The organism is Phytohabitans aurantiacus, assembly GCF_027923225.1.
GTDB lineage: Bacteria > Actinomycetota > Actinomycetes > Mycobacteriales > Micromonosporaceae > Phytohabitans > Phytohabitans aurantiacus.
In genome coordinates this window covers 1-57,671 of sequence record NZ_BSDI01000005.1, presented here as the reverse complement: position 1 = coordinate 57,671, position 57,671 = coordinate 1, and the positions used below count along the sequence as shown (strand labels likewise).

Annotated in this window: 48 protein-coding genes and 1 pseudogene (1 of these 49 running past the window's edge); 18 read left to right on the top strand and 31 right to left on the bottom strand. The window is 71.2% G+C overall.

Annotated features, from left to right (window positions below):
• A protein-coding gene (locus tag QMG73_RS06550; RefSeq protein ID WP_281893118.1) for a hypothetical protein crosses the window boundary here: on the top strand, positions 1-95 show its end. Its footprint begins 601 nt before the window's first position; only the last 95 of its 696 coding nucleotides appear in the window; its start codon lies off the left edge, out of view; its stop codon occupies positions 93-95.
• On the opposite strand, the gene QMG73_RS06545 is transcribed toward QMG73_RS06550, so the two are convergent.
• The 7 genes from QMG73_RS06545 to QMG73_RS06515 form a co-directional block, all read right to left on the bottom strand.
• Positions 82-1,038: an NAD-dependent epimerase/dehydratase family protein gene (locus QMG73_RS06545; protein ID WP_281893116.1), complete on the bottom strand. Its 957-nt coding sequence runs from the start codon at positions 1,036-1,038 to the stop codon at positions 82-84. The two genes, QMG73_RS06550 and QMG73_RS06545, sit on opposite strands and share 14 nt — an antisense overlap.
• Positions 1,035-1,769 carry a nucleotidyltransferase family protein gene (locus QMG73_RS06540; protein ID WP_281893115.1) on the bottom strand — a complete coding sequence of 245 codons (735 nt, stop codon included), beginning with the start codon at positions 1,767-1,769 and terminating at the stop codon, positions 1,035-1,037. Before QMG73_RS06540 ends, QMG73_RS06545 begins: the two co-directional genes overlap by 4 nt.
• A 34-nt stretch (positions 1,770-1,803) precedes the next feature.
• Positions 1,804-3,222 (bottom strand): hypothetical protein, encoded by a 1,419-nt coding sequence (locus QMG73_RS06535; RefSeq protein WP_281893114.1) that lies wholly within the window; start codon positions 3,220-3,222, stop codon positions 1,804-1,806.
• A complete protein-coding gene (pelF, locus tag QMG73_RS06530; RefSeq protein ID WP_281893113.1) occupies positions 3,219-4,733 on the bottom strand; it encodes a GT4 family glycosyltransferase PelF in 1,515 nt (504 codons plus the stop codon). Before pelF ends, QMG73_RS06535 begins: the two co-directional genes overlap by 4 nt.
• A gap of 28 nt (positions 4,734-4,761) precedes the next feature.
• The gene (locus QMG73_RS06525) at positions 4,762-6,960 is read right to left on the bottom strand and encodes an Agd3-related carbohydrate deacetylase (protein ID WP_281893112.1); all 2,199 of its coding nucleotides are present in this window, start codon (positions 6,958-6,960) and stop codon (positions 4,762-4,764) included.
• A complete protein-coding gene (gene galE / locus QMG73_RS06520) occupies positions 6,957-7,979 on the bottom strand; it encodes a UDP-glucose 4-epimerase GalE (RefSeq protein ID WP_281893111.1) in 1,023 nt (340 codons plus the stop codon). Before galE ends, QMG73_RS06525 begins: the two co-directional genes overlap by 4 nt.
• A gap of 170 nt (positions 7,980-8,149) precedes the next feature.
• Positions 8,150-12,328 carry a WD40 repeat domain-containing protein gene (locus QMG73_RS06515; protein ID WP_281893110.1) on the bottom strand — a complete coding sequence of 1,393 codons (4,179 nt, stop codon included), beginning with the start codon at positions 12,326-12,328 and terminating at the stop codon, positions 8,150-8,152.
• Positions 12,329-12,614: 286 nt separating this feature from the next.
• Here QMG73_RS06515 and QMG73_RS46320 point away from each other — a divergent pair.
• Positions 12,615-14,039: pseudogene (locus QMG73_RS46320) on the top strand (transglycosylase domain-containing protein); the annotation flags it as partial.
• Positions 14,040-14,485: 446 nt separating this feature from the next.
• Here QMG73_RS46320 and QMG73_RS46315 read toward each other — a convergent pair.
• The gene (locus QMG73_RS46315; RefSeq protein WP_407676755.1) at positions 14,486-14,716 is read right to left on the bottom strand and encodes a DUF1707 domain-containing protein; all 231 of its coding nucleotides are present in this window, start codon (positions 14,714-14,716) and stop codon (positions 14,486-14,488) included.
• 430 nt (positions 14,717-15,146) lie between these two features.
• Here QMG73_RS46315 and QMG73_RS06505 point away from each other — a divergent pair, with 430 nt between their 5' ends.
• Both QMG73_RS06505 and QMG73_RS06500 read left to right on the top strand, forming a co-directional pair.
• Entirely contained in the window at positions 15,147-15,659 is a 513-nt protein-coding gene (locus tag QMG73_RS06505; RefSeq protein WP_281893108.1) for a GNAT family N-acetyltransferase, read from the top strand.
• Between the two features lie 93 nt (positions 15,660-15,752).
• Complete coding sequence (locus tag QMG73_RS06500; RefSeq protein WP_281893107.1) at positions 15,753-16,334, top strand: HAD family acid phosphatase; 582 nt, start codon at positions 15,753-15,755, stop codon at positions 16,332-16,334.
• A gap of 45 nt (positions 16,335-16,379) precedes the next feature.
• On the opposite strand, the gene QMG73_RS06495 is transcribed toward QMG73_RS06500, so the two are convergent.
• Positions 16,380-19,103, bottom strand: a complete 2,724-nt coding sequence (locus tag QMG73_RS06495; protein WP_281893106.1) for a beta-L-arabinofuranosidase domain-containing protein — start codon at positions 19,101-19,103, stop codon at positions 16,380-16,382.
• A 248-nt stretch (positions 19,104-19,351) separates the two neighbouring features.
• Positions 19,352-20,596, bottom strand: a complete 1,245-nt coding sequence (locus QMG73_RS06490) for a serine hydrolase domain-containing protein (protein ID WP_281893105.1) — start codon at positions 20,594-20,596, stop codon at positions 19,352-19,354.
• A 125-nt stretch (positions 20,597-20,721) separates the two neighbouring features.
• On the opposite strand from QMG73_RS06490, the gene QMG73_RS06485 reads away from it, so the two are divergent.
• The 6 genes from QMG73_RS06485 (at position 20,722) to QMG73_RS06460 (ending at position 29,777) form a co-directional block, all read left to right on the top strand.
• Positions 20,722-21,747: a LacI family DNA-binding transcriptional regulator gene (locus QMG73_RS06485; protein ID WP_281893104.1), complete on the top strand. Its 1,026-nt coding sequence runs from the start codon at positions 20,722-20,724 to the stop codon at positions 21,745-21,747.
• Between the two features lie 125 nt (positions 21,748-21,872).
• The gene (locus tag QMG73_RS06480; protein WP_281893103.1) at positions 21,873-24,014 is read left to right on the top strand and encodes an alpha-galactosidase; all 2,142 of its coding nucleotides are present in this window, start codon (positions 21,873-21,875) and stop codon (positions 24,012-24,014) included.
• Complete coding sequence (locus QMG73_RS06475) at positions 24,011-25,318, top strand: ABC transporter substrate-binding protein (protein ID WP_281893102.1); 1,308 nt, start codon at positions 24,011-24,013, stop codon at positions 25,316-25,318. Before QMG73_RS06480 ends, QMG73_RS06475 begins: the two co-directional genes overlap by 4 nt.
• A 2-nt stretch (positions 25,319-25,320) precedes the next feature.
• Positions 25,321-26,241 carry a carbohydrate ABC transporter permease gene (locus QMG73_RS06470; protein ID WP_281893101.1) on the top strand — a complete coding sequence of 307 codons (921 nt, stop codon included), beginning with the start codon at positions 25,321-25,323 and terminating at the stop codon, positions 26,239-26,241.
• Positions 26,238-27,068, top strand: coding sequence for a carbohydrate ABC transporter permease (locus QMG73_RS06465; protein ID WP_281893100.1), 831 nt, complete (start codon positions 26,238-26,240; stop codon positions 27,066-27,068). Before QMG73_RS06470 ends, QMG73_RS06465 begins: the two co-directional genes overlap by 4 nt.
• 12 nt (positions 27,069-27,080) lie before the next feature.
• A complete protein-coding gene (locus QMG73_RS06460) occupies positions 27,081-29,777 on the top strand; it encodes a carbohydrate-binding protein (protein WP_281893098.1) in 2,697 nt (898 codons plus the stop codon).
• 59 nt (positions 29,778-29,836) lie between these two features.
• Here QMG73_RS06460 and QMG73_RS06455 read toward each other — a convergent pair whose 3' ends face one another.
• The 7 genes from QMG73_RS06455 to QMG73_RS06425 all read right to left on the bottom strand — a co-directional run bounded on the left by QMG73_RS06455 (position 29,837) and on the right by QMG73_RS06425 (position 37,174).
• Positions 29,837-32,515: a fumarate reductase/succinate dehydrogenase flavoprotein subunit gene (locus QMG73_RS06455; protein WP_281893097.1), complete on the bottom strand. Its 2,679-nt coding sequence runs from the start codon at positions 32,513-32,515 to the stop codon at positions 29,837-29,839.
• Positions 32,497-33,258 (bottom strand): ABC transporter ATP-binding protein, encoded by a 762-nt coding sequence (locus QMG73_RS06450; protein WP_281893096.1) that lies wholly within the window; start codon positions 33,256-33,258, stop codon positions 32,497-32,499. Before QMG73_RS06450 ends, QMG73_RS06455 begins: the two co-directional genes overlap by 19 nt.
• Positions 33,255-34,121: an ABC transporter permease gene (locus tag QMG73_RS06445; RefSeq protein ID WP_281893095.1), complete on the bottom strand. Its 867-nt coding sequence runs from the start codon at positions 34,119-34,121 to the stop codon at positions 33,255-33,257. The genes QMG73_RS06450 and QMG73_RS06445 overlap by 4 nt, the downstream gene beginning before the upstream one ends.
• Positions 34,118-35,533, bottom strand: a complete 1,416-nt coding sequence (locus QMG73_RS06440) for an ABC transporter substrate-binding protein (protein WP_281893094.1) — start codon at positions 35,531-35,533, stop codon at positions 34,118-34,120. The genes QMG73_RS06445 and QMG73_RS06440 overlap by 4 nt, the downstream gene beginning before the upstream one ends.
• Before the next feature lie 14 nt (positions 35,534-35,547).
• Positions 35,548-35,775 (bottom strand): 4Fe-4S dicluster domain-containing protein, encoded by a 228-nt coding sequence (locus QMG73_RS06435; protein WP_281893093.1) that lies wholly within the window; start codon positions 35,773-35,775, stop codon positions 35,548-35,550.
• Positions 35,776-35,797: 22 nt separating this feature from the next.
• Positions 35,798-36,526 (bottom strand): GntR family transcriptional regulator, encoded by a 729-nt coding sequence (locus tag QMG73_RS06430; RefSeq protein ID WP_281893091.1) that lies wholly within the window; start codon positions 36,524-36,526, stop codon positions 35,798-35,800.
• A 117-nt stretch (positions 36,527-36,643) separates the two neighbouring features.
• The gene (locus tag QMG73_RS06425) at positions 36,644-37,174 is read right to left on the bottom strand and encodes a MarR family winged helix-turn-helix transcriptional regulator (RefSeq protein ID WP_281893089.1); all 531 of its coding nucleotides are present in this window, start codon (positions 37,172-37,174) and stop codon (positions 36,644-36,646) included.
• A 19-nt stretch (positions 37,175-37,193) separates the two neighbouring features.
• On the opposite strand from QMG73_RS06425, the gene QMG73_RS06420 reads away from it, so the two are divergent.
• Together QMG73_RS06420 and QMG73_RS06415 are read left to right on the top strand one after the other, a co-directional pair.
• A complete protein-coding gene (locus QMG73_RS06420) occupies positions 37,194-38,117 on the top strand; it encodes a DMT family transporter (RefSeq protein ID WP_281893088.1) in 924 nt (307 codons plus the stop codon).
• Between the two features lie 153 nt (positions 38,118-38,270).
• Complete coding sequence (locus QMG73_RS06415; RefSeq protein WP_281893087.1) at positions 38,271-39,461, top strand: alanine--tRNA ligase-related protein; 1,191 nt, start codon at positions 38,271-38,273, stop codon at positions 39,459-39,461.
• A gap of 10 nt (positions 39,462-39,471) precedes the next feature.
• Here QMG73_RS06415 and QMG73_RS06410 read toward each other — a convergent pair whose 3' ends face one another.
• Positions 39,472-40,377, bottom strand: coding sequence for a hypothetical protein (locus QMG73_RS06410; protein WP_281893086.1), 906 nt, complete (start codon positions 40,375-40,377; stop codon positions 39,472-39,474).
• Entirely contained in the window at positions 40,370-40,885 is a 516-nt protein-coding gene (locus tag QMG73_RS06405; protein ID WP_281893085.1) for a SigE family RNA polymerase sigma factor, read from the bottom strand. Before QMG73_RS06405 ends, QMG73_RS06410 begins: the two co-directional genes overlap by 8 nt.
• Before the next feature lie 136 nt (positions 40,886-41,021).
• Between QMG73_RS06405 and QMG73_RS06400 the strand changes: the two genes are divergently transcribed.
• Positions 41,022-41,804: a DUF899 domain-containing protein gene (locus tag QMG73_RS06400; RefSeq protein ID WP_281893084.1), complete on the top strand. Its 783-nt coding sequence runs from the start codon at positions 41,022-41,024 to the stop codon at positions 41,802-41,804.
• Between the two features lie 9 nt (positions 41,805-41,813).
• On the opposite strand, the gene QMG73_RS06395 is transcribed toward QMG73_RS06400, so the two are convergent.
• Together QMG73_RS06395 and QMG73_RS06390 are read right to left on the bottom strand one after the other, a co-directional pair.
• Positions 41,814-42,113, bottom strand: coding sequence for a hypothetical protein (locus QMG73_RS06395; RefSeq protein ID WP_281893083.1), 300 nt, complete (start codon positions 42,111-42,113; stop codon positions 41,814-41,816).
• A gap of 91 nt (positions 42,114-42,204) precedes the next feature.
• Positions 42,205-42,642 (bottom strand): MarR family winged helix-turn-helix transcriptional regulator, encoded by a 438-nt coding sequence (locus QMG73_RS06390; protein ID WP_281893082.1) that lies wholly within the window; start codon positions 42,640-42,642, stop codon positions 42,205-42,207.
• Positions 42,643-42,714: 72 nt separating this feature from the next.
• Here QMG73_RS06390 and QMG73_RS06385 point away from each other — a divergent pair, with 72 nt between their 5' ends.
• Positions 42,715-43,374 carry a maleylpyruvate isomerase family mycothiol-dependent enzyme gene (locus QMG73_RS06385; protein WP_281893081.1) on the top strand — a complete coding sequence of 220 codons (660 nt, stop codon included), beginning with the start codon at positions 42,715-42,717 and terminating at the stop codon, positions 43,372-43,374.
• A 160-nt stretch (positions 43,375-43,534) separates the two neighbouring features.
• On the top strand, positions 43,535-45,043 hold the full coding sequence (locus tag QMG73_RS06380) for a glycosyltransferase 87 family protein (RefSeq protein WP_281893080.1): 1,509 nt from the start codon (positions 43,535-43,537) through the stop codon (positions 45,041-45,043).
• A gap of 46 nt (positions 45,044-45,089) precedes the next feature.
• Here the strand turns inward: QMG73_RS06380 and QMG73_RS06375 are convergent, their stop codons facing one another.
• From QMG73_RS06375 to QMG73_RS06345, 7 genes are read right to left on the bottom strand one after another with little or no spacing between them, the layout of a single operon-like run.
• Positions 45,090-46,154: an App1 family protein gene (locus tag QMG73_RS06375; RefSeq protein ID WP_281893079.1), complete on the bottom strand. Its 1,065-nt coding sequence runs from the start codon at positions 46,152-46,154 to the stop codon at positions 45,090-45,092.
• A gap of 4 nt (positions 46,155-46,158) precedes the next feature.
• Positions 46,159-46,896 (bottom strand): alpha/beta fold hydrolase, encoded by a 738-nt coding sequence (locus QMG73_RS06370; protein WP_281893078.1) that lies wholly within the window; start codon positions 46,894-46,896, stop codon positions 46,159-46,161.
• A gap of 1 nt (position 46,897) precedes the next feature.
• Positions 46,898-48,406: a glycoside hydrolase family 43 protein gene (locus tag QMG73_RS06365; RefSeq protein WP_281893077.1), complete on the bottom strand. Its 1,509-nt coding sequence runs from the start codon at positions 48,404-48,406 to the stop codon at positions 46,898-46,900.
• The gene (locus QMG73_RS06360) at positions 48,403-49,377 is read right to left on the bottom strand and encodes a hydroxyacid dehydrogenase (protein WP_281893076.1); all 975 of its coding nucleotides are present in this window, start codon (positions 49,375-49,377) and stop codon (positions 48,403-48,405) included. Before QMG73_RS06360 ends, QMG73_RS06365 begins: the two co-directional genes overlap by 4 nt.
• A gap of 19 nt (positions 49,378-49,396) precedes the next feature.
• Positions 49,397-50,944: an ABC transporter substrate-binding protein gene (locus QMG73_RS06355; protein ID WP_281893074.1), complete on the bottom strand. Its 1,548-nt coding sequence runs from the start codon at positions 50,942-50,944 to the stop codon at positions 49,397-49,399.
• A gap of 31 nt (positions 50,945-50,975) precedes the next feature.
• Positions 50,976-51,842 (bottom strand): carbohydrate ABC transporter permease, encoded by an 867-nt coding sequence (locus QMG73_RS06350; RefSeq protein WP_281893073.1) that lies wholly within the window; start codon positions 51,840-51,842, stop codon positions 50,976-50,978.
• On the bottom strand, positions 51,839-52,822 hold the full coding sequence (locus QMG73_RS06345; protein ID WP_281893072.1) for an ABC transporter permease subunit: 984 nt from the start codon (positions 52,820-52,822) through the stop codon (positions 51,839-51,841). Before QMG73_RS06345 ends, QMG73_RS06350 begins: the two co-directional genes overlap by 4 nt.
• Before the next feature lie 159 nt (positions 52,823-52,981).
• Here QMG73_RS06345 and QMG73_RS06340 point away from each other — a divergent pair, with 159 nt between their 5' ends.
• The 3 genes from QMG73_RS06340 (at position 52,982) to QMG73_RS06330 (ending at position 55,622) form a co-directional block, all read left to right on the top strand.
• Positions 52,982-54,055 (top strand): LacI family DNA-binding transcriptional regulator, encoded by a 1,074-nt coding sequence (locus QMG73_RS06340; RefSeq protein ID WP_281893070.1) that lies wholly within the window; start codon positions 52,982-52,984, stop codon positions 54,053-54,055.
• An 11-nt stretch (positions 54,056-54,066) separates the two neighbouring features.
• A complete protein-coding gene (locus QMG73_RS06335; protein WP_281893069.1) occupies positions 54,067-55,128 on the top strand; it encodes a winged helix DNA-binding domain-containing protein in 1,062 nt (353 codons plus the stop codon).
• A gap of 119 nt (positions 55,129-55,247) precedes the next feature.
• The gene (locus QMG73_RS06330; protein WP_281893068.1) at positions 55,248-55,622 is read left to right on the top strand and encodes a VOC family protein; all 375 of its coding nucleotides are present in this window, start codon (positions 55,248-55,250) and stop codon (positions 55,620-55,622) included.
• A 97-nt stretch (positions 55,623-55,719) separates the two neighbouring features.
• Here QMG73_RS06330 and QMG73_RS06325 read toward each other — a convergent pair whose 3' ends face one another.
• From QMG73_RS06325 to QMG73_RS06320, 3 genes are all read right to left on the bottom strand, one after another.
• On the bottom strand, positions 55,720-56,169 hold the full coding sequence (locus QMG73_RS06325) for a hypothetical protein (RefSeq protein ID WP_281893066.1): 450 nt from the start codon (positions 56,167-56,169) through the stop codon (positions 55,720-55,722).
• Between the two features lie 2 nt (positions 56,170-56,171).
• Entirely contained in the window at positions 56,172-56,645 is a 474-nt protein-coding gene (locus tag QMG73_RS46310; RefSeq protein ID WP_407676753.1) for a transposase, read from the bottom strand.
• On the bottom strand, positions 56,593-57,671 hold a 1,079-nt coding region (locus QMG73_RS06320), incomplete at its 5' end, for an HNH endonuclease signature motif containing protein (protein ID WP_281893065.1). The genes QMG73_RS46310 and QMG73_RS06320, both read right to left, overlap by 53 nt.

Genomic DNA, 57,671 nt, shown 5'->3' with positions numbered 1-57,671 from the left:
CGGACACGGCTGAGCTGACCGAGTTCGCGATCCGGCGGGCCAGCCAGTTCCACATGCCGTGCTTCGTCAGCAACCGGGAGCTCACCCGTTTGTGACCGCCGCGTGCACCCAGGTCGCCTGCGCGGAGGCCGCCAGGTCGAACCGCGGTGCCCAGCCCAGAACGGCGGCGGTATGCGTGAGGTCGGCGGCGATCCAGTCGACGCCGGGCGACTTGGCGGACGGCGGGTCCGCCTCCACGATCTCGCCGGCGAAGGCGGCGGCGTCGGCGAGCAGGCGGATCAGCTCGCGGGTGGGCACCGCGATCCCGGAGCCCACATTGCACACCACTTCGGACGGTGCGCCCGCGAACACCGCCGCGACCACGGCCGAGGCGACATCGCGTACGTCGACGAAGTCGCGGTAGGCCCCCAACGGTCCCAGGTGGATCCGGTCGCCGCCCTCGACCAGGGCGTCCCGGATCTGCCGGACGGCGCGCCCGGCGACGTTCTCCACCGGTACGCCGGGGCCGACCGGGTTGAACAGGCGCAGCACGAGCCCGTCTACCCGCCCCTCGGCGGCGGCGACCTCGACGAGCCGGGTGGCGGCCGCCTTCGTCACGCCGTAGGCGCTCACCGGCCGGGCGCAGTCGGTCTCGCGTACCGGCCGGGCCCGCTCGACGACGCCGTACTCGGCCGCCGAGCCGAGCGTGACGAGCCGCGGCGGCTGCCCGGGTGGGCTCCGGTGTGACCGCTGCTCCCCGGCCGTCTCGACGCCCTCGATGAGCGCCGCGACCGCGATGGTGTTTCCGCTCGCCAGCTCGACCCCCGTACCGGACAGCCGCCCCGCGCAGTTCACCACCGCGTCGACCCGGGTGGCGACGAGCAGCTCCGCGAGCTGTGCCGGGGTGCCGGTCGCCAGGTCGTGCTGTACCCGCGGCAGTCCCGCCGTGGACGAGCGGCGACCGGCCGCGATGACCTGCGTGACGCGCTCGTCGGCGGTCAGCGCCCGGCACACCTGCTCGCCCAGGAAGCCGGAGGCACCGAACACCAGCACTCTCATGCGGTGGCGCCTTCGAGGACGTTCGGCAGCAGCAGCGGGCGCAGCTCCTCGAACCGCTGGTTCGCCTCGTCGTAGTCGTCGGGCCGTCCGATGTCGAGCCAGAACCCGTCGAACTCGTGCGCGGCGGGGTGGCTGCCGCGAGCCAGCAGGTCCAGTACGAGGTCGTCGAAGCCGAAGGGCATGCCCTTGGGGTACGGGGCGAGGGTCTTCGCCGACAGCCCGTAGATGCCCATGCTCACCGCGTACGACTGGGTGGGCTTCTCGGTGAAGCTGACGATCTCGTGGACGTTGTTGGTCTCCAGGCAGCCGAAGTCGATTTTTACGCTGCGCCGGTAGGTGGCCACGGTCAGGGGCGCCTCCGAGGCGATGTGCGCGTTCAGCAGGTCGCCGTAGTTGAGGTCGGTGAGCACGTCGCCGTTCATCACCAGGAAGTGCTCCGGCAGCTGGTCGATGATGTTGAACAGCGGCCCGATCGTCGATAGTGGACGGTCTTCGTCGGCGTAGTCCACGGTCATGTTCCAGCGGGATCCGTCGCCGACGAACGCCTGGATGAGCGAGCCGAGGTGCCCGATGGCGAGCGTCGCCGAACGGAACCCGTACGCGCGCAGCTGTTGCAGGATGATGTCGAGGATCGCGTACTCGTTGCCGATGGGCACGAGCGGTTTCGGAAGCGCCGTCGTGTAAGGGCGGAGCCGCACTCCGCGACCGCCGGCGAGAATCACCACGTGCATGAGTCATTCCCTTTCTGCCATCGGTAGAGTTTTTTTACCATCGGTAGAGCCGTATGGTGTGCAGGCTGGTGGCCAGCACCATCACGAGCAGGGCCAGGAGCATCGCGTTGCTGGCGAGGAAGATGGGCGCTTCGCCGTAGGGCGCCAGGCGCGGCACGACGGTCGCGACGGCCACCAGGAGCCCGCCGAACACCGCTCCCAGCACGCCGAGCACCCAGGGCAGCCGGCCGTGGTTGATCAGTACGAACCCGGCGAAGTAGGCGCCGGCGAGCAGCACGTGCGCGCCCGTCACCACCACGCCGCGCTCGGTGAGCAGGCCGGCGCGCGCCAGCGCGAACAGCAGCGCCACGGCCAGCACTGCCGGTACCAGCAGGCTCACGCCGACACCGCGGGCGAAGGCCGTCCAGATCGGCAGCCGGAACTGCCAGGGATAACGGATCTTCCGGAGCAGCCCGACGCCGGTCTCCTGGAAGCGGCGGGCCCGCCACTCCACCACACCCATGGCGAGCACGAGTGGCGCCGCGCCGATGGCCAGATCCGTCGGCGCGGTCACGAACCGGACGTCGATGAAGAGCAGGTAGGCCGCGGAGAGGGAGGCGTACACCACGATCGGCAGGGTGCTCCACACTTCCCGGGCTACCGCGGGCGGGCGGTCGCTGGCGACCCGGTCGGGCCGGCGCCACAGGACGGCGTAGGCGGCGACCAGAGCCATCGCCACGGACGTGGCCGCGGTGGTGGCGACGACGGCGTCCAGTTCGGACGGTCGCCCGCGAGACATGTGCAGCGCGCCGAGCGCGACCGTGGGCAGCAGGGCCGCGAACACCAGGACCTCCAGCCGGCGGAAGACCAGCACGCCGACCGCCAGCTGGAAGCCGACCTGGGTGACCACGAGCGCGATCACACCCGCCGGGAGGTTCTCGGCCCGGACCAGCAGGGCCGCGCCGGCCCCGGCCACGACAAGACCCAGCGCCACGCCCCACCGCAGCACCAGCACCGCGGCGTCCGGCCGGCCCTTGCCGAGCATCCGGTACGCGACGCTGCTGAGGCCCATGCCCCAGACCCAGCCGGTCGCGGTGGCGAGCACCATGCCGGCCACCAGGCTCCGCGTGCCCAGCAGCCCGAGGACGGCGGGGAAGGCGGCGCTCGGCAGCGCGTACATGAGGCCGTGCGACAGCTCGCGCGCCGTCTGCCAGCGCTGGCGCGGCCGCGTCTCGATGCGGGGTTCGGGAGGCGGCACCCGGCGGTGGACCTCGCTGGCCAGGACGAAGACGTCGCTGTACCCGTAGATGTCGCGCGCGGTCCGGTCGGTCATGCCGTCGCTTTCCAGTACGGCCGCCACCTGCAACGCGTCCACGGCGCTGCCGCACAGGGGGCGTACCCGCTCGGCCAGCTCCTCGACCGGGTCGACGCCGTGCGTGGGTCGGTCCGTCACGCCGGTTGGCTCGGTCGTCATGACAGCTCCTGGTAGACCCGGCGGTAGTCGTCGAGCGACTGGTCGAGGGTGAACCTGTTGAGGACCCGTTCCCGGGCGGCGGTGCCGAGCCAGCGCCGCAGCTGGGGGTCCAGCAGCAGCGAGAGGCAGGCGTCGGCGATCGCCCGGTGGTCGCGCGGCGGCACCACGAAGCCGGCGTCGCCGACCGCCTCGGCCACGCCGCCGACGTTGGTGCACACCACCGGCCGGCCGGTCGCCATCGACTCCACCACCGTGTACGGGAAGCCCTCGGAGATGCTGCTGAGCACGACGATGTGGCCGGCGTGGTACGCCTCGGTGGGGCGGGTGACCCGGCCCTCGAACGTGGCGGCGTGCTCCAGGCGCAGGTGGTCGATGAGCGCGCGGCAGCTGTCGTAGTACGCCCACTGGCCCGTGGCGACCGGGCCGAACATGCGCAGCCGGGCGTTGGGAATCTCGGCGCGCACCAGCGCGAACGCGTTGATGAGCGTGTGCAGGTCCTTGATGGGGTCGACGCGACCCATGAACACGATGGTCGGTACGTCAGGCTCGCCGTCGGCCACCGGGAACTCGGCCGGATCGACGCCGTTGTACATCGTCCACATGCGATCCTCGTCGGCACCGTGGTGCAGTGCCCAGCGCCGGTTGTAGCTGGAGTGCGGGGCGAGCACGTCCGCCGACACGTACGCGGCGATGGCCAGTGAACGGAAGAAGTTGAGCAGCAACACCTTCACGGCGTGCGGGAGCGGCTCGTCGACCATGTTCAGGTACCGCTCGCGCAGGTACACGCCGTGCTCGGACATGACGATCCGGGAGCCGTACGTCCACTTGCTGGCCAGACCCACCAGCGCGCAGAGCCCGTTCATCGCCAGGTGGCAGATGTCCACATCGACCGGTGGCAGGGACAGCGGCCGCAGGGTGTGCTCGATGAGGTCGGTGGCGATGAGCGCCTCGGCCAGGGTGAGCGCGCGGTCTTCGCGGGTCGCCTGCCAGGCGTCCATCAGCTGGGTCAGCGCCCGGTCCGAGAGCAGCGCGTCGCCGAGGTCGGCGCGTTGGGCGTACTGGAAGAGGCCGTGCAGCGCGTAGGTGAACTCCTCGCCCGTGCGCCGCGTGGCGACGGCACCGATCGCCGGAGGCGACACCAGAGCCCGCGCGAACGCCTGGTACGCCTGGTGGAAGCGCCATCCCGGCACCCGCCGCCGCGGCCGCCTCGGCACCGGTCCCCACAGTGGAACGTTGATGATTTCGGCGAGGTTGGGCGGCGGTGTCCACAGGCTCTTCTCCAGGCCCGTGACCGTGAGCGCGACCGCCGAGAACCGGTGCTCCCCGATGCCGCGGATGAGCTGGTCGCACCAGACGCTCACGCCACCGAGGTGGTACGGGTACGTGCCCTCGGAGACGAGCGCGATGCGCCGGTGTCCGCCGCCGGGGCCCCCGGCCCGGGTGGCCGCCCCTGGTTGGGACGGCACCCGGTCGGTGACCGGCGGCGCGGCGGCGCGCAGTGTGATCGTCATTGCCGCCCCCTTCAGACCAGACCGTGTCTCACGCGGTGGTTCGCGGCACCGGCGTGAGCGTCAGCGACGCGTTCGCTCCGAACGGCACCCACGAGATCGAGTCCGTGCCGTAGGCGGCGAATCCCGTCGCTCGCACGCCGTTCAGGAACAGCCCGCCCGCCGCTGGCGACGTCAGCGTCAGCGTGTTCGCGGTGCGGTCCCAGACCACGTCCGCGCCCGCGCTCGTGGACGCGAAGTGAGTGGTCCGGTTGGCGACGTACGCGGCCAGGCCCTGCCAGTTGGGTGTCTGCAGCGGCACCCGGTAGTACAGGCTGAACTTGCGGGCGACCTCGTTGGCCCAGTCGAACGTCAGGCTCTTGCCGCTGGCGTACTGGCGCAGGTTGCCCTGGTGGAACGTGTGCGCGTAGGCCGAGCCGCTCACGACGTGCTGCAGCGCGATGTCCGTCTCGTACGAGATGATCTCGTTGTACGTGAGGTCGCGCGGCCAGAACGGGAACTTCCCGTTGGGCCCGTAGTAGGAGTTGTAGAACAGCGTCTCCTCGGCCGGTGCGGTCACGTGGTAGGCGATGTTCGTCGGCCAGTCCGGCACGAGCATCAGGCTGGGCTCCATCGGGTGCCAGATGCCGCAGTTGAAGCACGACGGCACGTGCGACGGGAACGACATGTTGCCGTGCAGGTACTTCACGCCCGCGTCCTTGGCCGCCCGCAGCATCTCGCCGTTGGAGGCCAGCAGGCCGTGGTCGGTGGGTGGGTCGATGTCGTTGGTCGGATCCGGGTGGTAGACGCCGAGTCCCGAGTACTCCCCGGTCTTCAGGATCGGGGTCGGCACGGTCAGGTTGATCTGACGGCCGACCGTGAGGTTCCGCTGGATCTCGTTGAGGCTCTCCGCGTAGGTCGTGAAGTTCATCTTCGGGTGGCTGAACGTGTGGTTAATCCACCGGAAGTTGTTGCGCAGGCAGCGCGAGTAGCTGGTCAGCGGGTCAGGGCTGAGCAGGCTCGTGCACAGCGCCGCGGCGTTGCGGTTGATGCCCTCGCCGTTGTAGGGCACGTTGAGCGTGAACTGGCTGGCCCGCGGGTACCGGCTGCGCATGGCGCTCTGCTGCTGGTTGGCGGAGTTGGCGTCGGTGCCCGACATCCGGAAGCCGGGGTCGGACTCGAGGTGACCGTCGGGGAAGAGGTGGTCGGTGTAGTTGAACCAGTCGTCGACGTCGGCCTCCAGGTAGTGCCGCCGCTCGCCGACGAACACGCCCTTGGTCGCCCAGCGGACCATGCCGTACGTCAGCAGGAAGGTCTGCAACAGGTACTGGTTCGAGGTGAACGTCAGCGCCGCCCGCTCCCGGCCGTCGGTCGAGGTGGTGATGACGCCGAGCACGCTGGTGCCCGAGACGACGGTGGAGGTCGCCGCGCAACCGGCGGCCAGCGTCGACCGGTACACATAGGACAGTGTGATCGGCACCTGGACCGTCGTGGTCAGGTAGTCGAACTGCGTCCTGCCCGTCGTGGTCAACGTGGCGTTCATCGGTGTCTCGCCGACGCCGCCCTCGGTGCCGGCCCGCAGGCAGTAGTCCTCGGGGAACTGGCCGTAGGCGGTGTACAGCGAGACCTGGCGCACCTTGTAGTCCCGCTCGTACTGCCACAGCAGGTTCCACTCGTCGGCGTCGAAGGCGCTCACGAAGCCGCCCGCCCCGTCCGAGTGCAGCAGCGAGTTGTTCGACAGCAGGATCGACGTGTACCGGCCGCCGCCGTCGGGGCGGGTCAGCCGCTCCCACGTCAGCGGCTCGCTGGCCGCGAGCAGCACGTCGTACGGCGTGCCGATCCGGTCCAGAGTGGACGTCCAGGTGGCCAGCCCGAAGTCGTTGCTGTCCAACGCGATGACGAGCTGGCGCAGCGCGACCTTCTCCGGTGCCGCCGCGACGGCCGCCAGGCTCAACGAGGCCGTCCTGGTCGTCGAGGTGGACGGTCCGGGGGGCTTCTTCGGGTCCTTGACCGGTATCGGCTTGTCTTCCTTCGGCTTGGGCTGCGCCTTCGGGACCTCCGGCTTGGTCGGCCGCAGCTTGCCGCCGCCCACCACACCGCCCTGGCCGGCGCCGAGCACGCCGCCGGGGTCCTTGTCGCCCGGTTTCGCGACCGCCTGGTTTCCACCGGCGGCCAGCACGCCCAGCACCAGCACCACCGACACCGCTGCCGCGAGCGCGGAACGGCGTCCGGTCACATAACGAGTGTTCATGAGTATTCCGCCTTCCCGGGGCTGTCCCGGAGTGCTGCCCAGCGCAGCTCGTTTCGGATGGCGTCTTCCAATGACAAGCTGGGCCACCAGCCCAGCAGCTCGTGCGCGCGCCTGCTGACGTTGAAGCCGCCCACGCAGTCGCCGGAGCGCCGAGGCGCCTCACGGACGCGGATGGGTCGCCCCGTCACCGCTTCGAACGCGGCGAGCAGCTCGCGAACGGTGGTTCCCCGGCCGGTGCCCAGGTTTATCGCCTCGTAGCGCTCCGGCCAGTAGGGAGGAATGATCTCGTCGAACCGGCGCAGCGCGAGCACGTGCGCGCGGGCCAGATCCCAGACGTGCACGTAGTCGCGTACCCCGGACCCGTCGCGGGTGGGCCAGTCCACGCCCGTCAGGGTGAACGGCTCGCCCGCGCGCGCCGCCGCCACCATTCTGCCCAGTACGTGGCAGGAGGCGGCCGACTGCGGGCCGGTGCGAAGCAGCGGGTCGACCCCGATCGGGTTGAAGTAGCGCAAGGCGATGACGCGTACGCCATAGGCCCGCACGCAGTCCCGGAGCACCTGCTCGACCATCGCCTTGCCGCTGGCGTACGGGCTCGTGGGCGCGATCGGCGACAGCTCGTCGACGGCGAGCCCTCCGTCGCCGCCGACCTCGTAGATCGACGCCGACGAGCTGAACAGGATGCGGCGGCAGCCGTTCTCGATGACGCTCTCCAGGAACGCCACCGACTTCGCGACGTTCTCGTTGTAGTACCGCAGCGGCTGCACCACCGACTGCGGCACGACGATGAGGGCGGCGCAGTGTACGACGGTCTCGATGTCCGGGTGTTCGGCGAAGATCTTGTCGACGAGCCTGGCGTCGGCGATGTCGCCCTGGTAGAAGATCCGGCCACGGACGAACTCCGGCCGGCCGGTACTCAGGTTGTCGAGGATCACCGGCGTGACGACGCCGTCGTCCAGGCAGGCCGAAGCGACGGTGCTGCCGATGAATCCGGCGCCGCCGGCTATCAGAGCCTTCGTCATGGGTGTTGGCTAACACCCGCCGCGTGATGTTCGCGTCACCGAGGCGTTACTTTCGGTGGTGGTGGCGCTTGTCCGCCGAAGACCCGACCGGAAGCGTGATGCGGCGTGGCACGGGCGCCGGATGGCGGGCGGGCGAACGGATGAGGCCGGCGGGCCGTGCGGCGGATGGCTCAGCAGGAGGGGTGATCGCCCACGACACGGCACAAGCGGTCGGTAACCTCCCGCACGTCCAGGGTCCACAGCCCGACCGACGCGCCGGACGCGGCCGTGGCGAGGGTCCTGCCGTCGGGTGCGAAGTCGACCGCGTTGAGCAGGCTGGCCTGCCCGGTCAGGTTGGCCGACAGGTTGCCGGTGCGCACGTCCCAGAGGCGGATCACCGTGTCGTTCCTGGTGACGGTGGCGAGGGTGGCGCCATCGGGCGAGAACGCCGCCTCGCGGATCGGCGCGGGGTGCTCGGCGATGGTGCGCCATCCGCCGCCGTCGAGGCGCCAGAGCCGCACCGAGCGCCCGGTGCCCACCACCGCGAGCGTGCCGCCGTCCGGGCTGACCGACAGGTCCATGACCTGCTCGTCGCCCAGCGGCACGCTCGACAGCTCGGTCAGGTCGTCCGTACGCCACCGGCGCAGCACGGCCTCGGCGCGGGTCTCCGAGGCGCTGACGAGCTCCAGGTCGTAGGTGGCGGCCAGCAGGTGCGCGCCGTCGTGCGTGAAGGTGATCGCGTCGGTGCCGGCCGTGCCCAGGTCGAGCCCCCCGCGCTCGGCGCCGCTGCGGGCGTCCCAGACGTGCAGCGTGTACTCGGGCCCGGGCTGCTCGCCGCCACCGCCGGTGTCCAGCGGCTGGCCCGCGGACACGGCCAGGGTGCCGCCGTCGGGCGCGAAGGCCAGCGAGCCCGGCCGCCGCGGCGCGACGGTGAACCGGTGCCGTTCCCTGCCGTCGGCGCCCCACAGGCGCACGGTGCCGTCGACGGTCACGGTGGCCAGGGTGCCGTCCGGGGACCAGGCGATGTCGTCGACCGCCGCCTGGTGGGGGAGCGTCGCGACGACCTCGCGGGACCCGGTGTCCCACAGCCGCACCATGCCGTCCGTGGCGGCGGTCGCCAACCGGCGCCCGGTCCCGTCGAACCGCGCGTCGAACACCGCCGTGGTGTGCGGCAGCCACGCGGTCGCGCGCTGCCACAGGATCGTCGTGTCGTCGAGGCCGGTGGCGGCGACCACCTTGCCGTTGGCGGCCACCGCGACGTCCAGCGGCGTGCCCTCGAAGCCGGTGTAGGAGGTCACCGGCACGCCCGTGTCGGCGTCCCACGCGGCCAGGTCGCGGCCGCCGCCGGTGGCGAGGAGGAACCCGTCCGGCGTGTACGCCAGCTGCCCGACCGTGCCGCCCTCCAGGCGCCGCAGGGTGCGCACCAGGGCACCGTCGGGCAGCCGCCAGACGCGGATCTCGCCGTCCAGCCCCGCCCCGGCCAGCTCGCCGGTGGGCGAGAAGGCCAGCGGCACCGCCGACTCCGCCTGGTTGACGCGCAGGTCGGCGATCACGGCGCGGTCGGACAGCCGCCACACGCGGATGCCGCCGCTCTTGGGCAGTCCGGCGGCCAGGTACCGGCCGTCGGGGCTGACGCCCAGGTCGGAGACGATGTCGCCGACCGGCAGCTCGGCGCGGGTGGCGCCGGTGCGGGGGTCGAAGACGCCGATGACCGGCTTTCCGGCCGTGCTGACGGCGAACGCGGCGAGCCCGCCGTCCGGCAGCCAGGCGACGAAGCCGGCGGCCGCCAGGACCCGGATCTGGTCACCACTGGTGGCGTCCCAGACCCGGACGCCGTTGGCCTCCAGCGCGCCGGTGGCCAGCATCGTGCCGTCCGGCGAGAACGCCATCGACCCCATCTGCGCGCCGTGGCCGGTCAGCTCCCGCAGCAGGCGGTGCTCGGCGGCGTCCCACAGCCGTACCGCGCCGTCGCCGTGGCCGACCGCCGCGCGGGTGCCGTCGCCGCTCAGCGCCACGGCGAGGCCGCCGGGCTGGTTGCCCAGCCGGCCGGTGAAGGGCAGCATCTGCGCCGACAGCAGCGCGCCGCGCGCCTGCGGGGTCTGGCTGGTTCGCCAGGCGGAGAGCGCCAGCTGTATCGCCCGCGCCTGGTCGCCTTCGACGCTGGCCAGCGACTCAGCCGCGTACTGCCGGGACAGCGCGTCGTCGGCCCGGCGCTGCGCCTCGGAGCGCTGCTCCACCGCGAACCCAGCCGCCGCGACCGCGACCGCGAGCGCGGTTGCCAGCCCGGCTACCAGTCGACGCAGCCGGCGGCCGCGGCGCCGCTCCGAAATAAGCACCGCCTCGGCGGCCGCCTCGCTGGCGTCGAGGAACCGGCGCTCGACCTCGCCGACGCCGTCGCGCCCCGCGGCCCAGTCCTGCGCGGCGGCCAGGCGGGCGCCCCGGTACAGGGCGTCGCTGTCCTCATCGGACTCCGCCCAGTAGTGGGCCGCCTCGGTGAGCCGCTGCCGCGTGACGATGGCGTGGCGGTCCTGCTCGAGCCAGTCGGCGAGGCGGGGCCACGCGCTGAGCAGCACCTCGTGGCTGATCTCGATGCTGTTGGCGTCGGCGGTGACCAGCCGGGCCCGGACCAGCCGGTCGAGCACCTCCGGCGTCATGCTGGACCGGGGGCCGCGCCGGCGTACCGCTCCCGCACCCTCGACGATCGCGACCAGGCCCAGCAGCCCGGCGCGCAACCGGGCCTTTCCGCCGTCGTCGAGCGAGACGTAGATGCGCTCGGCCGTGTCGGCAACGGCGTCACGGACGCCGCCGGCTGACCGGTACCCCTCGATCGTCAACCGGCGACCCTGCCGCCGCAGCCAGGTGCTCCGCAGCGCGTGGGCGAGCAGCGGCACCGCGCCGGACTCGTAGCCGCCGTCTCGGGCACCGAGCTCGGTCAGCAGCAGCTCCACCAGGCCGGACTCCAGCTCCAGGCCCGCGCGCTCGGCCGGACCGACCACGGCGCTGCGCAACTCGCCGACGCCGAGCGGGCTGACCACGGCGGGGCCGGCGGCCAGCGCCGGCAGCAGCGGCCGCAGCGACGTGCACTGCGGGAAGAAGTCGGACCGTACGGCCAGCACGACCAGGGCCGGCCCGGCGCTCGCCAGGGCCGTGGCGAACAGCTCCCGCTCGGCCGGGTCGGCGCACAGCGTGAACAGCTCCTCGAACTGGTCGACCACGACGACGAGGCGTGGCCCACGATCGTCGGCCGGACCGTCCGGCGGCCGCGCCGCCAGCGCGGCCTGCGTGGCGAGCGCCCCGTATGCGTCCGGGCCGTCCCGCAACTGGCGCAGGGCGTCCACAGCGGACACTCCGGCGAGGGCGGCCGTGCGGGCGGCCAGCTCCGTCAACGGCTTGGCGCCGGGCGTCATGAGCAGCCACGGCCACGACTCCGAACCGGCCACCGGCAGCCCGCCGCGCGCGACCGCGGGCAGCAGGCCGGCGCGGACCAGCGACGACTTGCCGACGCCGGACGCGCCCGTGACGACCAGCGGCGCGCCGCCCGTCACCTGCTCGGCCAGGCGGGCCAGCAGCTCCGCGGTGGCCCCGTCGCGGCCGAAGAACCACTCCTCGTCTTCGGGCTGGAAGCTGGCGAGGCCGGGGAACGGGCAGGCGGCCAGCGGATCCGGTGGCGTGTGCGGCTCGTCCGGCGTCGCGGCTGGCGCGCTGGCGGCGGGCCCGCGCAGGACCTCCTGCCGCAGCTGGGTGACGGCCACGTACACCCGCCGGGTCAGGTCGACCTGCTCGCGGTGCACGCTGTTCTGTACCGCCACGTCTTCCTGCAGCCCGTCGAGCGCCGCCACCGCGTCGTGGACCAGCCACCGCAGCTCGTCGATCTCCACGCCGAGCACCGACACCGCCGCCGCCAACTGCTCCCGCAGCTCCTGGCTGCCCGTACCCGACTCGGCGATCGACTCGGCGAACGCCACCGCCACCGCGTCGACGCCGCGCAGCACCTGGCTCACCTCGACGCGCAGCGCCTGCGCGCGCTCGTCGTTGGCGGCCAGGGCCGGCGCCAGCGCCTCGGCCACCGCCTCCCGCCACTGCTCGCCGGTCGGCTGCGGCGTGCGGCGGCGCAGCCGGTTGGCGGTGTCGGACAGCAGCGCCCCGAAGTGCCCCGCGCCGATGGCGCCGATCTGCCCGAGCAGCGCCGTGTAGGCCGCGCTGGCCCCGAGCGTCACCGCGGCGACCGGTGCGACCGCGGCCGCCACCAGCAGGGCCAGGACGGTGTACGGCGTGGTCCGCCCCGCCCGGCGACCGGCGTCGCGGACCCAGGCCCGTACCCCGCGCCGGGCCTGCTCGACGGCGACCTCTTGATCCTCCCCTAGCGGCACCCGTCGATTGTCCAGGAATCAACCCCTCTTTGGGAGGACCCCGATCGATGCCTGATGTCGACAGGATGACACGGCCGTCAGCGGGGGGCACGCCGCTCGTTGGCCGGGCGTGGGAGGCTTCCGCAGGATCGTGAGGCACCGGTGGACCCGGTGGTGCGTCGTCGTTCTCGGCACGGTGTCGCCGCTGGTCGGGCCGGCGTCGTGGGCGTACGCGCTGACCGGCGTGCCGCCGCGGGCCGAGGCGCCGCAGGCATCGGTACTGCTCTTCAGCGACGGCCGGACCGAGATGGCCAGGGTCGGCACGACCGACCGGCGCCAGGTGCCGTTGCGAACCGTGCCGCGGCACCTGCGCGACGCGGTGCTCGCCGCCGAAGACCGGGGGTTCTACGAGCATTCGGGAGTGTCGGCCCGCGGTGTCGGCAGGGCGCTGTGGGTGAACGTCACGTCCGGCGGGGCGGAGGGCGCGTCGACGATCACCCAGCAGTACGTGCGCAACGCCTACCTGAACCAGGACCGGACGGTGCGGCGCAAGGCGCGGGAGGCGATGCTGGCGGTCAAGCTGGAACGCGGGCTCGGCAAGGACCAGATCCTCGAACGGTACCTGAACACTATCTACTTTGGACGCGGCGCCTACGGCATCGACTCCGCCAGCCGCGCCTACTTCGGTGTCGGCGTCGAGAAGGTGACGCTCGCGCAGGCCGCGGTCCTGGCCACGGTCATCAAGGATCCGTACCGCCTCGATCCGGCGGTGGATCCGGCGGCGGCCCGCGACAGGTGGCGCTGGATCGTCGACGCCATGGGCGAGCGGGAGGCCCGCTATCCGGAGGTCCTGCCGCCCGCGGCGGCGGATCCGTTGCGCGGACCCACCGGCGCCGTCGTGTCCAGGGTGGAGCATGAGCTGAGCCTGCTGGGCGTCACCGCGCAACAGCTCCACACGGGCGGGCTGCGCGTGGTCACCACCATCGACGCCGGCGTGCAGCGCGAACTGGTGGCGCGTTCCCGAGCCGCCGCCGATCACTCAGTCACCCAACCGGCCGCCAAACCGGGCGCCGCGGCCGTGGCCGTCGAGCCGGAGACGGGCGCGGTACGCGGCTACTACGCGGGGGAGCGGGGCTACGGGTTCTTCGACGACGCCACCGCCCCCCGCCGTCCCGGCCTGCTGTTCCAGCCCATCGCACTGGCGACCGCCCTCGCCGAGGGCATCGGGTTCGGCTCGCGCTGGAACGGCACCTCGCCGCAGTCGTTCGCCGACCGGCACGGCGTGGCGCTCCACAACCGCGACGACGTCCAGTGCCCGGCCTGCCGCCTCGACGACGCGCTGAGCCGCGGCCTGAACACGCCCTACTACGCGCTCGCCGAACGGGTGGGAGCGGACGCCGTCGCCCGGACGGCCAAGCGGGCGGGGATACCTGAAACCTATCCCGCCGGCCCGGCGCTGGTCGACGGGCCGGGCGAGCCGACCCCCGGACGCACCCGCGCCGACGTGGCGCTGGGCCACTATCCGGTCGCCGTCGCGGATCTGGCGACCGTGTACGCCACGTTCGCCGCCGGCGGCCGGCGGGCCGCCGGCCACTTCGTCGCCGAGGTCGCGTTTCCCGGCGAGCGCAACCTGTACCGGCCAGAGCGGCCGGCGCCGCGGCGGGCGCTGCCCGCGCCGGTAGCGGCGGACGTGTCCTATGTGCTCTCTCGACACGGCGACCCCGGCACCGGTGCGGTCGCCGCCATCCACGCGACGGTGCCGTTCGGCGCCGGCGCCGGCATCTCCGACGCCTGGTGCGCCCGGTACACGAGAGGGCTGGCCGTCGTGGCCTGGCTCGGCCACGATGAGCCGGCCCCGCTCGTGGTGCGCGGCAACGGGCGCAGCGCGACCGCCACCGTCGGCCAGGTGTGCGGGGCGGCGGTGCGGGAGAGCGGCCGCGCGGGTGCGCCACCGCCGTTCCCGCCGCCCGCCTTCATCGGCCGGAACGGCGCCGGCAACGCCGCGGTACCCGGACCGGCCTCCTCCGCGCCCGTCACGCCGACGGTGGGCGCCGCCCCTCGGGCCACGGCCCAGCCGGCGCCATCCGCGTCCACCGAGCCACAGCCCGAGCGAACCACATCCCCGTCCCCGAGCCCATCGCCGACCCCGACCACCAGCCCCGAGCCCGGCGGCGAGGCTCAGCTGAGCGGGGCCTGCTGGAGCCCGTTGGCGGTATCCTGCCGATCCTGCGCCGAGGCGCGGGTCTCGCGGCGCCCGGTGCGCGTCGACGATGGGCGCCGCAGGTCGGCCAGGAGCGCGGACAGTTCCTCGTCATTCTTCGCGGCGGCCGCCTGCTGCTCGCGTTCGGCGTACTCGGCCACGCCCAGCCGGCCGTCGCGCTCGGCCGCCCGCAGCAGCTTCAGCACCATCCGGCGGTCCTGGTGGGTGGTCCGCACCTGGGCGGCGGTGATGGCGTGCGGGTCGCCGACGGTGAACGCCGCCTCGATCCGGTCGGCCAGCCGGCGCCGCGGATCGCGGGATCGTCCGGTACGCCTTCCAGCACGCCGAGCAACGCTCGCGCGTACGCCCGGTCGGGCGCGCTCAGGACGGCGTTGACGCCGCGCGTGACGTAAGCGGGTTGCGGCAGGCGCCACAGCAGGCGGGTCAGGTCGGGTGGGTCCTCCCGCAGCCGATCGAGGCGGTCCTCGTACTCGGCGCGATCGAGGGCTCCGGTGGCGAACGCGTGCGCCAGCATCGCCGCCGGCACGCGCCGCACCGGGTCGCGGGAGTAGTCGGGCATGGCAGTGGATCGTACTGGCGGCCCGATACCCGGTGCGGCGCCGATTATCCTTTGCCGCGATGGCAGATGACGTGGCGCTCCGCTCGGTGACCGAGGCGGACCTCAAGGTGATCGAACGCTTCCTCGCGGAGCCGGAGGTGGCGGGACCGTTCGAGTGGCACGGCTGGAAGGACCCGTTCCGGTTCCGCCGCCGGTGGGCCGAGAACGGGCTGCTCGGCGACGACGGCGGCACGCTGATGGTGGCGCTGGGCGCCGACGCGCTCGGCTTCGTCGCCTGGCGCAAGGTCGTCACGTCGATGAGCTCGTACTGCTGGAACATGGGCATCGGCCTGCTGCCCGAGTTCCAGGGCAAGGGCTACGGCACCGAGGCGCAGCGGCTGCTGGTGCGGTACCTGTTCGCGCACACCCAGGTGCACCGGATCGAGGCCGCCACCGACGTGGGCAACATCGCCGAGCAGCGTTCCCTGGAGAAGGTCGGCTTCCAGCGCGAGGGCGTCATGCGCGGCCACGCGTTCCGCGACGGCACCTGGCACGACACGCTGCTCTACGGCGTCCTGCGCGACGAGGTCTGAACAGGGTATCGACAGGGCTCACGCTGTCCCCAATAATGAAAAACGCTCGCTTTTCCTGGTGTGAAAGATCTGGGTGTGAAGAGGGGACATGCGATGCGCTCTGGACTTCGCCGTGGTGCGGTGGTCGGCGCCACGATTCTGGCCATGGTGGCGCCGGCGACCGCCGCTCACGGCGCGGCGGCCGCGGCCCTGCCGTCGTACGAGACATGGATCGCGGACGTCACGGTGGTCGCTGACGCTGCCGAGTCGTACCTGGCCGCACGCCTACCCGACACCCGGGTGCGCGCCGCGATCGTGCTGGACATCGACAACACGGCGCTGGTCGACGAGTACTCGGACAGCCTGCTGCTGCCCGCGACCGCGCCCATCCTGGAGGTCGCGCGGCAAGCCAGAGCCGCGGGTGCGGCGGTGTTCTTCGTGACCAACCGGCCAGAGATCATCGAACCCTGGACGGAGTACAACCTGGACGAGGCCGACTACCCGGTCGACGGGCTGTATACGCGGCCCACGTTCGACTTCCAGCCCGTCGAGAGCCTGAAGACGAACGCCCGGATCGCCATCGAGCGGCGCGGCTACACGATCGTGGCGAACATCGGCAACAACACCACCGACCTCACCGGCGGCCACGCCGAGCGCACCTTCAAGCTCCCCGACTACGACGGACAACTCTCGTAACAGGGTAGGGGCGGCCGGTTCAGGGGGCTGGCCGGCCGCCCCCGCTCAGATGAAGCGCCAGAGGTGGTCGTTCGTGCCGTTGTCGTCCCAGAGAACGACCTGGGCGCCTTGCGCGGTCGACCCGCCGCTCACGCCCAGGACGCGGCCGCCGTTCGCGCACTGGATCCGGAAGTAGCCGTTGCCGCCGTAGCGCAGGCGCCACCGGTTGTCGTTGGTGCCGTCGTCGGCCCACTGCACGGCGCGCGCGCCGTTGGCGTTGGCGCCGTTCTCGACGCCGAGCACCTTGCCGCTGTGCGAGTTGCGCAGCCGCAGGTATCCGCCGGTGTCGACGACCGCGGTCCACAGGTGGTCGGCGGTGCCGTTGTCGCCCCACTGGACGACGAGGCCACCGTCCGCTGTGGACATGTTGGTGACGCCGAGCACGAGCCCGCTGGCCAGGTTCTGGATGCGGCGGGAGCCGTTGGGCACGAACCGCCACTGGTTGTCGGCGCTGCCGTTGTCGGGATCCTGGATGGCCTGCGCGCCCTGGGCGGTGGAGCCGTTGAGGATGGCGAGCAGCTTTCCGGTGTGCGCGTTGCGCAGCTTGTGGGTGCCGTCGCCCACGTCGACGACCGTCCAGCGGTGGTCGGCGGTGCCGTTGTCGGCCCACTGCATCACCCGGGCGTTGTCGGCGGTGGACATGCCCTCCACGCCGAGCACCTTGCCGCTGTTGACGTTGCGCAGGCGCAGCGCGGTGCCGTCGACGATGAGCTCCCAGCCGTGGTCGGCGGTGCCGGTGTCGCCCCACTGCAGGGCGAGGCCACCGTCGGCTGTGGACATGTCCTGGATGCCGAGCACCAGCCCGCTGCTCGCGTTGACGAGCCGGTACCCGGACGAGGCGCCGGCATTCCAGTACACGGTGTAGTTGTGGCCGTGCGCGTCGTAGAACGGTCCCAGGTTGACCGTGGCGCCGTTGGCCGTCGCGGTGAACGCGAGCGTGCTCGTGCCCGTGCGCGCCACTGAGCCCGCGGTCAGCGACGGCAGCGCGCTGAGCGTCGTGTTGCCGTAGTTGCCGGACAGCACGACCGGTCCGTACGTGAGCGCCACGACGTTGGCGTTGTCGTTGGCGGCGCGCGTCACCACGCTCATCGGCAGCCGCACCGTCACCGCGTCCCCGGACGTCCACGAGCGGGTCAGCGTCGCGTACGTGCCGGGCGTCGCGGTGACGCTCTGCGCCATGCCGTTGACGCTGATCGTGGCACCGACCGCCCACAGTGGAATGCGGAAGCGCATCGACCACGACCCGCTGACGCTGCCGGTGACGGTCAGCGTGGTGGTGTCGCTGGCCGGGTAGCTGGTGTTCTGGGTGACCGTGATGCCGCGCGAGGTCCAGGTGAGCACCGACGGCATGAAGAGGTTCACGGTCAACGTGGTGCCGTTGTAGAAGTAGATGGAGTCCATCAGCTTCGTGTTGGTCTCGATGCCCGTGCCCTGGCAGCACCAGAAGGTCGTGTAGTCGGTGCTGAAGCTTCCGCCGCCGGCCGCCGGTCCGGCCTCGCCGCGGCGGCCGCCTGGCCGCAGCGAGGTGAAGTAGCAGACGTGCCCGTGGCCGTCGGCCGGGTTCTGCGCGCCGATGAGATGGTTGAGCAGCGCCCGCTCGTAGTAGTCGAAATAGGACACCTGGTTCGGGTCGAGCAGCCACAGCTCGCGGCTCAGCTTGAGCATGTTGTACGTGTTGCACTGCTCGCAGACGTCCGAGTCCAGGTACGCGGCGATGGCGTTGGCCGGCCGGAAGTGTTCGGCCTCGCTGTTGCCGCCGATCACGTACGTGTGCGCGTTGACGGTGATGTTCCACGCGTTGCTGGCGATGTCCCGGTACCGGGTCGTGCCGGTCGCCTTGTACTCCCGGGCGGCACCTACCCACTTGGGCACCTGCGTGTTGGCGTGCAGCCCGTTAAGACGGTCCAGGTTGGACGCGAGCGGGTCGAAGACGGCCGCATGGTCGAAGCGCTGCGCGACGGTCAGCCACCGCGCGTCGCCGGTCTGCTGGTACAGGTCGGCGAACACCGCGTTCATCCCGCCGAACTCGACGCGCAGCGTGTTCTGCATCTGCGAGTACGAGAGGCGGGCGGTGCGCCAGTCGACCCACCCCGCGAAGGCGAGCAGCACGTCGCGCGCCTGAGTGCTGCCGATGTACCGCCACACGTCGAGCAACCCGGCGAGCGTCTTGTGGAGGCAGTAGTACGGCACGCCCGCGCTGCCGCCGTTCTCGATGGTGGTGAGGTCGGCCTCGGGTGCGGCCGACAGGTACCCGGCGTTGAAACCGGCGGCGCCGTTGTTCGCCTGGCACTTCGCGAGCTCGGCCACCATGTGGTTCGCCTTGTCGCGGCAGGTGGTGTCACCCAGTACCGCGAAGGCCTGCGCCCACGCGGTGAGAAAGTGTCCCTGGCTCTGCCCGCGCAGGAAGTGTCCCGGGGCCTCCCAGCCGCCGGTCGCGGCGGCGCCGTTGGTGGAGAGCCGGTGGTTGGTGCGGAAGACGTAGAGCAGCCGGTCGACGTCGACGAAGCGCAGGTACGACAGGGTCCGGTTCTGGTTGTCGAGCCAGCGGCTGGCGGTGAGCCGCACCTGGCCGAGCTCGAATGGGTACGCGGACACGCCGATGTCCGGGCGGGCCGGTGGAAGCGCCGCCTGCGCGGCGGTGCTGCCGAGGGCGGCAGGGGCGGCCGAGACGACGGCGGTGGCGCCCGCGGCTTGCAGCAGGCGGCGACGGCTGATCGACGACGGTGACATAAAAGCTCCGAAGGCTGTCTATGTTCGCGTTAACATCGTGGCGGACATGGTGTGCCCGGTTCGCGGTGTGCCCGGTTCGCGCGCGTTTCCGGAGAGTGTTATCGCTAACACGGCGCCTGTCAATGCCTCACGCCGACCGCCAGCGACCGTGGCCGGCGCGCCGCGCCCGGGAGGGCGCGGCGCATCGGCGTAGCCCGCCGATCAAGGGCATTCGCATCGATCAAGGGCGAACGCACGCGGAAAAGAGATCAAAGCACGGGCATTTGCCCTTGATCGACGAGCCGGAGCGGCGCGGCCGGCGCGGCCGGCGCGGCCGGCGTGGCCGAGTCGCGGGGCGCGGTGGACGAGTCAAGTGCCTCGGGGCACAGTGCGCGTACCAAGAACGCCTGGAACGCCTCGTCGATCGGGTGGAGCTCCGGCGTCAACTGGTAGTGGCTGAAGTTCTGGGCGTACGTCACCTGGCGGCCCAGGTCGGGCAGGTGCCACGAGATGGTGATCTGGCCGATGACGCCACCGTCGTGGCCCCAGATCTGCCCGCACGGCGAGGCGAGGAAGTACACGCCCAGCCCGTAGCCCCCGGCCTCCGGCTCCGACGGGTCGAACGGCACCGTGGTGCGCATCTGCGCGAGCAGCGCTGGCGACAGCACCTTGCCACCGAACAGCGCCCGGTAGAAGTCGTTCAGGTCCGACGTGGTGGAGATCAGCTCGCCCGCCATCCAGCCCCAGGTCATCTTGTACGTGCTGAGGTCGCGGACGCCGAGCGAGGCGAAGTACGCCCCGGCGTGCGGGCCGCGGATCGCCGGGTCGGCGCCCGGGAAGTACGTGTCGGTGAGCCGCAGCGGCCGCAGGATGCGCCGGGTGATCTCGGTGGCGGGGTCGTTGCCGGTGAGCCGCTGGATGATCAGTCCAGCGAGGATGTAGTTGCTGTTGGAGTACGAGTACGCGGCTCCCGGCTCGCCGGTGCGCGGCATGCCCAGCGCGATCGCGACGAGTTCCGCCGGCGTGTACGTGGTGGTGCCCACGCTCACCACGGCGCCGACCGAGGTGAGGAGCGCGTCGGTGTAGTTGCCGATGCCGCTGGTGTGGTTGAGCAGCATCCGCACGGTCACCCGCTCGCCGACCTCGCCGGTCACCAGGTCGGGCAGGAGCTTGCCGACCGGGTCGTCGAGCCCGAGACGCCGCTCGCCGGCGAGCTGCAGGATCGTCGCCGCCACGAACGTCTTGGTGATGCTGCCCACGCGGTGACGCATGTGCGGGCGGGTCGGCGCGGCGTTGGCCAGGTTGGCGATACCGGTGGCGCCGGCCCAGACGCGGCCGCCGTCGCGCGCTTCGGCGAACGCGCCCGGCGCACCCGCGGTGTGGACGGCGGACAGCGCCTGGCGCAGCGCGCGGTTGTCGGTGTCCGCCGAGGCGGACGCGGGTAACGCGGTGGCGGACACGGCGAGGACGAGTGCTGTCGCGACGGTCCGGAGGCTCCGGGAAAGGTTCGACATGTCTCGCATCGTCGGCGATGGATCGGGCGACCACATCGTTCCCTGGCGGGATTGTTCGGGTACATCGCGCGACGGACCCTTCATCGTCTTTGACCCGAGCAGCGCGAACGCCCACGATGTGTGCTGTGGTGCGATCTTCTTCCGAACGGCCCGCCCGGCGACGAGGCGGTGCGCCGCCGAGCATCCGCGACGTGGCGGCCGCCGCGGGGGTGTCCTACCAGACCGTTTCGCGGGTGCTCAACGACTCGCCGAACGTCAGCCCCGAGACGCGTCGGCTGGTGCTCGACGTCATCGACCGGCTGGAGTACCGGCCGAACCGCGCGGCGCGGGCCCTCGGCCTGGGGCGGGCGAACGCGGTCACGGTGGTGACCGCCGACACGACGCTCTACGGGTACGCGTCGACGCTGCAGGGCATCGAGGAGGCGGCCCGGCTCAAGGGGCTGGCCGTGGGCGTACGGGTGGTCGAGTCGGACCGGCCCGACGACGTGCGGCACGCCGTCGAGTACGTCACCGACCCGAGCGCGGGCAGCGTGATCGTGGTGGCGTTCGACTCGGCGGGTGCCGGGGTGCTGCGGGCGCTGCCGGCTGACCTGCCCGCGGTCGCCGCGACCGAGGCGGGCGGCCTGCCCGGCTCGAACCGCGCGTCGATCTTCCTGGACGAGCGCCAGGCGGCCGCCGACGCCACCCGGCACCTGCTGGAGCTCGGGCACCGCACCGTGCACCACGTCGCGATTCCGTCCGAGACCGGCACGAGCGCGCGGCAGGCCGGCTGGCGTGACGCGCTCGAAGCGGCCGGTGCGCCGGTACCGGCGGTGGTGCCGGGCGGCTGGGACCCGCACTCGGCGTACCTGGCGGGGCAGCGGCTGGCCGCCGATTCCCGGGTCACGGCCATTCTCTGCGGCAACGACGACACCGCCCTCCCGGTGCGCCGGGCGCTGTACGAGGCGGGCCGCGACGTGCCGGGCCAGGTGAGCGTCGTGGGCTTCGACGACGTGCCCGGCGCCGCGTACTGGACGCCGGCCCTGACCACCGTGCGGATGGACTTCGTGGCGCTCGGCCGCGCCTGCCTGGCGGCGGTGACGGGGGAGACCCCGTCCGGCCTGGCGCCGCCCCGCCTGGTGGTCCGCGAGTCCACCGCACCACCGCCCTGATCACGAACGACGCGGGTTGGTAACAAGACGGTAACGGGGTCTTCCATCGGGCGCGTGTGACCGCTCACACTCCATCACAAGAGATGGCATGTGACCGGTCACATCGATGGAGGTACAAGGCAAGCATGGACACCGTCACCAGCCTCGTGTGGGGTCACTCGGCGCTCAAGCTCGTCGTCGACGTGTCCCCCGACGGCCCAGTGGCCGTGCGAGCCCTGACCGCCGGCGGCCGCCAACACCCGGTCGGCCAGCCCCGGTCTCGCGCCACGCAGCCGCTCGTCGAGGTGCTGGTCGCGGGCGAAGGCCGCGGCCGGGGCTCGCACCGCTTCTCCGAGACCGCCGTCGGCCGCCGCCTGACCTACGCCGGTAGCGCGCAGACCCACGACGGCGCGTGGCGCGAGCTGCGCATCGACCTGCGCGACGAGCGCACCGGCCTCGCGGCCGAGACGACCTTCCGGTCCGCGGAGGGCGTCAGCGCCGTCCAGGTGCGCACCCGCGTCACGAACGGCGGCGACACGCCGGTATCGCTGCTCGGCGTCGCGTCGTTCGCCGCCGGCCTGATCGGGTACCCGGTGGAAGAGCTCGATCTGGTACGCGGCGACAGCGAGTGGCTCGGCGAGAGCCGGTGGACGAGGCGGCCGCTGCGCGCCGACGTACCCGATCTCCACCTGGCCCTGCACGGCCAGCACGGGCGCGGCCGCCTGGCCGTGGTCAGCACGGGCACCTGGTCCACGGGTGTGCACCTGCCCACCGGCGGTCTCGTGCACCGCGGCGACGGGCCGGCCTGGCTGTGGCAGGTGGAGCACAACGGCGCCTGGCGCTGGGAGGTGGGCGAGCGACTCGACGGCGTGTACGTGTCGCTGCTCGGCCCCACCGACCTCGACCACCAGTGGCAGCGCCGCCTCGCGCCCGGCGAGAGCTTCACGACGGTACCGGTGTCGGTCGCCGTGGCCGACGGCGGCGCTTCCGGAGGATTCGACGCCGCGGTGGCGGCGCTGACCGCCCACCGCCGCGCGGTGGTGCGCCCGCACCCCGACCGGACCGCGCTGCCGGTGGTCTTCAACGACTACATGAACACGCTGATGGGCGACCCGACGACGGCGAAGCTGCTGCCGCTGATCGACGCCGCGGCGGACACCGGGGCGGAGGTGTTCGTCATCGACGCCGGTTGGTACGACAACGGCACCCACTGGTGGGACAGCGTCGGCGAGTGGCAGCCGTCGCAGACCCGGTTCCCGCGCGGGATCGAGGAGGTCCTGGCCCGCATCCGCGAGCGCGGCATGGTGCCCGGCCTGTGGCTGGAGCCCGAGGTGGTCGGCGTGCGCAGCCCGATGGCCGACAAGCTGCCGGAGGAGGCGTTCCTCCAGCGCGGCGGGGTGCGGCTGGTCGAGCACGACCGGTACCACCTGGACCTGCGGCACCCGCGCGCGGTGGCCCACCTGGACGAGGTGGTCGACCGGCTGGTCGAGCAGTTGGGCGTCGGCTACTTCAAGCTCGACTACAACATCGATCCGGGCGCCGGCACCGACCTGCTCGCCGACAGCCCCGGCGACGGGCTGCTCGAGCACAACCGGGCGCACCTGGCGTGGCTTGACCGGCTGCTCGACCGGCACCCGCACGTGACCCTGGAGAACTGCGCGTCCGGCGCCATGCGCATGGACTACGCGATGCTGTCGCGGTTGCAGCTCCAGTCCACAAGCGACCAGCAGGACTTCGTGCGGTACCCGCCGGTGGCCGCCGCCGCCCCGATGTCCGTGCTGCCTGAGCAGTCAGCCAGCTGGGCGTACCCGCAGCCGGACATGTCCGAAGAGGAGCTCGCGTACAGCATGGTGACCGGCCTGCTCGGCCGGCTGTACCTCTCCGGGCGCCTGGACCGCATGGAACCCGCACAACTGGAGTCCGTACGTGCCGGCGTGCGCGCCTACAAGGAGCTGCGCGCCGACCTGGCGGCGACGGTACCGCTGTGGCCGCTCGGCCTGCCCGGCTGGGACGACCCCTGGCTGAGCCTGGCGCTGCGTGCCGGTGACGTCACCTACCTGGCGCTGTGGCGGCGCGGGGGCGCCACGGCACCCACCACATTGGACCTGCCGCACCTGCGCGGCGGGGACGTCGACATCGAAGTCCACTACCCGCGGGAGCTGCCCGCCTGGAGCCTCGACTGGGCCCAGGACAGCGGGCGGCTGACCGTGACCCCCACCGGCGCGGAGCCCACCGCCGCGCGCGTATTCCGGATTGTTCCCCGACCCGCAGAAGGACCAACGCGATGAAGAGATGGATCAGCCTCGCCTGTGCGGCGGCGCTCACCTTCGGGCTCGCGGCGTGCAGTGACCCTGCCGCGGAGACCTCCTCCGACACCCCCGCCACCTGGGCCGACCCGACCGCGAAGCTCGACGGCGTCAAGCTGACGATCTGGGCGGCGCAGAACAGCAACACCGTGCCCAGCAAGGTGATCGCCGGCTTCCAGGCGGCCACCGGCGCGAAGGTCGAGGTCGTCACCATCCCCGACCCGTACGAGCAGGGCATCCAGACCAAGGTGGCCACCGGTGACAAGCCGGACCTGGCGTTCTGGCAGCCGACCGCGTCGATGCTGACCGCCATCAACGCGAAGACGAACCTCCAGCCGCTGAACGACGCGCCGTGGCTGTCGAGCCTGGCGCCGGACCTGAAGGACATCACCGGCATCCTCGACGGCACCCGGTACGCCGCGCTGATCACCAGCCCGGCCGTCGAGGGCGTCTACTACAACAAGGAGGTCTTCGCCGCCAACGGCATCACGGCGACTCCGAAGAACTTCGACGAGATGGTCCAGATCGGACGGACGCTCAAGGGCAAGGGCGTGACGCCGTTCTACGAGATGGCGGCCGACCGCTGGGGCACCCAGTGGTGGATCCAGGTGCAGCTCGCCGACGCCGCGAAGGCGGGGCTGTGGGACAAGGTGAACAAGGGCGAGGAGAAGTTCACCGACCCGACGATCCTCGACGCCATCAAGAAGTACAAGGCGCTGATCGACGAGGGGCTGTTCAACTCGAACATCAAGACGGCCAAGTTCGAGGACCAGGGCGCGGCGCTGCTCGCCGGCCAGGCCGCGATGGTGGTGCAGGTCAACTCGTTCTTCGGGCAGCTGCAGGCCAAGGCCGACACCGCCACCCTCGACTCCAAGATCGGCTTCTTCCCGATCTCGCCGTCCGGCAACGTCGGCACGTTCATCCCGGACCAGAGCAACGCGCTGGTCGCGTTCAAGACCGGCGACGCCAAGCGCGAGGCCGCGGCGCGACAGCTGATGTCGTACTGGATGGGCCCCGGTTACGCCGACTTCATCGCCGACCGCAACACCGTGTCGCTGGAGACGGCCGTGCAGAACCCGCCGGGCGTGCCGAAGGCGCTGCTCGACGTGCACGCGTCGCTGCCGACCTCGGTGGGCTCGATGCAGGCGCTCGCGGTGGCCAACCCTGACCTGTACATCAACCTGGCCGACATGATCACCGGCACGATGACACCGGAGCAGGTGGCCACGGCGACCCAGGACCAGTTCAACCAGCTCGCCAAGGCGGCCGGAGCACCCGGGTTCTAGACATGTCCACAGTAGAGACCACACCGGCACTGGACCGGTCCGGACCGCCGACACCGTCGGTGGCCCGGACCGGGCGCCGCCCCGCCGGCAGGATCAACCGCCAGACGCACCCGATGTGGTTTCTGGGACCGGCGCTGGCGATCCTGCTGGTGTTCTTCTTCCTGCCCACGCTGTTCAACTTCATCTACGCGTTCACCGACTGGTCGGGCTTCAAGGCCGAGATCAACCCGGTGGGCTTCGCGAACTTCGAGGACCTGGCGTCCAACGGCACGCTGTGGCGCGCGCTGCGCATCACCGTCGTGTACGCGGTGCTGGTGGCCATCTTCCAGAACCTGTTCGGGTTCGCCCTCGCCGTGCTGCTGGAACGGGACACCCGGCTCAACCGGATCGCGCGGGTCTTCTTCCTCATCCCCGTGCTGATGTCGGCGCTCGCCGTCGGGTACATCTTCCAGGCCCTGCTGAAGCCCGGAAACCTGTTCACGTACGCGTGGCTGGGCGACACCACCTGGACCATCGTGGTGGTCGCGGTCATACACGCCTGGAAGTGGATGGGCCTGTCGATGCTCATCTACCTGGCGGGCCTGAAGACGATCCCGGAGGACATCATCGAGGCGGCGCGCATCGACGGCGCCTCCCGGTGGCGGACCTTCTGGCGGATCCGGTCGCCGCTGCTGGCACCGGCGGTCACGTTCAACGTGGCCACCGCTCTGCTGGGCTCGATGAACGGGTTCGACATCGTGCAGGCCACCACCGGCGGGGGTCCGGCCCGCACCACCGAGATCCTGAACATCTTCATCTACCGCACCTTCGGCCAGGGCCTGTTCGCCCAGGCCACCACGATGAGCCTGGTGCTGTTCCTGCTCGTCGCGCTGATGGCGTTCCCGGTGATCTACGTGCTGCGCAGGCGGGAGGCGGTGCTGTGAACTCCGACGCTCAGATCTGGCGGCGACTGCAGCCGATCGTCACGGTCCTCCTGGTGGCCTCCGTCATCGGGATTCCACTGTGGCTCGTCGTGGCGACCGCCGGAAAGTCGCAGGGCGAGGCGCTGAACCCCAACCTGTCGCCGCCGTCCGAATGGCACCTGTGGGAAAACCTCCGCCAGGTGTGGACGGACGGCGACGTACCGGCCGCCTTCTTCGGCAGCCTGCTCGTCGTCGTGCCCACCGTGTTCGGCGTGCTCGCCTTCGGCAGCCTGGCGTCGTGGGTACTGGCCCGCCGCGCCACCCGCCTCAACGCGGTGCTGTACGCCCTCGGCATCAGCGGCATCGTGCTGCCGCCGGCGGTGGTCACCGTGGTGCTCCTGCTGCGCCAGCTCGGCCTGGCGGGCACCGCGATCGGGATGATCGGCGTCTACATGGGAATCTACATGTCGACGGTCATCTTCTTCGTCACCGGCTTCGTCCGGACGATCCCGGAGTCGCTGGAGGAGGCCGCGCAGATCGACGGCGCCGGCCCGCTGACGGTGTTTCGCAAGGTGGTGCTGCCGATGCTGCGGCCGGTACTCGCCACCGCCACCATCCTCATCTGCCTGTACGTGTGGAACGACGTGTTCTACGCGTTCTTCGTCATCGGCGGGCGCATCGACACCCTGCCGCTGAACCTGTTCCGGGTCGCGAGTGCGGGCCTGTACCTCAACAACTGGCACCTCATCTTCGCCTACGTGATCCTGATGAGCCTGCCGCTGATCGCTGTCTTCGCGATCGCGCAGCGCAAGATCATCTCGGGTATCACGAGCGGCGCCGTGAAGTAATAGGGAGACTTGATGCACCGGATTGCCAAGCTGACGGCGACCTGCGCCGTCATCATGCTCGTGGGAGGCACGCTATCCATGCCGGCGGCGGCTGAAGAGTCCAGTGACGTTCTCAGCGTCGACTTCTCCCAGACCACGGGAGACTTCCGGGGCGGCGCGACGGGCACGCTGTACGGGTTCGGCGACGACGGGGCGCCCACCCGGGCGCTCATCAACGGCGCCCACATCACCAACACGTCGCAGAAGGCGCCGTACGGCACGCAGCACCCCAGCGGCGACGCGCTCAAAGTGGAAGACGGCTTCTTCGCCAAGCACGGCAAGGAGATGTGCATCTACGTCCAGGACTACTACCCGGAGTGGCCGTACAACGGCGGCCGGCGTCCCGGCGACGACCGCACGTACAACCAGGCCGACGGCACCTACACCTCGACGCCGAACGGTATCTGGGACTACCTGGAGGTCGTCGAGTTCGTCACCGAGGCGGTCGCGACCGGATCGGCCCGCCCGAAGGACTACCTGTTCATCCCGTTCAACGAGCCGGACGGCGGCAACTGGTACAACGACTGGGGCACGCTCAAAGACACCTTCCTCGCCGACTGGAAGGCGACGTACGACAAGATCCAGGAGGTGTACGCGCGGCACGGGCTCGGGCACGCGCGCATCGGCGGCCCCGGTGACACCCGCTGGCAGCCGCAGCGTTCCGCCGAGATCCTCACGTTCGCCAAGGCCAACAACGTGCTGCCCGACGTGTTCATCTGGCACGAGCTGGGCATCAACAACCTGAGCACGTTCCGCGCCAACTACGCCGCGTACCGCCAGCTGGAGAAGGACCTCGGGATCGACCCGATCCACGTCAACATCACCGAGTACGGCATGCTGCGCGACATGGGCACCCCGGGCCAGCTCGTCCAGTGGCTGTCCATCATGGAAGACCTGAAGATCGACGGGCAGACCGCCTACTGGGCCTACGCCGGCAACTTCAACGACAACAGCGCCCGCGCCAACGCCGCCAACGCCGGATGGTGGATGTACAAGTGGTACGGCGACCTGGAAGGCGGCAAGACGGTCGCGGTGACGCCGCCGGCGCTGAACGCCGTCGACACGCTCCAGGGAATCGGCGCCATCGACACCCGCAACAAGCGCGCCACCGTCCTCTTCGGCGGCGGGAGCAAGCCGGTGTCGCTGCGCCTGAACGGCCTGCCGCGCTGGGTCTTCGACGACCTGGTCGACATCGAGGTCCGCGAGATCACCCTCTCCGGCGCCGAAGGTGTCTCCGGCACGCCGCGCGTCATCAAGGCGCTCGACGGTGTGGCCCTCACGAAGCGGTCCGCCACCCTGGAGGTGCCCACCTACGACCGGTACGCCGCTTACCAGGTGCTCATCACGCCCTCCCAGGACCGTGCTGTCACCGCGAGTCCGGTGTGGACGGCCAGCGTCGAGGCGGAGAGCACCGCGCTCACCGACGCCACCGTGTACTTCCAGGACCCGCTGGCCGGCGGTGGCTGGAAGTTCCTCGCTTCGGGCAGCCACGACGTCGGCTCGTTCAACAAGCCGACCTCCAAAGCCGACTGGACCGTCACCGTGCCGCGCGACGGCCGGTACCGCTTCCAGGTGATCGGCGGGACACCGGGTACGCCGGGACGGCACGCGCTCTTCGTCGACGGTGCCAACCCGACCATCGTGCAGTACACCGCCGACCTGGCGCTCACCTTGTACCAGAAGTGGCAGTACCGGGGCAGCGTCGAGGTCACCATCCCGCTGACCGCCGGCCAGCACACGCTGTCGCTGCGGTCCAGTCTGGACGGTGCGAGCGTGCTGCCGAACTCCGACATCACGCTCGACAAGTTCCTGCTGACCGACGTCACCGACGGCGAGCCGACGGTGTATCCGGCGTCCACGCTGCGGTACGCCGGTGGCGCCCGCGTCACGTACGACGTCCCGGCGGCCCGGGGGTACGCCTCCATCCAGGGCAAGAAGGACCGCGCCGACGCGTACGTGCAGGCGTGGGAGACCGGTTACCACGACCTGACGCTGGACTACCGAAGCATCGCCGCCACCGACGCCACGGTGTCGGTCAACGGCCGGGAGGTCGCGACGTTCAAGCCGCGTAAGGCCGGTGCCTGGCGCTCCACCGTGCGCGCGCACCTGAGCCAGGGCATCAACGAGGTCGAGGTGCGTTCGAAGAACGGCATCCTGCTCCAGCAGCTGACCACGACGCGCACCCCGGACGCCGACAGCGCCGCGGTCACCATCCAGGCGGAAGACACCATCCGCCACGGCGGGGCGGCGGTCACCACGTACGCCGACAACTCCGGCAGTAACGCGTCGGGCCTGAAGGGGATCGGGTCGGTCGGAAACGGCGCCGGAAACACGTTCGAGATTCCCCGTGCGGCGGGCTTCGACAAGCCGGGCGACTACGACATCGCCGTCACGTACGCCAACGCGGAGCTCAGTGGGCGCCACGACTACAACCCGCAGGTCGTCGACCGCCGGCTCAACGTGACGGAGACGGGTGGCGGCAGCGGATACGCCTACTTCCGGTACACGTACGCGTGGAACAGCTTCCTGGAGCGCACCATCCCGGTGACCCTGACCACCGCGAACGGCAGCCTGGTCTTCGGGAACCCGTCCGCGTGGGCGCCGGACATCGACAAGGTGGTCATCGCCCCGGCGGTGGTCGGCGTGCCCACCACCGTTCCCGCTCCCTGACTCTTCGGCAAGATCAGGGCGTCCCTCAAGTAGCTCTAACGACTTGAGGGACGCCCTGATCACGAAGGGGTGGGGAGGGGAACGCGGGCGTAGGCGCGGACGTCGGCGTCGGGGTCCGTTGTCGCGAGCGTGCGCAGCGCCTCCGCCACCTCGGGGCGGTCGGCCCACGGCGCCAGCGAGCGGACCGCGGCCCGTCGCACGTCGTGGTTGGCGTCGCCGGTGGCGGCCAGCAGCGACGGGATCGCCGTCTCCGGCGGCGCCCCGCCGAGCGCCACCGCGGCGCCCTCGCGCACCTGCCACGCCGCGTCGGAGAGGCTGGCGACGGCCGTGAGTTCGAGCGGCGAAGGGCAGCCCAACGCCGCCGCGGCCACCAGGGCCGCCGCCCGCACCAGCGCCTCGCCGTCGGCGGCCAGCCGCGCCAGCAGCGGCGCGCCGGCGGGTACGCCGATCGTCCCGAGTCCGTGTGCGGCGGCGACCCGCACCTCTCGGGCCGCGTCGGCCACGGCCGGTTCCAGGGCGGCGGCCGCGTCGAGTCGCACCAGTCCGCGTACCGCCTGGAGCCGCACCGACACGTCGCCGTCGGCCAGGGCCGGTGCGAAGTCGGCGAGGGTGCCGGTGCCGGTGACCCGCAGCAGCTCGGTCACCACCGCGCGGACCGCCGCGTCGGCGGAGCCCGCGCGGGAGCGCAGCGGCGCGCCGACGGATGGGGGCAGGACGTCCGCCAGCTCCCGCAGTGCCGCCACGGCGGCCGCGCGAACGCCGGCGTCGGTGTCGGCCAGCGCCACCACGAGCTCCGGGGCGGCGCCGTCGGCCGCCGACTCTGTCAGGGCCGCGATGGCGGTACGCCGCACGTCGGGGTCCACATCGGACAGGTACGGCCGGAGCGCCACCGCGTCGGCCTGCTCGTCGGCGAGCCGCAGCACCTCCAGCAGCCGCCCCTCGGCGACAGCGGTCCGCGCGGGTGCGGTGTCGGGCGTGGCGGCGGCGCCAGCGAGGACGGCGCGCGCCGGCTCGACGACCTCGACCGCGTCGAAGTCGACCGGTGTGAACCCGTCGACGGGCACCAGATACGGTGCGACGGGGCGCTTCACGAACGTCATCTCGCCATCCGGGGAGCGGCGCAGGTTGAGGTGGCAGAACCAGTCCTCGTCGTCGCGTTCCGGCGTGTCGGCCCGGTCGTGGTAGAGGCCCCACCGGCTCTCGGTGCGCACGAGCGAGGCGCGCGCGGCCATCTCCGCGCAGTCCCGGATGAACGTCACCTCGGCGCAGCGCATCAGCTCGTGCGGGGTGCGGCCACCCATGGCGTCGATCTCGTCGCGCATCCGCTCGAACGCCTCGACGGCGATGTCCATCTTCGCGGCGGTCTTCGGCGGGGTCAGGTAGTCGTTGACGAAGCGGCGCAGCTTGTACTCGACCTGTGTCTGCGGTGGACCGTCCGGATTGGACAGCGGGCGGTAGATGAGGGCGTGCGCCTCGGCCAGCTGATCCTCCGGCAAGGGGCCTTCGACGGGCGCCAACCCGGCGGCGTGCGCGCCGGCGAGCTCGCCGAACACGAACGCGCCGATCATGTAGTTGTGCGGCACGCACGCCAGGTCACCGGCGGCGTAGAGCCCGGGTACCGTCGTCGCGCCGTGCTCGTCGACCCACACGCCCGATGCCGAATGCCCGCCGCACAGCCCGATCTCGGAGATGTGCATCTCCACGTCGTGGGTGCGGTAGTCGTGGCCCCGCCCGGCGTGAAAGGTCCCCCGCGTCGGGCGTTCCGTGCTGTGCAGGATGTTCTCCAGCGCGGAGATGGTCTCGCCCGGCAGGTGGGTGAGCTTGAGGTAGATGGGCCCGCGCGCCGAGGAGATCTCCCGGGCCACCTCGGCCATCATCTGCCCGGACCAGTAGTCGCAGTCGACGAACCGCTCGCCCCGGTTGTTGACCTGGTACCCGCCGAACGGGTTGGCCACATAGGCGCACGCGGGACCGTTGTAGTCCTTGATGAGCGGGTTGATCTGGAAGCACTCGATCCCTGACAGCTCCGCCCCCGCGTGGTACGCCATCGCGTACCCGTCACCCGCGTTGGTCGGGTTCTCGTAGGTGCCGTACAGGTAGCCGCTGGCGGGCAGCCCCAACCGTCCACACGCGCCGGTCGCGAGGATGACCGCGCCCGCCGACACGGTGACGAACTCCCCGGTGCGGGTGTGCAGCCCGGCCACCCCGACGGCACGCCCGTCCCGCGTGAGCACCCGTACCGGCATCACCCGGTTCTCGATGCGCACCCGTTCGCGCATCTTCCGCTCGCGCAGGACCCGGTACAGCACCTTCTTGATGTCGCGCCCCTCCGGCATCGGCAGGACGTAGCTGCCGTTGCGGTGCACGCGACGCACCGCGTACTCGCCGTGCTCGTCCTTCTCGAACTTGACGCCGTACCTCTCCAGCCGCCGCACCATGTCGTACCCGCGGGTGGCGGTCTGGTGGATGGTGCGCTGGTTGACGACGCCGTCGTTGGCGCGGGTGATCTCGGCGACGTACGCCTCGGGCGTGGCCTTGCCGGGGATGACCGCGTTGTTGACGCCGTCCATGCCCATGGCGAGGGCGCCGGAGTGCCGCACGTGCGCCTTCTCCAGCACCAGCACGCGCGCGCCGTTCTCGGCGGCGGAGATGGCGGCCATCGTGCCGGCCGTGCCACCGCCGACGACGAGCACGTCGCAGTCGAGCTCCAGCCGGTCGGTCAGGGACGGGGTGCGCACGGCTCGGCCTCCAGGACGGGCTCCAGGGCGGTCAGGATCCGGGTACGGGCGGCGGCCACCTCGGGCGCGCCGCGGGCGTCGACGTCGCGCGGGTGCGGCACGTCGACCAGGTCGCGCACGCCGTCCGGGGCGAGCACGGCGACCCGGTCACCGAGCAGCAGCGCCTCATCGACGTCGTGGGTCACGAAGACCACGGTGGCCGGCGACGCGTCGCGCACCTCGATGAGCAGCCGCTGCATCGCCGCCCGGGTCTGCGCGTCAAGGGCTCCGAAGGGCTCGTCCATGAGTACCGCGCGGGGTGCGCCGGCGAGCGTGCGGGCGAGCTGGACGCGCTGGCGCATGCCGCCGGAGAGCTGGCCGGGCAGCCGCCGTTCCTGACCGGCGAGGCCGACCCGGGCGAGCCACTCGGCGGCACGGGCGCGGCGCTCGGAGCGGGGTACGCCGCGGATGGCGAGGGGCAGCTCGACGTTGCGCCGGGCGGTGCGCCAGGGCAGCAGCGCGTCGTCCTGGAAGACCAGTGCCCGGTCCGGCGACGTGCCGCGTACCGGTTCGTCGCCGGCGAGCAGGGTGCCGGCGCGGGGCGGCAGCAGCCCCGCGAACGCGCGCAGCAGCGTGGATTTGCCGCACCCCGACGCCCCGGCGACGGCGAACAGCTCGCCGGGCTCGATGGCGAGGTCCACACCGGACACCACGGGCGCGCCGTCGTATCCGAGGCTGAGCCCCTCGGCCCGCAGCGCGATCATCGCTGCCGTTCCCGGGCTCGGGCGGGCAGCCAGCGGGTGGCCCGGCGGCCGGCGAGCTCGACGGCTCCGGCGGTGGCCCAGCCGAGTACGCCGATCGTGGCCATGCCGACGAGCACGCCCGGGTAGTCGACGATCGTGTACGACTGCCAGGTGCGGTACCCGATGCCGAAGTCCCCGGAGATCATCTCCGCGGAGATGACGCAGATCCAGGACACGCCCATGCCCACCGACAGTCCACTGAAGACACCGGGCAGGCTGCCGGGCAGCACGACGCTGGCGAGTACCCGCAGCCGCCCGCCGCCCATGGTGCGCACCGCGTCTTCCCACACGGTCGGCACGGCGCCCACGGCGTGCCGGGTACTGACCAGGATGGGGAAGAACGCCGCCGTGAACGTGATGAACACGATGCCCTGCTCGTTGGTGGGAAACACCAGGATCGCCACCGGCACCAGCGCGATCGCGGGGATCGGCCGTACCACCTCGAACAGCGGCTGGAGCAGGTCGGCGAGCACCCGCGACCGGGCCACGGCGACCCCGCACGCCACCCCGACCACGGACGCCAACGCGAACCCGGTCAGGATGCGGATGAGGCTCTGCGTGATGTCCAGGTAGTACTGGCCGCTGGCGAGGTGGTGGCCGAGCGACTCGCCGAGCTCGGCGAGGGTGGGCAGCCGGTCGAAGCGCACGCCGAGGTTGATGTCGGCGGCCGTCACCCACTGGTACAGCGTGAGGGCGGTGGCCAGCGAGCCGGCCCGCACCAGCCAGCGTAGCCAGGTCGGGTACCGGCGGCCGTGCCGGGCGGTCGCGGTGATGGGCCGCGCCGGTGCCTCCTCCGCCGTGCCGGCCAGGGTCAGCGTCGTCATGCCGCTTTCACCGCCTCGGCGTAGGAGACGACGGCCGCGCCGGCGTGACCGGCCACATAGGAGTTGGCCAGCGTCGGTGTGGTGAACGGCTTGAAGCGCTCCTGCTCCGGCGCGGCGGGGTCGCGTACCCAGATCGCCTTGTCCGCGAACCAACGGGTACCGGTGGTGGTGTCCGGCACGTACACCGCGCGGGGCGGCTGGGCGGCTGCCCGTACGGCCCGCAACAGGCAGGTCGGTGTCGCGGCTGGTCGGGTGGTGTCGGAACCCGCCGGCCACACTTCGCTGGCGGTCGCCGGGTCGCCGGCCGCGCGCCCGCAGACCGGGTCGTCGCCGGTGATCGCGGCCGGGTTCGCCGTGGACGCCGCGTCCTTGTCGTACCCGTCCCCGTAGACCGCGCGGAGGTAGCTGTCGTCGACGTACGCGGAGAGGTCGATACCCTGGAGCACGCCGATCTCCTTCAGGAACGGCACGTCCTGGGCGAACGCGTCCCGCAGGACCTGCTTGACGGTGGTGTCGAAGGTGGACACTCCGTTGGGTCCGTTGTAGAGGTACACGACCTCGGCGGGCAGCCCGGTGGCCTCGGCGACGCTCTTGGCGGCGGCCAGCGGCTGCTCGTGCAGGTACTTCGTGGCGTCGATCTGCGCCTGGAGGAAGGCGCGCACCACGTCGCCCTTCTCGGTGGCGTAAGCCTCACGGACGACGACGCCGTGAAACGTCGGTACCCCCAACTGGCCGCCGTCATAGAGCAGGCGCGCCTGCCCTTGGTGTACCAGAAGGCCCGGCCATGCGACGAACTGGGACAGCGCCGCGACCGCGCCCGACCGGAGCGCCGTCGCGCCGACCTGGGGTTGCTGGTTCTCGGTCTTGAAGTCCTTGGTCGGGTCGAGCCCGGCCTTGCGGGCGGCCTGGACCAGCAGCCCGTGGCCGGCGGAGCCGACGCTGGTCGACACGGTCGCGCCGCGCAGGTCGGCGAGCGTGCGGACCTTCGAGTCGGGCGCGACGACGATGCTGTTGAGCCCGCCCCGCGTGTTGTATCCGGTGATGGAGACGAACTTCGTGTGGGTCTGCGCGGTCTGCTGGCCGCGCGCGCCGTTGATGAGCAGCGGGTAGTCGCCCATCGAGCCGATGTCTATCTTGCCGGCCATCATCTGGGCGGTGATCGGCGCGCCGGTGTCGTAGTCCTGCCATGTCACCGCGTACTTCTTGCCGTTCTTCGCGCCCAGCTCGGCGAGGCGTTTCTCGAAGTATCCCTGGGCGCGCAGCAGCGTGCCGGCGGTGACGGTGTTGATGGTCTTGGACTGGTACCCGACGACGACCTGTTCGGCGCCGGCGGCGGTGTCGGCGGTGGCGTCCGCGACCGAGCAGCCGGCCGCGGTCACGGTGAGGGCTGCCAGGGCGGCGAGCGTGCGCATGGCGTTCCTTCCTGTTACCGGAGCAGGTAGGGCATGTTGACGGTCACGGCACCGGTGGGGCACCGCGCGGCACACGGCCCGCAGTACCAGCACTCGTCGACGTGCATGTACGCCTTGTTGGTCTCGGGGTCGATGGCGAGCGAGTCGAGCGGGCAGACGTCGACGCACAGGGTGCAGCCGTCGATGCAGAGGCTCTGGTCGATCGTCACCGGCACGTCGACCCGCTGGTTCACGAGTGCCACGTGGTCTCCTTCAAGAGCGGCTTTAAGAGCGGCGCAGCTGGCCGGTCATCGTGATGCGGTCGCCGCGGAACCGGATCCACTCCAGGTCGACCGGGCGCCCGTCGGCGAGGTGGGTGAGGCGCTCGACCATCAGCAGCGCGGCGTGGCCGGTGGTGTCGAGCAGGGCCGCCGTGTGGGGGTCGGCGTTGACCGCCTCGACGGAGATGTCCGCGCTGCCGAGCGGCTGCCCGGTGATCTCTTCGAGCATGACGAAGATGTCGCGGCCCGCGAGGTCCTCGCCGAGCAGCGGCTCGCCGACGTCGCGGGGGAGGTACGTCAGGTCGAGCGACAGCGGCAGGCCGCGCAGGTGGCGTACCCGCTCGATGTAGACGATCTGGTCGCCGCTCTCCAGGCGCAGGCGGCGGGCGACCGCCGAGGGCGCCCGGGTGAGCGCGACGGCGCGCACCTCGTTGGTGATGTCGCCGTGCTCGCGCAGCGTCTCGGCGAGCCCCATCAGGCGGTGCAGCCCGTGCGGGTACTTGCCGGTGACGACCGTGGTGCCGATCCGCGGCGCCCGTTCCACGAGCCCCTCGGCGACCAGCAGCGAGAGGGCCTCGCGGACCGTGTTGCGCGAGACGCCGAACTCGCCGCACAGCTGCTCCTCGCGCGGCAGCGTCCCGTCGTCGAACGCCTCGGCCAGCACCTGGTGGCGCAGCACGTCGGCAACCTGCCGCGCGCGGTCCGCGCGGCGCCGTGCCTCCTGGGTACTCATGCCGGAGACCCTACAAAGACGGTAGGAATAGTGGGAAGAGTGCCGCCTTTCCGCCACCTGCGACCGCTGTAAGATGCCGCTTGACCTGGGGAAACGTGTCGGGTGGGCGCTATTGCGCTACCCCGGCCGCCCGGATGGTGGGACCGGCTCCTCGAAGCACGCCAGCCATTTGGCGAGCAGTCCCTGGAGCTGAGCGGCGTCCTCGGCCGACAGGCACTCCAGGAGGCGGTGCTCATTGCGTACATGTGCCGCGAAAGCCTGGTCGATCAGCTCGCGGCCGGCGGCGGTGAGCGCCACCACGCGGCCCCGGCCGTCGGTCGAGCTGGGGCGGCGGGTGACCAGCCCGTCGCGCTCCAGCCGGTCGATGCGCTTGGTCATCGCGCCGGTGGTCACCATCGTGAAGGCGGCCAGCTCGCCGGGGGCCCGCTCGAACGGCTCGCCCGCGCGCCGCAGCATGGCCAGCACGTCGAAGTCACCCTCGCCGAGCCCGAACCGCCGGTACACGACCAGCAGCTGCTCGGTCAGGTGGCCCCCGAGCCGGTGCAATCGCCCGATCACTCCGATCGGCGTCACGTCGAGGTCGGGGCGTTCCCGGGCCCAGCCCTGCTGGATGCGTGTGACGTGATCGTCAGGGGCAATATCTTCCACGGAAGCTACTGTAGCTTCCGTGGAAGGTAATTTCCGGTGGGTACTGGTCACCGCGTTCGCGCCGGTCGCCTGGGGGACCACCTATCTCGTCACCCACCGCTACCTGCCGCCGGACCACCCGATCTGGGGTGGCGCGTTCCGGGCGCTCCCCGCCGGCCTGCTGCTCCTGCTCGTGCGGCGCCGGCTGCCGCGCGGCTCCTGGTGGTGGCGCTCCGCCGTGCTCGGCGCGCTCAACATGGGTGCCTTCTTCGCGCTCGTGTACATCGCCGCGCAGACCCTGCCCAGCAGCGTCGCCTCGACCATCATGGCGACCTCGCCGGTCGTCATGATGGCGTTCGCGTGGGCGGCGCTGTCCGAACGGCCGCACGCGATCCGGGTACTGGGCGCGCTCATCGGTATCGGCGGCGTCGGCCTCATGCTGTTCGACGGCGGCGGCGCGGTCAGACTGACCGGTGTCCTCGCGTCCGTGACCGCGATGACGATGTCGTCGTTCGGCTACGTGCTTGCCAAGAAGTGGAGCGCCGACGTCGACGTCTTCTCGCTCACCGCCTGGCAGCTCGTCGCCGGCGGCCTCGTCCTCCTGCCGGCGGCGCTCGCGGTGGAGGGCGCGCCGCCGGCCCTCGACGGGCCCGCGCTGCTCGGATTCGGGTACGTCACCGTGGTGGCGACCGCGGTCGCGTTCGCTGCGTGGTTCACCGGCCTGCGGCACCTGGGCGCCGGCACGGTCGGCCTCGTCGGGCTGCTCAACCCGGTCACCGGGGTGCTGCTCGGCACCGCCGTCGCGGGCGAGCGCCTCGCCGCGCACCAGATCGCCGGCGTCGCGCTGGTCCTGGGTGGCATCGTGCTCGGCCAGCTGCGCTCGACGAACAGGGCGCGCTCGAATAAGGCGCGCTCGAATAAGGCGGGCGCGGTGGCGGCCCGACCCGCTACCGTGAAGGTATGAGGACGCACACCGCCGCGACCGCGCGAGCTGCCAGCTCGACGGTCGCCGCTGCCTGATCTCCTCAGCCCACTCACCGGCGGCCGGAAACGGCTCGCCGGTTTCTTATGTCCCGCGCGGGCCTTCCGGCCGTTCTCCCCGGAAGGAAAACCCGTCATGAACACCGAACAGACCATCCGCACCTTCGTCGAGTTCTTCGAAGAGCGGGGCCACCGCCGCGTCGTCGGCTCCTCGCTCATCCCCCCGCCGGGGGACCCCGTGCTGTTCACCACGTCGGGCATGCACCCGCTCACGCCATATCTGACAGGTCGGCCGCACCCGCTCGGCACCCGCCTCGTCGACGTGCAGCGCTGCCTGCGTACCACCGACCTGGAGGAGGTGGGGGACCGCACGCACCTGACCGTCTTCGAGATGCTGGGCTCCTGGTCGCTCGGCGACTACGACAGCCAGCAGAGCGTGCGGTGGGGGTACGAGCTGCTGTGCGACGGCTTCGGCCTGGATACCAGCCGGCTGCATGTCACCGTGTTCGGAGGGGACGGGGTCGGCGGCGACGATCAGGTAGGACCGGACACCGAGTCGCTGTCGACCTGGCGCGAGCTGGGCCTGCCGGTCGAGCTGACGGGGGAGGAGAACTGGTGGTCCAACGGGCCCACCGGCCCGTGCGGCCCGGACTCCGAGATCTTCGTCTGGACCGGTGACACGCCACCGCGGGGCACACCCACCACCGACGACGGGTGGGTCGAGGTGTGGAACCACGTGCAGATGCGGTATGACCGCCAGGAAGACGGGACGTTGCGGCCGCTGTCCCAGCCCGGCGTCGACACCGGGCTGGGGCTGGAGCGGCTGCTCTGCGTCCTGCAGGGCAGGGATTCCGTGTACGGGGTGGACGTCTTCGAGCCGTGGATGTCCACTGTGCCGCCACTGTGGCCACTCGACGAACCGTCCACCCGGATCGTCCTTGACCACCTGCGTTCGTCCATCGTGGTCATCGGCGACGGCGTGCGCCCCTCGAACACGGGCCGCGGGTACGTGCTGCGCCGGCTGGTGCGGCGGGTACTCACCACGCTGTGGCGCGAGGATCCCGGCCGTACGCTGTCCGACCTGCCCGTCGAGCCGATCCGGCACACCATCGACCACTTCGGACTGTCCATTGGTGTGGAGCCGGTACGCGATGTGCTGCTCGGCGAGCAGGAGCGCTTCCGCGACCTGGTGCGGCGCGGGCGGCGCGTGGTGTCCCGGCGGCTGTCGCGCGGCCCGCTCGGGGAGCGCGACTACCAGGACCTGCACGAGACCCACGGCCTGCCAAGGGAGCTGGTACGCACGCTCCTCTTGACAGGTCCGTGGTGAACCCGTGGACCTACAGGCGGGCAAGCCACTTGCTCAGCCGGCTCATCGCCTTCACGGTGAAGGTCTCCACGACGTCGGGGTCGGCTGTCCAGCCGGCCTCCCAGCCGCGCTCGTAGAGCACCATCACCACGTCGCCGACCCGCACCACGGAGACGAGGCGGACCTCGTCGCCGCCGGTCGGGTTGCCCACCGCGTCCGTTGCGGGATAACGCCTCTCGAAGACGAACGAATCATCACCGTGCTTCGACGCCGGCACGATCTTGTATCGGTCGTCGCCGTCCTTGGCGCAGTCGCCCACCGCTTTCCTTAGCTGGGCCATGAAATCCTTCGCCCCGCCCGCCTTGTACGCGGTGATGGTCTCGTCGAACGTGCCGTCCGGCACGTACTCGGGCTTCGGCGCGGTCCAGTAGGTGACGTGCCGGGTGCGCCGCACCTGGACCTTCGCGTCGCTCCGGTACGTCGCGCCACACAGTTCGGGCAGCATCTCCTCGCTGGACACGTCCTTCACCGGCACCGTGCCGTTGGTGTCGCCCACCTGGAGGAAGGCACTGTCCGGAATGGACCGTGGCACCGGCCGCCCGGTCGCGCTGGCGCTAACCCGTGGTGCACCCGTCGCGCTCGGCGAGGCGGGCGGCGGGCTCGGCGCCGGTGTCGATGGCGTGGCCGCCGGCGGTGCCGGCGACAGCGTCGCGGTGGGCGTGCCGCCCGGTGTCACCGGCGGGCCGGAGTCCGCGCGCAGCAGCCACTGCGCGCCGCCGGTCGCGCCGCCGACCGCGACCGCGGCGGCCGCGATGACGGACACCACCCGCATCCGGGTCCGCCGGTCGCCGCGCGACCGCAGGTCGTTCGGTGGAGCCAGGTGTACTGTGTCCGCCTCGTCGGCGAGGTCACGGTACGCCCGGTCGAAGTCAGTCATCCCCGTTCCCTTCCCACGTCCCGTTGGCAGCCCCGGAGCCGGCCAGCACCTCGGCGAGGCCCGCTCGGCCCCGCGACAGCCAGGACTTGACAGTGCCGACCGCCACGCCTGTTTCCGTGGCGATCTCGGCGATCGGCAGGTCGAACAGATAATGCAGCGCCAGCGCCTGCCGCTGTGCCACCGGCAACCGCCGCAGCGCCTCCACCACCAGGACGGTGTCCTCGTTGGGTGGCCGTACCGTCTCGGGCGGACCGGTGCGCAGCAGCGCCGTGCGCCACCGCCCCAGCCGCCGCCAGCGATCCGTGGCCAGCCGCGTCACGGTCAGCCGCACCCACCCTTCCGGGCTGGGATGCGCCGCAACCGTCCGCCACCGCTGCCACGCCCGCGTGTACGCCTCCTGCACGAGATCCTGCGCATCGCCAAGATCCCCGACGACCGCGTACCCATACCGCATGAGCCGCACCGACGTGCTCCGGTAGAACTCGTCGAAACTGTGTGTGTCCCGCATTCCTCCCCCGCTCTCGCAGCACCTGAGATGGTTACGACCGACCAGCCACGAAGGTTGCAGTACCCCACAGCGCACGTGAACTGGCCGTGAGCCGCCGCTCTTGACGCAACCAAATGGTTGCAATAACGTGGTGGAAATGATGGCGATGGAGAATCTGCCCGAGGTGGTGTCGCGCGAGGAGTGGTTCGCCGCCCGCCGGGAGTTGCTGGCCAAGGAGAAGGAGCTGACGCGGGCCCGTGACCGGCTGAACGCCGATCGCCGCCGCCTTCCGATGGTCCGCGTCGACAAGCCGTACACGTTCGAGGGACCGGACGGCGCCGTCGGCCTACTCGACCTGTTCAAGGGCCGGGCGCAGCTCGTGATGCACCACTTCATGTTCGCCCCTGACTGGGATCAGGGCTGCGCGAGCTGTTCCACCGCCGCCGACGGGATCAGCGGGCTGCGGCAGCTGCACGCCCACGGCACCACGCTCGTCGCGGTGTCGCGCGCGCCGTACGCGAAGATCGCCGCGTTCCGCGAGCGGATGGGGTGGACATTCCCCTGGTACTCGTCGTATGGCAGCGACTTCAACTACGACTTCCACGCCACGCTCGACGACCGGGTCGCGCCGGTGCTGCTGCACTACCGCACCGAGGCCGAGCTGGCGCAGGCTGGTACGCCGTGGACGAGCGGGCCGTGGACCGAAGACATGCGCGGCTCGGAGCTGCCCGGCATCAGCGCGTTCCTGCGGGTCGGCGACGACGTCTTCCACACCTACTCGACCTATGGCCGCGGCATCGAGGAGTTCCACAACGGCTACCGGTACCTCGACCTCACCGCCCTCGGCCGCCAGGAGGAGTGGGAGGAACCGCGTGGACGCGCCGTCCCGCTCGGCCTCCAGGTCGGCGGCCCCAACCTGCGCCTACCCGACGAGTACTGAGAATCGACCTCAGGCCAGGCGGGCGTTGAACTGCTTGACGCCGATGGCCGCGGACAGCGACATCGGCACTGCGAAGACCGCCCAGCTGATGAGGTACCCGACGAGCCATTGCAGGTCCGAACCGCCGTTCAAGGGGATCGCGCAGCTGATGACGCCGAGGGTGATCCAGTAGGCGAACATGCCGATCACGCCGGGCCTGGTGCGCTCGACCCAGATGTTGCCGATGCCGTAGGCACCCCAGAGCCCGCACGCGAGCTCGATGATCAGCGCCTTGCGCAGCGTCCTGGGGCGGACCGGGGGATGAGTCACCGGCGAAGTGTGCCAGCCGTCCTCAGAGGACGTTGCGGCGGGCTGCGTTGCGGCGGCGCTGGGGTCGAGTGCCGCGATCAGGTCATCCCGCTCACTGGTACGGATCGGTGATCTCGCGTAGGCGCGTGAGCGCCTCGCGGAGCTGGCGTGCGCGCTGCTTGCCGAGGTGTGCCTCCCACTCGGCCTCCACCTCCGCGACCACCGCGGCCGCGATCGGGATGCTCCGCGCGCCGCGCTCCGAGACGCGCACCAGCCTGGCCCGCGCGTCCGTGGGGTCGGGCACGCGCTCCACGTATCCCGCGCGCTCCAACTGGTCGACGAGGAAGCCGGCTGACTGCTTCGTGATCTGCGCCTGCTCGGCCAGGTCGGTCAGCCGGCTGCCGCCCGGCGCGATCCGCTGGAAGACCCGCGCCTGCGCCGGGGTGACGTCGCCGAAGCCCGCCTCGGCCAGCGCGGCGAACACTCGGCTCTCCATCGCCCGATAGGGGATAAAGAGAAGTAAGCCCAGGTTGAGCGGGGTGTCAGCCACTGCCTACTCCTTGACGTTAGTCAGAGTCTCTGATTAAAGTAGTCAGAGAATCTTACCAAATTGGGAGCTGTCATGGACCGCGACGAGAGCTGGCGGGTCATCGCTGAGCAGCGGCTCAGCCTGGCAGACCTGCTGGAGAGCCTGACCGAGGTCGAGTGGGAGGCGCCGTCGTTGTGCGACGGGTGGCGCGTGCGCGACGTCGCCGCTCACGTGGCCATGGCGTCGCAACCGCCCGGCGCGTGGTTCATGGTCAGGGAGGGCGTGCGCGCCCGGGGTCGCTTCCACCGGCTCAACCACGACGTCGCGGTGCGCCACGCGGGCCGGCCGACCAGCCAGATCGTGGGGGAGTTGCGCGACTTCGCGGCGTCGCGCGCACTGCCCGCCGTCACCAACTATCGCAACGTCCTCTTCGACATCCTCGTACACGGGCAGGACATCGCCGTGCCGCTCGGCCGCGACCGGCCGATGCCGCTCGACGCGGCGCGGGCCGGCGCCACGCGCGTGTGGACGATGGGCTGGCCGTTCTGGGCGCGGCGCAGGCTGCGCGGCGTGCGGCTCGTCGCCACCGACACCGATTGGACGGCCGGCGAGGGCGCGGCGTTGCACGGCCCGACAGACGCGTTGTTGCTGCTGCTCACCGGCCGCATCGCGGTCGCCCTGCCGCGCCTGTCCGGTCCGGGCCGCGACCACCTGGCCGGACGGGCCAGCGCGGGCCGCGGCCACGCGCCATGATGGAGCGATGGACTACGGGGGAAGGCGCGCGTCCGCCTCTGCTCTGCCTCCGCCGAGGAAGCACAGGCTTGAGGGAGGCAGAGCAAGCCTTGAGGGAAGCAGAGCAAGTACAGCGCTCTGGGGGGCCTTCGCCGCCATCGCGGCGGTGTCCTGTGTACTGGTGACGCGTCGCCAGGACAAGCTTTCCGACCTGCACATCTACTACGGCGCCATGCGGCACCTGCACGAGGGCCGGCCGCTGTACGAGTTCGTGGCGGAGAACGGCGGCCCGTTCACCTACCCGCCGTTCGCGGCCGTCGTGCTCTGGCCGATCGCCCTGGTCCCGGAAGGATTGCTGCAGGTCGCGTGGCTGGCTGCCACCGTCGCGGCGCTGGCGGCGATCGGCGTGTTTGTGGGGCGAGCGTGCGGAAGCGGCCGTCCCGCGGTGACCGCCGCTGTCGCATGTGGACTGCTGCTGTCGGCGCCCGCGCAGAGCAACCTGCGCTTCGGCCAGGTCAGCGTCTTCATCGTGTTGCTGGCACTTGTCGACGGCATGGGCTTGACGCCGGCCCGGTACCGCGGGCTGCTCGTCGGGGTGGCCGCCGCCATCAAGCTCACCCCGCTGCTGTTCGTCGTCTACTTCCTCGTCGCCGGCCGATACAGGGACGCGGCCCGCGCGGGCGGCGCCTTCGTGGCGTGCCTGGCGGTCGGGGCTGTGCTGCTGCCGTCGGAGAGCCTGGCGTTCTGGACCGGCACGATGGCCGATACCTCCCGCATCGGCAACCTCGCCTCGCTGGGCAACCAGTCCGTCCAGGGCGCGCTGCTGCGCCTGGGCCTCTCGCCTGACGCGCTGCCGCTGGTGTGGGCGGCGCTCGTCGCGGTCATCTGCGGCACCGCGCTGCTGCGCGCCCGCCAGATCGAGCACAGTGGACATTCCGCGCCCGCCGCCGTACTGGTGGGCTGCGCCACCGTGGCCGCCTCACCGGTGTCGTGGACGCACCACCAGATCTGGCCGGTGCTCGCCGCGATGCTGCTGATCGCCACGCGGGGCACCGCGCGCCGGGTGGCCGGCGTCGCCCTGCTCGCCGCGATGGTGGCCTCGCTCGGCGTGGTGCTGCGCGGGTTCGCGTTGACGCCCGGCATCCAGTTCGCGCTGGAGAACGCCCGCGCGGTCGGCACCGTCGCCGTCTGCGTGTTCGGGTTCGGCGGCGTCGCCGTGGTCGCCGCGACGCATCGCGGCGCCGTGCGGCGCGCCCGCCGCTGGGCGGTCGCCACGGCCGCCGCGACCGCGCTCGCCGTGGTGGCGGTGCAACCGTTGCCCGCGGCCGCCGACCCCACCTTCAAGGCGTACAGCTGGCAGCACACGAGCAATCCGCGGTACTTCTACGTGTGCCACGACGAGGCCGGTTGCGCCGACTTCCTCGGGCCGCGGGCGATCCGGTTCGCGGTGACGGCGGAGAAGACGAAGGTTCGCGTCAACGGTGTGGTCGACGCGCGGGTCGGCCGGCTGGAGTACCACTCCGCGCCCGGCGGGTCACCGCGCGAGATCCCGCTGCTTGGCCTGTACCCGGATCAGCGCGTCTTTTCGTTCCGTTCCGCGAGCCTGTCGCACGGCCGCCTGGTCGTCTACGACGTGGCCGGCCGCCCGCTGGTGACCTACACCAGCGAGCTCGCGCCCCCGGCTCCGTGATCAGGGCGTCCCTCACGCTGCCCTAACGACTTGAGGGACGCCCTGATCACGGGGTTGGCGCGGCCAGGTCGGTGCCCTCCAGGAGGGACCACAGGCCGGCGCCGTCAGGCGCGGCGAGCCAGCGCTTGCCGGCCTCGTCGGACTCGACGGGCGCGCTGCCGGCGGCAGACGGGAGCGAGCCCGCCAGTACGGCCTGCGTCGGCGACAGGTGCCGGATCGCGACCGCCGCCACGTGCTCGGGATGGCTCGCCGCGAACGTCCGGTAGATCTCCGGGTCGTGCTGGCCGTCGTCGCCCACCAACAGCCACCGCACCCACGGCAGCTCGCGGGCCAGCCGCTCCAGCGCGGCCAGCTTGTGCTGCTTGCCGCTGCGGAAGAACCGGTCTTTCTGCGGTCCCCAGTCGGTCAGCAGCAGCGGCCCGGCCGGGTACAGGTGGCGGGACAGGAACCGGGTCAGGGCGGGCGCCACGTTCCACGCGCCGGTGGACAGGTACAGCACCGGGGCGCCCGGGTGCGCGGTGACGAGCCGCTCGTAGAGGACGGCCATGCCGGGGACGGCGGCGCGGGCGTGCTCGTCGAGCACGAACGTGTTCCATCCGGCCAGTAGCGGCCGGGGGAGCCGGGTGACCATGACGGTGTCGTCGATGTCGGAGATCAGCCCGAGCCGCACGGCGGGGTCGGCGATCCGCACCGGCGCCTCGACAGCACCGCCCTCGATCGGGCCGGCCTCAGGCGTGGAGAGCCGCACCGTGCGCCACCCGGGCTCAAGGTCGGCCTCGACGGTGAGGTCGATGAACCCACCCCGGTTCGCGTGCGCCTCGTACCGCCTGCCGCTGACCTCCACCACGAACGGCGCGTCCTTCGCCGACACCGTCGTGAAGCTGCGCCACCCGCGCACCTTGCCGGGGCGCTTGCGCGGCGTGCCACCCGGGCGGGTCACCATGATCCGGCCCATCACCCGCACCCAGCCGGGCGCGCCGTAGCCGGCGTACGGCACGATCGTGCTCAGCCAGCCGCGCCGCCGCAGCCACCGCTCGACCACCTCGTGCACCGCGTCTTCGATGCGCGCCGCGCGGTGCAGCACCGCCGCCTCGGCTGGAGTCTCCGTCACGCCGTCAGCCTCGCACACGCCCCAGCGTGGAGAGCCACGACGTCACCAGAGTGGCGAACGCGGCCGGGCGTTCGAGGTGCAGGAAGTGGCCGGTGCCCGCCCACACCACCATGCGCGAGAGCGGATGCCCGCCGATGGCGGCCTCCCAGGCGGCCGGTTCGGCCAGCGATCGCAGGCACAGCACCGGACAGGTGCGCCGGCGCAGGTACCGCTCGGCGGCCGGGCGGGCACCGAACGCGCCCGGGTCCGTGTACATGCCGGCGTAGCAGTCGGCCAGCACGTGTCCCGGGGTGGCGAGGAACTGCCGGCGGATGTCGGGCGGCAGCTCGCCGAGGTGGGTCACGGCCGCGGGCCCGCCTTCCCGTACCGCCGACAGCCGCTCGTCGAACAGCCGCTCCTCGGCGGCGTCCGCCCCGTACGCGGGGTCGACGACGACCAGCGCCTCGACGGTGCCGGGGTGCTCGACCGCGAGCGCGGTGACGACCTGCGCGCCCATGGAGTGTCCAATCGCGACAACCGGACCCAGGCCGAGGTCGGTCGCCAGCTCCGCGAGATCGGCCGCCAGGTCCGCCGGCCGATAGCCTTCATCGGGTACCGGTGAGCGGCCGTGCCCGCGCAGGTCGACGGCCACGGTGCGGCACCCGGGCAACGGGATCGGATCCCACACCCGCGAGTCGCCACCCCAGCCGTGCACGAGCAGCAGCGGCCTGCCGGCGCCCGAGTCGCGGTAGTGCAGCCGCATGTCAGCCCGCCCGGTACGCCACGGTGTCGAACTCGGCCACCGCGCCCTCGCCGGCCAGGTCGTGCACCCACAGCCCCACGAACGCGCCAGTGAAGCCGAACGCGCGCACCTGCCCGTCGACGAACTCGTCCGCGTACTCGTCGGAGAGCACGGTCGCGTCCAGCTCCACGGGGACAGCGTGCCAGCCGCGGCCGGTGTTGCTGGCGAACCGCACGACCGGGCCGTCGAACTCGACCCGCAGCCCGATCCGGGCGGGCACCTCGTCGCTGACCCGGTGCGTGGTGCGTGCACCCTTGTCGCTGACCACCAGCTCGAGTCCATCGGCGGTCACGCACAGGAAGTACCAGTTGCGGGAGTTGTAGTACCCGGTGACGCCGGCCGCCTGGTGCACCGAGCCCGGCCGGAAAGCCATCCTGGCCTCCAGGACGCACCGGGTGTCGGTGACGGGCCGCCCGACGAGGCTGGGCGACCGCGTGCCGTACGGCGACTGCCCACCATGGACGGTCCACCGTGCACCGTCCAGATTGAGCCAGTCGGCCGAGGCGGGACGGCGCAGCGTGCTCCAGCCCTCGTCGGCACCGGGCCACGGGTGCGCCGGCAGGTCGGGCGCGGGCACCTCCACGGCCGGTACCCCGCCGGCCACCCGCGGCCAGCCGTCGACCCACTCGACGCGCTGGATCGCGGTCTCCCGGCCCAGCACGCACCGCCCCCGCTCGGTGTACGGCCGGGCGGCCAGGTGCGCCATGTACCAGGAGCCGTCACCGGTCTGCACGAGGCTGCCGTGGCCGGCCTTCTGCAGCGCGAGGGTGGGATCGTGCCGGGCGGTCATCGTCGGCCCGTGGGGATCCGCCTCGTACGGCCCGAACAGGTCACGCGAGCGGGCGACGGTCACGCCGTGCTCGTACCCCGTGCCGCCCTCGGCCACCATCAGGTAGTACCAGCCGTCCACCTTGTACAGGTGCGGCCCTTCGACGAGCGGCACCGTGCCCGCGAAGATGGACCTCGGCGCGCCCGCCGGTTTGCCGTGCTCCAGCAATTGAATGTCGATGCCGGCGAACCCGTGCCCCGGCCGGGAGTCGAAGACCATGCCGAGCAGCCACGTCGAGCCGTCGTCGTCGTGGAAGAGCGCCGCGTCGAAGCCGCGCCCCGGCAGTGGCACCGGGTCTGACCACGGTCCCTCGATCGAGGGCGCGGTGACGAGGTAGTTGCGCACGTCCTTGTAGCCGGACGCGTAGGTGTCGACGACGCCGTACACGAGGTGGAAGAGCCCGTGCGCGTACGTCAGGTCGGGCGCCCACACACCGCCGGAGTCCGGTACGCCGGTGAGGTCGAGCAGCCGCGGGTCGGTGAGGATGCCGCCCAATGGCCGCCAGTGCACCAGATCCCGCGAGTGGTGCACCCGCACGCCCGGCCACCACTCGAATGTGGACGTGGCGATGTAGTAGTCGTCGCCCACCCGCAGGATCGAGGGGTCCGGGTGGAACCCCGGCAGGATCGGGTTACGGATCACGCCGTGTACTCCAGCTCGTGCGCGGCGACCGCGTGCTGGAACGGCAGCCCTGCCACGTACCGGGCGACCTCGTCGACCGCGCACGCGCCGAGCCGGTGCAGCTCGTTGCCCAGCGCGCCGGCGATGTGCGGGGTCAGCACGAGGTTCGGCAGGTCGTAGAGCGGCGAGTCGGCCGGCGGTACCTCCGGTTCGGTCACGTCGATCACCGCGTGCAGGCGGCCGGTGACCAGCTCCCGCACCAGCGCGTCCTGGTCGACCAGCGCGCCCCGCGCGGTGTTGATGAGCGTGGCACCGTCGCGCATGCTGGCCAGCCCGGCGCTGTCGATCATGTGCCGGGTGCTGGGCAGCGACGGCGCGTGCAGGGTGACGATGTCGTTGCCCCGCAACAGGTCGGGCAGGTCGACCAGGCGCACGCCCAGCCGCTCAGCCTCCACGGAGTCCACCAGAGGATCGTAGAGGCTGACCTCGTAGTCGAACGGGCGTAACAGCTCGATGACCCGCCGCCCGATGCGCGACGCCCCGACCACTCCGACCGTGCGCCGGTACCCGCCGATGAGCGGGTACTCGGTCAGCGTCTCGACGCCGCCGCGGCGCGCCCGGTACACCCGCTCCAGCTCCCGCGCGCCCTTCGCCGCCAGGATGATGGCCGCGATGGTGTATTCGGCGACGGGCAGCGCGTTGGCCGCGGCGGCGCTGGAGACGACCACGCCGCGCGCCCAGCACGCCTCGGTGACGTGCGCCTTGACCGACCCTCCGGTGTGGACGACCGCGGTGAGCCGCGGTGCGGCGTCGAGCACCGCGGCGGTGATGGGCGGGCAGTCCCACCCGGTGATGAGGATCTCCGCGTCCGCCAGAAAGCCGGCCCCGGCGTCGAAGTCGTCCAGCACCAGGTCGGGTGCGACCGCCACCAGGTCGTGCAACTGTGTCCACAGTGGCCGGTCGAACAACCTGGCTGGCAGGTCGCGCCGCATCGCCAGAATGGCTCGCGGCCTACTTTCCGGTGAGGAACGCATTCGCCTGCTTCTCCATCTCGGCCTGTAGCGTGTTCAGGCCGGCCTTGTCGAGCGCCTTCTTCAGGGCGTCGAGTCCCTTGTCGACATCTACGGCTCCGACGAACAACGGGTTCGCGTACTGGGTCATCGCCGCGATGACCTGCGCGTCCTCCCGCTTGACCGGCTCGGGGTCGGGGATGAAGCTGGCGAACGGGTCGACGGTGAAGTTGGCATAGTCCTTCGCCCAGGTGAACCAGGCGTCCTCGGACTCCGTGATGTCCTTGATCTTCAGCTCCAGGTCGGCGCGCCAGCACAGCGCGAAGCCCGGGAAGGCGTACTTGCTGACCTGCTCGAACCTGTCCGAGCCGACCGGCCGCCAGTCGGTGCCCTCGACGCCGTACGAGATGAGGTCGTGGTTCGCCTTGATGGAGAGCCAGTCCTCGAGCTGCATGGCGCGCTCGTTGCTGGTGCCCTTGACGTTGAACACCACGAAGTTGTCGGCCTGGAACGTCTGGTACGGCTTCGCGGCCTTGCCACCGCGGAACGGCACCACGTTGGCCAGCCGCGCCCCCGGCACCGCCGCGGCCAGCGCCGCCACCGACTTGGACGACAGCCCATCGGTGATCGCCCACCGCGACGCGTAGCGTCCGGACTCGAACTGCGTGCCCACGGTCGACGTGTCGACGTTGAGGGCGTCCTTGTTGATGATGCCGTCCAGGTAGTACCGCCGCACCGCGCGCAGCGCGTCGACCATGCCCGGCGCCTCCCAGAACGGCACCGGGCGGGACGAGCCGGTCTGCTTCGCGTCGGCCGCCATGACGAACGGAAGCGAGTCGCCGTTGAACGTCTGCGTGCTGGGCTGCGGGTTCTCCCAGCTGTACTGGTTGAACAGGCCGACCGGCTGTCCACTGGAGATGAGCAGGTCGGGCATGTTGGAGTTGACCGCCATCGGGATGACGTTCTTTTCCCTCTGCTTGACGGCGTACCAGAATCTCTCGAGTGTCGCGTAGTCGGTGATTTCCGCGAAGCCCAGCTTCTCCGCCAGGTCCTGCCGGATGTTGAAGTGCTGGATGCGAGCGGCGGCGTTGACCTGCGGGATGCCGTAGAGCTTGCCCGACCACTTGTTCTGCTCGATGAGCTGCTGGTCCAGCGTCTTCGACAGGTTGGGGTATTTGCCGCTGGCCAGCATCTCGTCGACCGCGACCAGTGACTTGCTGGCGACGAGCTGCGTCATGCTGAGCCAGCGCGCCTGAAGGGCGGTGTCGAAGCTCTCGCCCGCGGTGAACTTCAGCAGCGTCTGGTTCTTGTAGTTGGCCCAGGCGGTGAACTGCGGGCTGATGGTGAATCCCAGGTCGGCCTTGAGCTTGGCGTTGACGGCGTTGAGAACGGCGTCCCAGCCGGGCGGTACGTCGCCGGGCAGCAGCACGGTGAGCGCGCCACTGGACCCGCTGTCGTCCTCGCCGCCGCCGCAGCCGGCGGCTCCGAGCAGGGCCGCGATGGACAGTCCGCCACCGGCGGCGAGCAGTCGGCGTCGGGAAATGGACATGGCTTTCCTCCGAAAGGGGGGTGAGGTTGGTTCAGCCTTTGGTGGCGCCCAGCGTGATGCCCTTGACGAAATAGCGCTGGGCGAACGGGTAGGCGAGCAGGATCGGGCCGATGGTGACGGCCGTCAGCGCGAGCCGAAGCTGGTAGACCGGCGGGGACTGCCCGGCGGTGGTGGGCAGCATCTGCGAGAACGACACGTTCTGGATCAGGTTCTGCAGCAGCAGCGGAAGCGGGTACTTGTGGACGTCGGTGATGAACAGCAGCGCGGTGAACCACTCGTTCCAGTAGTGGACCGCGTAGAACAGGCCGACCACGGCGAGGATCGGCTTGGACAGGGGAAGCACGATGCGGAAGAAGATGCGCCATTCGCCGGCGCCGTCGATGCGGGCCGATTCGAGGATCGCCTCGGGTAGCTGGCGGAACGCGCTGACCTGGATGAAGACCAGGAACGGCGCGACCAGCAGCGGCAGGATGACGGCGAAGTAGCTGTTCTGCAGGTGCAGGTACTGGGTGACGAGCAGGTACAGGGGCACGAGTCCGCCGCTGAACAGCATCGGCAGGTAGGCGAAGACAGCGATCGGCCGGCTGATACCCGGTAGCCGGCGGGCGATCACCCAGGCGATGCCCGAGGTGGCGGCCAGCGACATCGCGGTGCCGACGACGGTGATGAAGATGCTCGCGAAGTAGGCTTCGAGGACGGTCGGCCCGGTGAAGATCATTTCGTACGCGGCCGTGGAGAACGGCTGCGGTATCAAGCTGTATCCCGTGGTGGCCAGCTTCGACTCGGCGGTGAACGAGCCCGAGATGATCATCCAAAAGGGAACGACGCACAGCACCATGAAGAAACCGACACCGACGATGCTGACGATGGTGAAGGGTTCCAGCTTCTTCTTTCTCATAGGACGCTGCTTTCCTTGGCGTACTTGCGCTGGATCAGGACCGCGGCCGTGACGAGGATGAAGCCGACGACCGACTGGAAGAGCCCGACCGCCGCGGTCGTGCCGAAGTCGCCGAGCTGTCGCAGCGACCGGAAGACGTACGTGTCGATGACGTCGGTGGTGGGGAAGAGCGTGCCGTTGTCGCCGACGATGGCGTAGATGGTGCCGAAGTCGCCGTAGAAGATCCGGCCGACGCCGAGCACCAGCAGGACCGCCGCGGTCGGCCGCAGCAGCGGGATGGTGATCCGCCACGCCATCTGCGCGCGGCTGGCGCCGTCGATCGACCCGGCCTCGTAGACCTCTTCCGGTATCGAGGTGATCGCGGCGAGGAAGATGACGCTCAGGTAGCCGCCCATCTGCCACACCTTGACCACGGTCAGGATCCAGGGCCACGGGCCGGGCTGGGTGTACCAGTCGACGGTCGGCAGCCCGAACCCGGCGAGCGCGTCGTTGACGGCGCCGCCCGAGCCGCCCACGCCGGCCAGCAGCACCTGCAGGATGATGCTGATGACGATCGGGGAGACGAAGTACGGGAAGAAGATCGTCGACTGCGCCACCCGCTTGAAGAACCGCCCGCGGATCTCGTTGAGCATCAGCGCGAGCGTGATGCCGGCCCCGAGGGTGGCGGCGAGGAAGAGCGTGTTGAGCAGCAGCGTGTTCAGCAGGATGCGGCCGGCCTCGCCGGAGGAGAAGAAGTAGCGGAAGTTGTCCAGCCCGTTCCAGGGGCTGCCGAAGACCCCGTCCGCGACGTTGAACTCCTTGAACGCGACGACCAGGCCCACCATCGGCAGGTACGCGAACACCACGAAGAAGGCGATGGCGGGCAGCGCGAGCAGGCCCACCCAGAGGTTGCCGCGCAGCGGCTTCTGCCGCCGCGGCGGTGCGGCGGGCTTCGGCTTCGAGGCCGCCCGCCGTACTTCCCTGGTCTGTAAGGCGCTCATCGTCCGATCCTGTGAGCTAGGCGATAGAAAACGTTCTCTTGGGTGTTCAGGAACGTAGCCCGGCCGATCCGGCGGTGTCAAGAGTATGAACAGGGTGATGCGGTTGTAACAACGGACCTCTAAGGTGGAGAACGATTTCATGGAACGACGGGAGTCTTCGTGAGCGACAGGCGGAATGAGCGGGCCACGGTCAAGGACGTGGCGGCCCGCGCGGGGGTGTCACCGGCGACGGTCTCGCGGGTGCTCACCGGCGACTACCCGGTCACCGCCACCACCCGCGGCCGCGTCCAGCGGGCCATCCGCGAGCTGGACTACGTCGCCAACGCCCAGGCCCGCGCGCTCAAGGGCGCCGGCACCCGGCTTGTCGCGTTCGTCATGGAAGACGTCACCGGCCCGTCGTTCGCGTACGTCGCCAAGGGCGTCGAACACCAGGCCACCGCCCACGGGCGGCTCTGCCTCATCTGCACCACCCACGGCGACCCCGCGCGCGAGCTCGCCGTCGTCGAGGCCATGCGCGAGCAGCGCGCGGACGCGGTCATCCTGGTCGGTGGCGGGTTCCTCAATGACGAGTACCGAGCTCGCATGATCCAGTTCGCGCACGCGCTCGACAAGGCCGGCTCCCGCCTCGTACTGTGCGGCCGCCCCTCGCTCGGCGACGACGTGCCCACCACGGTGGTGGAGTACGACAACGAGGGCGGGGCGTACGCGGTCACCAGCCACCTGCTCTCGCAGGGGCACCGCCGGGTCGCCGCGGTCGGCCTCACCCGGCTCGACCACACCACCAGCCGCGACCGGCTGCGCGGGTTCACGCGGGCACACGAGGAGTACGGCGTCCCCGTCGACGAGACCCTGCTGCGCGCGGCGGCGTTCACCGAGGCGGACGGGCACGCGGCGACGCGGGCGCTGCTCGCCGAGCGCGCGGACGTCACCGCGATCTTCGCCGCCACCGACATGGTCGCCGCCGGTGCCTACCAGGCGCTGCGCGAGGCCGGCCGGCGGGTGCCCGAGGACGTGTCGGTCGTCGGGTACGACGACATCCCGCTCGCGGCCAACCTGTACCCGCCGTTGACCACCGTGCGGGTGCCGACCGAGGAGCTGGGGCGCACCGCCGTGCGGCTCGCCCTGAACCCGGCCGAGAAGCAGCACGTCGTCCTCGGCACCCACGTGGTGGTACGCGATTCCGTGGCACCGGTCGTGGTCCGGAGTTCTGCGGGTAATCGTTTACTACGATAGCGTTGCTGGTCGTGCTCGACGCCCGCGCCCTCAACCGCGCCCTCCTCGCCCGCCAGATGCTGCTCGACCGGCACCAGGTGACCGCCGCCGGCGCGATCGAACACCTGGTCGGATTGCAGGCACAGGAGCCGCTCGAGCCGTACGTGGGACTGTGGAGCCGCGTGGCCGGATTCGAGCCGCGCGAGCTCGTCGACCTGCTGGAGAGCCGCCGCGCCGTGCGCGCCATCGCCATGCGCCGCACACTGCACCTGCTCACCACCCGCGACTGTCTCGTGATGCGCCCACTGCTCGACCCGGTGATCGTGGGACGGATGTGGACCACGCTGCGCCGCGTACTGCCCGGCGTCGACCTGGAAGAGCTGGCGAAGGCCGGCCGCCCGTACTTCGAGGAGCAACCCCGCATGGTGTCGGAGGTCGGGCGCGCGCTCGCCGACCGCTGGCCCGGCGCCACCCCGCGTAACCTCGGCGACGCGCTCAGCTGCGTCGTGCCGCTCGTGCAGGTGCCGCCGCGCGGCATCTGGGGGCAGAAGGCGCCGGCGCTCAACACGACCATCGAGGTGTGGCTGGGTCAGCCGCTCGTCGACCCGACCCCGGAGGCGCTCGACGCGCTCGTGCTGCGCTACCTTGCGGCGTACGGACCCGCGGCCAGCGCCGACATCCGCGCCTGGTCCGGCCTCAGCGGACTGCGCGAGTCGGTGCGACGCCTACGCCCCCAACTGCGCACATTCCGCGACGAGCGCGGCCGCGAACTGCTCGACGTGCTCGACGCGCCACTGCCAGACCCGGAAACGCCCGCCCCACCCCGCTTCCTGCCCGCGTTCGACAACGCGGTGCTGGCGTTCGACGACCGCAGCCGCATCATCGACCAGGAACACCGCAACCTCAGCGTGGCGGGCGCCCGCGTCCTGCTCGTAGACGGCCGCGTCGCGGGCAGCTGGACCATCGCGTCCGAGAGACTCCAGATCACGCCACTACGGCCGTGGACATCCACGGAGCGCGACGCCGTGATGCGCGAGGGCGAGGCGCTGCTCACCTTCCACGACCTCGCGGGCGCGAGCATCGACCTGCTCTAACTACAGAGCCTTTGAGCTGCCGCGACGTCCGCGGCGGTCCAGGGCCGTTGCTCCCGCGGCCTCACCCGCCGCGTTCCCACAACCCGTCGATGTCGTACCGTGCGTGCAGAATGCGGGCCATGTCTGAAGCAGACGCTCACCAGCACCACACCATCGACTACATCGAGCTGACGGTCACCGACCTCGACGAGGCCAAACGCTTCTACGCGGCGGCGTTCGGCTGGCAGTTCAACGACTACGGCCCTGGCTACGCCGGCATCCGCGCTCTCGACGGCACCGGCGAGGTCGGCGGTCTGCGCCTCGACCAAGACGCGCGTCCGAGCGGCGGCGGCCCGTTGGTGCTCCTCTACTCCACCGACCCCGACCAGACCGTCGCAGCGGTGCGAGACGCCGGTGGCGAGGTCGTCAACGGCCCATACGAATTCCCGGGCGGTCGCCGCTTCCACTTCACCGACCCAAGCGGCAACGAGCTGGGCGCCTGGGCCGAAGCCTGAGACCTACCTGGTGTCCGCGTTTCCGTCGTGGGTCCTGGAACGCCTCCGACGTGGCGTTGAAAGAGCAGGCGGCGGAGGCGAGGGTGGCGCGGTGGTGTCAGCCTTGCGGGCCGGGGCCGGTCCTGACCACGCGGTTGTCGTGTTCGCAGCGCACCAGGCTTCGTTTCGGTGGTTGGGCGGGCAGGTTGGGCAGCCAGCACTTGACCGGTTCGGGCGCCCCGGCTATCAGCCAGGCTTCGAGAAGGTCGCGGCCGCGGTAGATCCGGACGACGTCGTCGCGGTTCGTGTTCCTGCGGGCGCGTCCGCCGGGCGGTTTGTTGCGCTGCGGGCTGGCTGCCGCGCTGGCGGGAGCCTTCTCGCCACGTGATGCGCCGGGCTGTGCCCGGGCCGGCGGCGTGACCAGCTTGGCCAGGGTGGACACCGGAGGCCGCCCAGTCCAGTCGCGCGTGATGGTGGTGCGCGGCGCTTGGGCGAGGTCGGCATTGAGGCCGCGCTCGTGCAACTCGCGGCGGAACTCGGCGTCGGCTTCGTAGCCCCAGTCAGCCACGATCAGCGGCGGCCGCCGCCCCGGGACACCAGCTCGCCGCGCATGTCCAAGGCGAGGCGCCACCTCCCCCGGTGGCCGGTCTCTTCGCTGATACCGGCCTTCCGGCGGCTTTGGGCGAGGCCGGGTCCCATGACTCGGGGACGACAGCCGCCAGTGCACCAGACGCGACGGTGTCGGTGACCATGCTGACGCTGACCGCGATCTGGCAGCTGGTCACTTCCGACCGCGCCGGTGTACAGGCGCGCCACACACGGCGACGCCGCGCCGCACGTGAGTAGACCGGTGTCATCGATCGCCCACGCCACCGCTTCGTCAACCAGTTCGGCGATCCGGGCCGCCGTTGACTGGATCGACTTACGCCGCCCACCGAGCCTCAGCCCTTGCGGATACAGCCCGCCCGGTCCTGCCAACACGATCCCCGGCCTACGTCCGCCGGTGGTAGATGTTGCGCCGGGGCCGACGCTCACTGTCCACATAGGGCGGTGGAATGAACTCTGGCCGGCCGTCGTCGGCCATCCGCACCTCCCACTCTCCGCGGTGGATGAGCCGATGGTGATATCCACACAACAGGACGCCGTTGTGCAGCGCGGTATCGCCGCCGTCTGTCCAGTGCCGAATGTGGTGGCCGTCGCACCACTGTGGTGGTCGATCACATCCGGGGAAGGCACATCCACCGTCCCGCACAACCAACGCCCGTCGCAGTGGTCCGGTGAACAGCCGTCGTTGCTGTCCGACGTCGAGGATCTGCCCCTGCCCGCCCAGCACGATCGGCAGGATGTGGGCGTCGCAGGCCAGCCTTCGCACCTGCTCCGCGCTCAACCGCTCTCCACTGTCGAGCTGGCCGTGGCCGAGCTCCTTGCGCACGACGTCGTATGGCACGGTGACGGCAACCTGTGGCCGGTCTCCGCCGTTGTCCGGTAGCTGCTCGGTGCGTAACGCCAGCCGGCACACCTCAACTAGCGCGTCGGCGCGGCGCTGGGCCGGGGTTCGTTCCAGGTCGGGCTTACACAACGGATCTAGGGCGGCGTTGACGATGGCGGCGGCCTCAGCGTCCAGCCAGCCGGTGACCCGGAAGCGGCCGTCGCCGTTGTTGGTCAGGGTGAACGCCCGCGTCCGCTGGGCGCGTTTCTCATTCCGCTCGGCGGCCCGCCGGTCGGCTTCGTCGGCCACTTCCGGTGCCACATGCACCAGGATCCGCTCCGCGGCCTTGCGGAAGATGGCCGGCTCCCAGTCGGCGAACTCCGCGATCAGGGCTTTCTCGGCCAGGTCCACCACATCCGCCGAATTCTCGTCGGCCAGGTCGTGGACGGTCTTGGCGACGATGTGTGCCTGTTCGACGTTGATAGCGCCGCTTGACAGTGCCGTGTCCAGCGCCGGCCGTTGGTCGAGTGTCTTGGCCAGGTCGACCGTGCGGCGGGCGGTGTGGATGCTGATGTGGAGGCGTTCGCGGAGCCAGACGGCGGTGCTGGCGGCCTGCTGCGTGATGGGTAGGTTGCGGCCGT

Excerpts from the sequence above, each read along its gene's own strand:
- QMG73_RS06545 (WP_281893116.1), bottom strand. The coding sequence starts at position 1,038 with ATGAGAGTGCTGGTGTTCGGTGCCTCCGGCTTCCTGGGCGAGCAGGTG.
- QMG73_RS06540 (WP_281893115.1), bottom strand. The coding sequence starts at position 1,769 with ATGCACGTGGTGATTCTCGCCGGCGGTCGCGGAGTGCGGCTCCGCCCT.
- QMG73_RS06535 (WP_281893114.1), bottom strand. The coding sequence starts at position 3,222 with ATGACGACCGAGCCAACCGGCGTGACGGACCGACCCACGCACGGCGTC.
- pelF (WP_281893113.1), bottom strand. The coding sequence starts at position 4,733 with ATGACGATCACACTGCGCGCCGCCGCGCCGCCGGTCACCGACCGGGTG.
- QMG73_RS06525 (WP_281893112.1), bottom strand. The coding sequence starts at position 6,960 with ATGAACACTCGTTATGTGACCGGACGCCGTTCCGCGCTCGCGGCAGCG.
- galE (WP_281893111.1), bottom strand. The coding sequence starts at position 7,979 with ATGACGAAGGCTCTGATAGCCGGCGGCGCCGGATTCATCGGCAGCACC.
- QMG73_RS46315 (WP_407676755.1), bottom strand. The coding sequence starts at position 14,716 with ATGGTGCTGAAGCTGCTGCGGGCGGCCGAGCGCGACGGCCGGCTGGGC.
- QMG73_RS06505 (WP_281893108.1), top strand. The coding sequence starts at position 15,147 with ATGGCAGATGACGTGGCGCTCCGCTCGGTGACCGAGGCGGACCTCAAG.
- QMG73_RS06500 (WP_281893107.1), top strand. The coding sequence starts at position 15,753 with ATGCGCTCTGGACTTCGCCGTGGTGCGGTGGTCGGCGCCACGATTCTG.
- QMG73_RS06495 (WP_281893106.1), bottom strand. The coding sequence starts at position 19,103 with ATGTCACCGTCGTCGATCAGCCGTCGCCGCCTGCTGCAAGCCGCGGGC.
- QMG73_RS06490 (WP_281893105.1), bottom strand. The coding sequence starts at position 20,596 with ATGTCGAACCTTTCCCGGAGCCTCCGGACCGTCGCGACAGCACTCGTC.
- QMG73_RS06480 (WP_281893103.1), top strand. The coding sequence starts at position 21,873 with ATGGACACCGTCACCAGCCTCGTGTGGGGTCACTCGGCGCTCAAGCTC.
- QMG73_RS06475 (WP_281893102.1), top strand. The coding sequence starts at position 24,011 with ATGAAGAGATGGATCAGCCTCGCCTGTGCGGCGGCGCTCACCTTCGGG.
- QMG73_RS06470 (WP_281893101.1), top strand. The coding sequence starts at position 25,321 with ATGTCCACAGTAGAGACCACACCGGCACTGGACCGGTCCGGACCGCCG.
- QMG73_RS06460 (WP_281893098.1), top strand. The coding sequence starts at position 27,081 with ATGCACCGGATTGCCAAGCTGACGGCGACCTGCGCCGTCATCATGCTC.
- QMG73_RS06450 (WP_281893096.1), bottom strand. The coding sequence starts at position 33,258 with ATGATCGCGCTGCGGGCCGAGGGGCTCAGCCTCGGATACGACGGCGCG.
- QMG73_RS06445 (WP_281893095.1), bottom strand. The coding sequence starts at position 34,121 with ATGACGACGCTGACCCTGGCCGGCACGGCGGAGGAGGCACCGGCGCGG.
- QMG73_RS06440 (WP_281893094.1), bottom strand. The coding sequence starts at position 35,533 with ATGCGCACGCTCGCCGCCCTGGCAGCCCTCACCGTGACCGCGGCCGGC.
- QMG73_RS06430 (WP_281893091.1), bottom strand. The coding sequence starts at position 36,526 with ATGAGTACCCAGGAGGCACGGCGCCGCGCGGACCGCGCGCGGCAGGTT.
- QMG73_RS06415 (WP_281893087.1), top strand. The coding sequence starts at position 38,271 with ATGAACACCGAACAGACCATCCGCACCTTCGTCGAGTTCTTCGAAGAG.
- QMG73_RS06410 (WP_281893086.1), bottom strand. The coding sequence starts at position 40,377 with ATGACTGACTTCGACCGGGCGTACCGTGACCTCGCCGACGAGGCGGAC.
- QMG73_RS06405 (WP_281893085.1), bottom strand. The coding sequence starts at position 40,885 with ATGCGGGACACACACAGTTTCGACGAGTTCTACCGGAGCACGTCGGTG.
- QMG73_RS06400 (WP_281893084.1), top strand. The coding sequence starts at position 41,022 with ATGATGGCGATGGAGAATCTGCCCGAGGTGGTGTCGCGCGAGGAGTGG.
- QMG73_RS06385 (WP_281893081.1), top strand. The coding sequence starts at position 42,715 with ATGGACCGCGACGAGAGCTGGCGGGTCATCGCTGAGCAGCGGCTCAGC.
- QMG73_RS06370 (WP_281893078.1), bottom strand. The coding sequence starts at position 46,896 with ATGCGGCTGCACTACCGCGACTCGGGCGCCGGCAGGCCGCTGCTGCTC.
- QMG73_RS06360 (WP_281893076.1), bottom strand. The coding sequence starts at position 49,377 with ATGCGGCGCGACCTGCCAGCCAGGTTGTTCGACCGGCCACTGTGGACA.
- QMG73_RS06355 (WP_281893074.1), bottom strand. The coding sequence starts at position 50,944 with ATGTCCATTTCCCGACGCCGACTGCTCGCCGCCGGTGGCGGACTGTCC.
- QMG73_RS06350 (WP_281893073.1), bottom strand. The coding sequence starts at position 51,842 with ATGAGAAAGAAGAAGCTGGAACCCTTCACCATCGTCAGCATCGTCGGT.
- QMG73_RS06345 (WP_281893072.1), bottom strand. The coding sequence starts at position 52,822 with ATGAGCGCCTTACAGACCAGGGAAGTACGGCGGGCGGCCTCGAAGCCG.
- QMG73_RS06330 (WP_281893068.1), top strand. The coding sequence starts at position 55,248 with ATGTCTGAAGCAGACGCTCACCAGCACCACACCATCGACTACATCGAG.
- QMG73_RS46310 (WP_407676753.1), bottom strand. The coding sequence starts at position 56,645 with ATGTGGACAGTGAGCGTCGGCCCCGGCGCAACATCTACCACCGGCGGA.